This is a genomic window from Bacillus sp. FDAARGOS_527, assembly GCF_003812125.1.
GTDB lineage: Bacteria > Bacillota > Bacilli > Bacillales > Bacillaceae_G > Bacillus_A > Bacillus_A paranthracis.
On the sequence record NZ_CP033789.1, the window covers coordinates 230,686 to 276,458 of the forward strand.

General features: G+C 35.1%; 19 protein-coding genes and 3 pseudogenes (1 of these 22 running past the window's edge). 10 read left to right on the plus strand and 12 right to left on the minus strand.

Going from position 1 to position 45,773, the window contains the following annotated elements:
* Positions 1 to 384: the 3' portion of a cysteine hydrolase family protein gene (locus tag EGX95_RS01285; RefSeq protein ID WP_000589748.1), read on the plus strand. Its footprint begins 147 nt before the window's first position; only the last 384 of its 531 coding nucleotides appear in the window; the start codon falls outside the window, past its left edge; it ends in the stop codon at positions 382 to 384.
* A 477-nt stretch (positions 385 to 861) separates the two neighbouring features.
* Positions 862 to 15,894, plus strand: coding sequence for a beta strand repeat-containing protein (locus tag EGX95_RS01295; RefSeq protein WP_001123145.1), 15,033 nt, complete (start codon positions 862 to 864; stop codon positions 15,892 to 15,894).
* A gap of 327 nt (positions 15,895 to 16,221) precedes the next feature.
* On the opposite strand, the gene EGX95_RS01300 is transcribed toward EGX95_RS01295, so the two are convergent.
* The 3 genes from EGX95_RS01300 to EGX95_RS01315 form a co-directional block, all read right to left on the minus strand.
* Positions 16,222 to 17,382 carry a Ger(x)C family spore germination protein gene (locus tag EGX95_RS01300; RefSeq protein WP_123805326.1) on the minus strand — a complete coding sequence of 387 codons (1,161 nt, stop codon included), beginning with the start codon at positions 17,380 to 17,382 and terminating at the stop codon, positions 16,222 to 16,224.
* An 842-nt stretch (positions 17,383 to 18,224) separates the two neighbouring features.
* Positions 18,225 to 19,379 (minus strand): Ger(x)C family spore germination protein, encoded by a 1,155-nt coding sequence (locus tag EGX95_RS01310; protein ID WP_000766211.1) that lies wholly within the window; start codon positions 19,377 to 19,379, stop codon positions 18,225 to 18,227.
* Positions 19,376 to 20,068 (minus strand): spore germination protein, encoded by a 693-nt coding sequence (locus tag EGX95_RS01315; protein WP_000290474.1) that lies wholly within the window; start codon positions 20,066 to 20,068, stop codon positions 19,376 to 19,378. The genes EGX95_RS01310 and EGX95_RS01315 overlap by 4 nt, the downstream gene beginning before the upstream one ends.
* Before the next feature lie 91 nt (positions 20,069 to 20,159).
* On the opposite strand from EGX95_RS01315, the gene EGX95_RS01320 reads away from it, so the two are divergent.
* On the plus strand, positions 20,160 to 21,590 hold the full coding sequence (locus EGX95_RS01320; protein WP_001055915.1) for an IS4-like element ISBce2 family transposase: 1,431 nt from the start codon (positions 20,160 to 20,162) through the stop codon (positions 21,588 to 21,590).
* Positions 21,591 to 21,820: 230 nt separating this feature from the next.
* On the plus strand, positions 21,821 to 23,251 hold the full coding sequence (locus tag EGX95_RS01325; RefSeq protein ID WP_001055915.1) for an IS4-like element ISBce2 family transposase: 1,431 nt from the start codon (positions 21,821 to 21,823) through the stop codon (positions 23,249 to 23,251).
* 266 nt (positions 23,252 to 23,517) lie between these two features.
* Here EGX95_RS01325 and EGX95_RS01335 read toward each other — a convergent pair whose 3' ends face one another.
* The 6 genes and pseudogenes from EGX95_RS01335 to EGX95_RS01360 all read right to left on the minus strand — a co-directional run bounded on the left by EGX95_RS01335 (position 23,518) and on the right by EGX95_RS01360 (position 31,365).
* On the minus strand, positions 23,518 to 24,954 hold the full coding sequence (locus tag EGX95_RS01335) for an IS4 family transposase (protein WP_001053964.1): 1,437 nt from the start codon (positions 24,952 to 24,954) through the stop codon (positions 23,518 to 23,520).
* 407 nt (positions 24,955 to 25,361) lie between these two features.
* A pseudogene (locus EGX95_RS30620) lies at positions 25,362 to 25,844 on the minus strand (RNA methyltransferase); the annotation flags it as partial.
* A gap of 786 nt (positions 25,845 to 26,630) precedes the next feature.
* A complete protein-coding gene (gene gshAB, locus EGX95_RS01345; RefSeq protein WP_000425291.1) occupies positions 26,631 to 28,898 on the minus strand; it encodes a bifunctional glutamate--cysteine ligase GshA/glutathione synthetase GshB in 2,268 nt (755 codons plus the stop codon).
* A gap of 74 nt (positions 28,899 to 28,972) precedes the next feature.
* Positions 28,973 to 29,245, minus strand: a complete 273-nt coding sequence (locus EGX95_RS01350) for a hypothetical protein (protein WP_000264853.1) — start codon at positions 29,243 to 29,245, stop codon at positions 28,973 to 28,975.
* Between the two features lie 166 nt (positions 29,246 to 29,411).
* Positions 29,412 to 30,245: an S-formylglutathione hydrolase gene (fghA, locus tag EGX95_RS01355; RefSeq protein WP_000053341.1), complete on the minus strand. Its 834-nt coding sequence runs from the start codon at positions 30,243 to 30,245 to the stop codon at positions 29,412 to 29,414.
* A 4-nt stretch (positions 30,246 to 30,249) separates the two neighbouring features.
* The gene (locus EGX95_RS01360; RefSeq protein ID WP_000842153.1) at positions 30,250 to 31,365 is read right to left on the minus strand and encodes an S-(hydroxymethyl)glutathione dehydrogenase/class III alcohol dehydrogenase; all 1,116 of its coding nucleotides are present in this window, start codon (positions 31,363 to 31,365) and stop codon (positions 30,250 to 30,252) included.
* 122 nt (positions 31,366 to 31,487) lie between these two features.
* Here EGX95_RS01360 and EGX95_RS01365 point away from each other — a divergent pair, with 122 nt between their 5' ends.
* Both EGX95_RS01365 and EGX95_RS01370 read left to right on the plus strand, forming a co-directional pair.
* On the plus strand, positions 31,488 to 31,844 hold the full coding sequence (locus EGX95_RS01365) for a winged helix-turn-helix transcriptional regulator (protein WP_000234699.1): 357 nt from the start codon (positions 31,488 to 31,490) through the stop codon (positions 31,842 to 31,844).
* A gap of 295 nt (positions 31,845 to 32,139) precedes the next feature.
* On the plus strand, positions 32,140 to 33,570 hold the full coding sequence (locus EGX95_RS01370; RefSeq protein WP_001055915.1) for an IS4-like element ISBce2 family transposase: 1,431 nt from the start codon (positions 32,140 to 32,142) through the stop codon (positions 33,568 to 33,570).
* Between the two features lie 266 nt (positions 33,571 to 33,836).
* On the opposite strand, the gene EGX95_RS01380 is transcribed toward EGX95_RS01370, so the two are convergent.
* The 3 genes and pseudogenes from EGX95_RS01380 to EGX95_RS01395 form a co-directional block, all read right to left on the minus strand.
* Complete coding sequence (locus EGX95_RS01380) at positions 33,837 to 35,273, minus strand: IS4 family transposase (RefSeq protein WP_001053964.1); 1,437 nt, start codon at positions 35,271 to 35,273, stop codon at positions 33,837 to 33,839.
* Positions 35,274 to 35,937: 664 nt separating this feature from the next.
* Complete coding sequence (locus tag EGX95_RS01390) at positions 35,938 to 37,374, minus strand: IS4 family transposase (RefSeq protein ID WP_001053964.1); 1,437 nt, start codon at positions 37,372 to 37,374, stop codon at positions 35,938 to 35,940.
* Positions 37,375 to 37,538: 164 nt separating this feature from the next.
* Positions 37,539 to 40,148: pseudogene (locus tag EGX95_RS01395) on the minus strand (Tn3 family transposase); the annotation flags it as partial.
* Between the two features lie 146 nt (positions 40,149 to 40,294).
* On the opposite strand from EGX95_RS01395, the pseudogene EGX95_RS01400 reads away from it, so the two are divergent.
* From EGX95_RS01400 to EGX95_RS01420, 4 genes and pseudogenes are all read left to right on the plus strand, one after another.
* A pseudogene (locus tag EGX95_RS01400) lies at positions 40,295 to 41,713 on the plus strand (DUF4158 domain-containing protein); the annotation flags it as partial.
* A gap of 311 nt (positions 41,714 to 42,024) precedes the next feature.
* Entirely contained in the window at positions 42,025 to 43,509 is a 1,485-nt protein-coding gene (locus EGX95_RS01410) for a spore germination protein (RefSeq protein WP_000172442.1), read from the plus strand.
* A gap of 8 nt (positions 43,510 to 43,517) precedes the next feature.
* Complete coding sequence (locus tag EGX95_RS01415; protein WP_000841206.1) at positions 43,518 to 44,612, plus strand: GerAB/ArcD/ProY family transporter; 1,095 nt, start codon at positions 43,518 to 43,520, stop codon at positions 44,610 to 44,612.
* A gap of 4 nt (positions 44,613 to 44,616) precedes the next feature.
* On the plus strand, positions 44,617 to 45,750 hold the full coding sequence (locus EGX95_RS01420; RefSeq protein ID WP_000708191.1) for a Ger(x)C family spore germination protein: 1,134 nt from the start codon (positions 44,617 to 44,619) through the stop codon (positions 45,748 to 45,750).
* Positions 45,751 to 45,773 lie beyond the last annotated feature (23 nt).

Below are 45,773 nucleotides of genomic sequence, written 5' to 3' on the forward strand. Positions count from 1 at the left end.
TACATGAAGTTTAATGGGAAAACAGGATCTTTATTAGAGCATGGAAATCCGGAATGGGCAATTCATGAATCTGTAGCTCCACTATCTGAAGATATCGTTCTTGAAAAAAACCACCCTGATTCATTTCATGAAACAAGTCTTCAACAAGAATTGAATAAAAGGGACATCGAACACATTGTGATTACAGGCGTTCAGTCTGAAATATGTATAGATGCGACGTGTCGACGTGCATATAGCTTAGGGTATGATGTTACTCTTGTTGAAGATGGGCATAGTACATATGACACTACATTATTATCGGCATCCCAAATTATTAAGCATCATAACGATATAATAGGTGAATGGTTTGCTGATTTGAAAAAAGCTCAGATAATTGAATTTTAATTAATCTTGAATAGGTTTTTCTTGATAGATATAGTACGAATCATTTAAATTTAGCTAAGGTATTAATCCTGTTTCCTATTATTAAATATATGTTTTACTGTATGCGATAATGTAATAATTATATTCTAATAATTAAATGCCCCTTTTAGGGCTACAGACACACCGTTATTAAGTAACAAAAAGCTTATTTTTTTCATTTTGGGGTAATTCTAAATTCTTAAGTTGATGGGCATGTGGTGCTATCCAAAAGTCAAAATAAACAAAATAGAGGAACAAATGCAGTTTTATAAATCAATGTTTGTGTCCCTGGAGTTTCCTTTAATGTTAATATTAACTGATTTAAAAATAGCCCTTGTTACTATTAAATTCCTTCCAATGATTAAGGAAGGAATTTATAGTTCAATTATACATGTTCCTTTTGATTGTTTATATGCATATCGTATTTTGACCAAAACTATATGCAAATGAGGTGAAAAAATGCCCATTACGAATCGATTTTCTACCACTACTAACGGGGCACTTGCGATTACAGGGAACACACTAGGTTTAAGTAAAATTAGTAACCAAAACCGTGCTGGTACAATCGGGGCAATTGGTGCATTCGTAACTACGAATACCGCTTTACAAGTACCTACTTTTCCTGCTGGTACAACGTTAAACTATACACAAAATAGTTCTACCGCTGTATTAAATATCCCTGCTGGTAGTACGATTCTTTACGCAGAACTCGTTTGGGGTGGAAACTATTTATCTCGTGATCAAAACATTACGAGTGTTTTAGGAAACCCTGTTTCTTTTACTACACCTGTTTCAACATACCCAATTACCCCTTCGGCTGTTACAGCTTCAAATCAAACTTTCGTTTCTGGATCTGTCACATTTGGATTCTATACACGTTCTGCAGATGTAACATCTCTCGTTCAAGCTGCTGGATCTGGCTCTTATACAACTGGCTCTGTCCCTGGACTTGTTGATCCTTTAGATGCTTCTAATGGGGCTATCAATTCTTCTGGATGGACGCTCATTGTCGCTTATCAAAATGGGACATTGCCAGCAAGAAACTTAACCATTTATGTAGCGGGTAACCGTGTTTCTGCTGATACCGGTAGTGCAGATGTAGCTGTTTCAGGATTTTTAACACCTTCCGGAGGACCTGTAAGCGGACGATTATTTTTGAGTTCTACCGAAGGGGATGCTGATTTAATTGGGGATCAGGCTCTATTCGGACCAAATTTCAGTTCATTAAACGCTTTATCCGGACCAAATAATGCCATAAATAATTTCTTCGGTTCCCAAATTAATAATGCTGCAGGAAACTTAGATACAACAGGGACATTTGGAACGCGAAATCAAAGTGCTTCTTCAGGTACAAACATCTCTGCAGGAAGACAAGGCTGGGACATTACTTCCATTGATATTTCTCCCTATTTAACAAATTCTCAAGTATCTGCCGCAATCCGTTTAACAACTAACGGAGATGCATACATGTTAAATACAGTCGGTTTACAAATTAATATAAACTCACCTAATATACAAGCAACGAAAAGCGTGAATAAAAGTGTAGCTACAATTGGAGACATTCTCACTTATACAGTTACTATCCCTAATACCGGACTTCTTCCCGCCAATAACGTTATTTTGACAGACATTCTCCCTAATGGGACTTCCTTTATACCTGGCACTGTAATGGTAGATAACATACCACAAACAAATGCAAATCCTGCCGCTGGTATATCTCTTGGAACAATCAATAATGGTGCTTCTCGTACAGTAACTTTCCAAGCGACTGTCGTTTCTCTGCCAAATCCAAATCCGATTTCTAACACTGCTAATATTACATTTCAATATACACCAATCGCCGGTGGAACGACCTTTAACGGTCTTGCAACAAGCAACTCTGCTGGAACACAAGTTAACCTCGCAGATATTAATGGCACAAAATCAGTTAATAAACTTTTTACCGATATTGGTGAAACGCTAACTTACAGTATTGCCTTAGCTAATATAGGAAATATCGCTGCAACAAATGTTATATATACGGACCCGATTCCTAGCGGGACTACTTTCATTCCAGGGAGCGTAACTGTGAACGGAGTTACCCAAGCTGGCGCAAATCCCGCTACTGGTATATCAATTGGATCTATTGCTGCTAATTCTACGACTACGGTTTCATTTCAAGTATTCGTTCCTTCTATCCCGCAAACAAATCCCATATTAAATAGTGGTACAACAACTTATCAATACATTCCTGTGCCAAATCAACCGGCAGTAAGCGGGACTGATACGACGAATATTGTCTCCACTCAAGTGAATAATGCTACTGTAACAATGACGAAAGCAGTAGATAAAAATTTTGCAGATATTGGTGATATACTAACGTACACCGTTTCCTTTACAGGTACAGGTAATACGAATGCAAACAATGTTATTTTTACAGATGTCATTCCTACTGGAACAACTTTTGTTGTAAACAGTGTAACAATTGATGGCACGACACAAGTGGGCGCAAATCCCGCTAACGGTGTGAACATTGGATCCATCCCAACTGGTACAACAAAAAATGTTTCATTTCAAGTAGTAGTAAATACAATACCCGCGTCAAACGTCGTATTTAATGGATCAAGCGCTTCTTATCAATATACCGTCAACCCTAGCCAATCACCAGTTACAAAAAACATTTCTTCTAATCTCGTTTCCACTCAAATTAATAATGCGAATGTAACATTAACAAAATCAACTAACAAACAATTTGCCACAATTGGCGAAACGATAAGTTATACAATCCTTATTACAAACAGTGGAAATACAGCTGCAACTAACGTACAGCTAACAGATTCACTTCCAAATGGAACGATATTAACACCAGGTTCGGTAACACTCAACGGTGTTTTACAAAATGTAGATTCACTCGTTTTCGTACCTATTGGTACAATACCAGGAGGAGCTACTTTCACCTTATCCTTTCAAGTAACAGTCATCAATATTACGACCCAAAATCCTATCATTAATAACGCCTTCGCTTCTTATCTATATACTGTAAATCCAAGTTTGCCACCGACTTCAAAAACAGCAAATTCTAATTCTGTTACATCAACAATTAGACTAGCAAATCTCCATGCTAATAAATCTGTAGATAAAACGTTTGCGGAAGTTGGTGATGTATTAACTTACACCTTTGCTCTTACTAACGATGGAAATGTTGCAGCGAACAATGTATTACTATCTGATTCAATTGCGAATGGAACCGCTTTTGTCCCAAACAGCGTTATAGTTAACAGTGTTACTCAGCCAGGCGTTACACCAGCTAGCATCAATATTGGTAGCATCAATGCTAATACTACAATTACAGCTTCATTCCAAGTAGTAATCACTAGCATTCCAAATCCAAACCCTATTTCAAATAGCGCTTCCATCTCCTATAACTTTATCGTTGATCCAAACACTTCACCTGTAAGTAAGAACACTACTTCAACCACTACATTTACTCAAGTAAACGATGCAAATGTCATTTCAGCCAAAACAGTGGATCGAGCGTTCGCTACCGTAGGGGATATATTAACTTATACTGTTACTTTGACGAATGCAGGAAGTGTTTCTGCTGATAGCCCTACTTTCGTAGATACGAATCCAGACGGTACTACCTTTATTCCAAATACTTTTCTTATTAATGGTGTACTTCAAAATAACGCAGATCCAAATATAGGTGTTCCACTACCTTCCATTGCTGCTAATGGCTCACTTACTGTCTCTTATCAAGTAACCGTCACCTCTTTACCAACACAAAATCCAACATTAAATTCATCTAGTACACAGTATAGCTTTATTCTAAATCCGGGCGATCCACCAACTATAGAAACATCTGTAAGTAACACTGTAAGTACACAAATTAATTTAGCAAATGTAGTGATTGTCAAAGAAGTAGATTTAACTATCGCCGATGTCGGGCAACCAATCACATATACAATTTCTTTAGCTAATCTTGGCAATACTACAGCAAATAATGTTATTGTTACCGATATAATCCCTAATGGCTCCACTATCGTACCAAATAGTATTTTTATAGGTGGTACTTTACAACAAGGTGCAGACCCTAGTACCGGTCTTCAAGTCGGCTCCATTCCTTCAGGTGGTTTTACAACGATTGTTTTTCAAATAAGTGCAAATAGTTTACCTTCACCAAATCCAGTTCAAAATAGCGCTGCACTTCAATATAGCTTTATCGCAGATCCAAGTTTACCTGCCGTTGTCAGAAACGCTACTAGCAATATAGTAACGACGCAAATTAATACTGCTAATATTGTTGCCACAAAACTAACAAGTACAAATTTCGCTGATGTTGGCGCTGTCATAACGTATGCAACAATTTTAACAAATAACGGCAATATCCCTGCTTCTAACGTAACGTTTACAGATATCATTCCAGCTGGTACCATCTTCCTTCCTAATACTGTAACGATTAACGGTGTCCCTATAGCAAATGCAAACCCTGCTAATGGCATTTTAATTGGGACGATAGGAGCGAATTCATCACGTACTGTTGCATTCCAAGTTTCTGTACCAACTATTCCTAGTCCAAATCCGATTACGAATCAATCGAGCACTACATTCCAATACACATACGACGCATCCAAATCAGTTGTAACGCAGATGGTGGCCTCTAACACCGTACAGACAACTATTAATAACGCTACGATTGCCGCTGTAAAATCGGCAGATAAACACTTTGCTAACGTAAATGATATTATTACGTATACAACTACTTTAACGAATAACGGGAACACACTTGCATCAAATGTAATTTTTACAGATGTAATTCCAAACGGAACATCATTTATTCCTAATAGTGTAACAGTAAATGGCAATACACTTCCTAATACAAACCCAGCAAGTGGAATTGCAATTGATCCAATAAACCCTAATACAAGTGCAACAATCTCATTTCAAGTAATAGTAAATTCCATTCCTAGTCCAAATCCAATCCCGAACCAAAGCAATACAGCGTACCAATATGTCATAGATCCTAACTTACCTCCAGCGTCCGCCAATGCGTTAAGTAACGTAATAACAACTCAAATTAATAACGCTACAATCGTCGCTACGAAGTCAGTGAATACACCGACAGCTGCAATTGGGGATATCGTTACTTATACGATTGCAGTTACGAACACAGGGAATATCCCTGCTAGCGCTACAGTTTTAACAGATGGACTCGGTGCAGGCGCCTCATTTGTGCCAAACTCTGTAACTATCGATAATATTCCGCAGCCAGGGTTAGATCCATCACTTGGTATTCACTTAGCAGATATTCCCCCAGGAGATACTGTATTCATTACTTTTCAAGCACAAATTTTAGCGATACCACCTAGTGGCACATTAACAAATAATGCTCTTGTAAATTATGAATATACCGTAAATCCAAACCAATCACCCGCTGTTGGTAGTACAGTTACGAATACGACGGTTACGCCAATTATTGATGCAACTCTTTCTATAAATAAAACTGTCAATTCAAGATTTGCTACTATTGGAGATACACTGACTTTCACTGCTATCATTACTAATTCCGGTAATACTACCGCAAACAATGTTATTTTTACAGATGTAATTCCAAATGGTACATCATTTATTCCAAACAGTTTTACGGTAAATGGAACAACTATTCCTAATGCAAATCCACAAAATGGTATCAATATTGGCAACTTGAATTCAAATGCATCTGCTACACTCAGTTTTCAAGTAAACATTACATCACTCCCAAATCCGAATCCAATCCCAAACCAATCATCGCTTCAATATAGCTTTATTGTAGGTATAAATGAACCGCCAGTTTCACGAACAGTTCAATCTAATAAAACTTTTACACAAGTAAATACTGCTTCCGTTATCGCAACAAAAACTGCAAGCAGTGCATTTGCTGCTGTTGGAGATACAATTACGTATACAACTACCCTCACCAATAGCGGAAATACTACCGCAAACACACCTGTTTTTATCGATATATTACCACCTGAACTTTCATTCGTTCCTGATAGCGTACAAATTAATACCATCCCACAACTTGGATTTAGACCAGATAGCGGGATTTCTTTAGACTCAATTCCAGTTGGAGGAACGACAACAATTAGCTTTCAAGCTATCGTTGGCTCAATACCAGTTACAAATCCAACTTTGAACCAGTCTAGCACGACATACTCGATCATTGTTGATCCTACCCAGCCGCCGGTGACAGAAACAGCTACAAGTAATCCAACTTTAGTTCAAATTAACGAAGCGATTATTCAAGCAACGAAAAGTGTGGATCGACTATTTTCTGACGTAGCACCTGGAAATTCATTTTTAACGTATACTGTTTTATTGGAGAATATAGGAAACACAACTGCTACGAATATCATTTTTACAGATCCGATTCCAAATAATACAGTGTTTATAGCGGATAGCGTTCGAGTAGGCGGGGTTTTATTACCTGGGGTAAATCCAGCGAATGGGGTACCAATTGGGGATATTATTGCAGGAGATTTTACAAACATTACCTTCCGCGTGCAAGTAGTTAGCATTCCAAATCCAATTTTCACAATTGGACCTGGGGGGCCAAACTCACCAGTTGTAAATGGCGCTTCTATTGATTATCAATTTATGACAGGACCTAATTTACCACTCGTTTCAAGAAGTACGACATCCAATCCGGTTTCGACACAAATAAATTCCGGAGAAATTACACTTGTTAAATCTGTAGATAAAACTTTCGCAACAATTGGCGATACAATTTCTTATACGATTACATTAAGTAACCCTGGAAATGTTACTTCACAAAATATAATTTTCACAGATATTTTACCTGACGGAACGACATTCATATCTGGCACTCTTACAAACGATTCTGGTACACAGCAGATCGGAAATCCAGCTAACGGGATTCAGATTGGAAATATAAATCCAAACGGAACGGCTGTGATTACTCTCAACGTACTTGTTACAAATATTCCAAGTATAAATCCAATTTCTAATTCTAGTTCTGTACAATTTTCACATGTGGTCGACCCTAGCCAACCTTCCGTATCACAAATGAATGTATCTAATGCTGTTTCGACAACTATTAATAGTGCAATTTTAACAACCCAAAAAAGTGCTGATAAATCTATCGTTTCAGTTGGAGATACGATTACGTATACAACTACTATTACAAATACAGGAAATACAGCCGCTACGAATATTACTTTCACAAGCGCTATTCCAGCTAGCATTACCTTTATACCAAATTCATTCACGATAAATGGCGTTCAGCAGTCTGGTGCACAACCAGCACTGGGAGTAACTATACCAAATATCGCACCGGGTGAAACAGTAACTGTTACTTTCCAAGTAAATGTTATTTCTGTTCCCCCTTCAAATTCGATTATGGGTAATGACACAATTTTATATTCTTATACTGTCGATCCAAACGGAACTCCTATTACAACTTCTATTTCAACAAATATCGTTACAAACCCGGTACTAGATGCTATGATAACGATGGTGAAATCTGTAGATCAAACACTTGTAACACTAGGTGATACCATTACCTATACGACAATTTTAACGAATAGCGGTAATACAAACGCTACGAATATTACTTTCACTGACCTCATACCAGATGGTACGACGTTTATAACTGATAGCGTTACAATAGATGGCATCACACAAATCGGGCTCAACCCTAATACAGGTATTACAATTGGATTAATTGCTCCTAACAGCTCAATATCTATAGCATTTCAAGTTACCGCTACTTCTACACCAGCCCAAAATCCTATTGCCAATTCCGCTACTGCTTCTTACACATTTATCGCTGATCCTAATGCCCCTATTGTTTCAAGGACCGTTACTTCAAACACAGTGTTCACTACGATTAATACAGCTACCATTCTTTCATTAAAACAAGTCGATAAATCCTTTAGTCGTATTGGAGACACACTCACTTATACTGTCGCTTTAACAAACAATGGAAACTCATCTGCGCAAAATGTTATATTCACAGATACCGTACCGAGCGGAACAGCATTTATTGCAGACACATTTTCTATTAATGGAATTCTTCAAAGTGGTGCAAATCCAGTGAACGGTGTAAATATCGGAACTATAACAGCTGGGACTACAGTAACAATTTCGTTCCAAGTTACTGTAACGTCATTACCAACTGAAAACCCCATTGTAAATTTCTCATCAACATCGTACCAATTAGTCTCACCGCCTGATGCAGAAACTTCAATTAGCAATCCTGTTTCAACGCAAATTAAAGAAGCACTATTATCCATGACGAAAAATGAAAGTGTATCCTTTGCAGATATCGGGCAAACTGCTTTTTACACTACTTCTATTTCGAATATAGGAAATACAGATGCAACTAATATTGTATTCACAGATGTATTACCAAATGGAGTCACATTTGTTCCTAACACATTAACTGTCGATGGTGTTTTACAACCTGACGCGAATCCAAATACAGGTGTATTACTTGCAACACTTCCGCCTAATGAAATATATAGTATCGTCTTTCAAGTTACAGTGAACAGCATTCCCCCTATTAATCCAGCACCAAATACAGCATCAACAACATATGAGTTTACTGTTGATCCTGTTAATCCTCCAGTATTAAGTGCGGCTACTTCCAACACTACGCTTCTTCAAATAAACAACGCGAATATTATAAGTACAAAAACAACAGATCTTACTTTTGCGGATGTTGGTAATACAATAACATTTACACTTAACCTCCCGAATACAGGGAATGTGACTGCAACTGATGTTACCGTTATCGATACGCTTGATAGCAATTTAACTTTTGTTCCAAACAGTTTCACAGTTAATGGGCAAACCATTCCAAATGCTGATTTATCTACTGGTGTAAATATCGGTTCAATTAACGGTGGTACTGCAGCAATTATCACATTCCAAGCTACCGTTACAACCCTACCAATCAACAACCCTATTTCTAATTCAGCTCTTACCACTTATCGTTATATTGTTGATCCAGACCAGTCACCTATTACAACTTCCAATCAATCTAATACAACGACAACACAAATTAATAGTGCTATTCTTACTGCACAAAAAAATTCAAATGTGTCAACAGTAGATATTGGGCAAGATATCATCTACTCCGTTACAATTACAAATAGCGGAAATGTTAATGCAACGAATGTTATTTTTACCGACGTTATTCCAGACGGAACTTCCTTTGAACCAAATAGTTTTACACTTAATGGAACTATTATCGAAAATGCAAACACCATTACAGGTGTCCCAATTGGTGATATCGCGCCAAACGAATCTGCCATTGTAGAATTTCATATTACTTCAAATGAAATCCCGGCTATTAATCCAATTACGAATCAAGCTAGCGTTAGCTTTCAGCATATCGTTAATCCAGATAATCCTCCTGTTTCAAAAAACATTACTTCAAATAGTGTTATCACAACAATTGAAAGTGCTATTTTAACTACTACTAAAATCGGTGATAAAGCTTTTGCAACGATTGGTGATACAATTACGTATACAACTACAATTACGAATACTGGAAATATCCCTGCCAATAACGTTATTTTCTCAGACCCGATACCATCGTGGACACAATTTGTTGCCGGATCCGTTATTGTTGATGGCACTCCATTACCATCCACTTCTATTACCAGCGGTATTGGCATAAATACGATCATTCCAAATCAAACTGTAACAATCATATTCCAAGTTCAAATCGTAAGCAATCCATCAACATTCACACCTGAACTCCAAAACTTAGCATTTGTTAACTTCCAATATAACGTAGGCAATGCATTACAGGCTCAGCCTGGCAATGTGGAAACGAACGTCTTCGTTACTTCTATTCATTCAGCAATACTTTCAGCTGTAAAAACTGCTAGTACAGCCTTTGCGAATATTGGAGACACGATCACTTATACAGTTTTAATACAAAATAGCGGCAGTACAAACGCTACGAATGTAAATTTCTCAGACCTCATTCCAGCTGGAACGACCTTTATTGAAAATAGTTTTGCCGTAAATGGAAGTACCATTCCAGGTGCAAATCCAAATAACGGAGTTAATATCGGAACCGTTAGTACGAACAGTTCCTTAACCGTTACTTTCCAAGTCATAGTTACATCTACTCCGCCTTCAAACCCAATTACAAACGTTGCATCCGTTCAATACGAATTTCTTGTTGATCCGACTTCTCCTCCTGTTACAGGCACAATTACTTCTAATAGTGCTTCTACACAAATTAATAATGCTACTGTTACAACGGTTTTAGAAGCAAATCGAACAATTGTATCTATCGGAGATATAATTACGTATACAGCAACATTAACAAACACTGGAAACTTCCCTGCAAACTCGGTATTACTCATTAACGGTGTTCCTGAAGGGGCATTATTTGTTCCCAATAGTGTTACGCTTAACGGAATTTCACTTCCAGATGCAAGTCCAACTCTCGGTATTCCAGTTGGCATTATCGCACCAGGTGATTCTGCTACAATTACGTTCCAATTTCTTGCAAACTCTATTCCGCCACAAGGAGCAATTATAAATCAAGCACTTACAAGTTACACATATATTGTCGATCCAAGTCAACCTCCAGTTACAGCAACATCTTCATCTAATACGGTTAATACAGCTGTCGTTGATGCATCACTATCTGTAATTAAAAATACAGATTCCCTCGTACAGTCTACTGACGGTACAATCACTTACACTGTAGTCGTTCAAAATAACGGGAATACAACTGCAAATACAGTTACTTTAACAGATTTGGTCCCAGAGGGAACTGCATTTATTCCGGATAGTGTGACCATTAATGGTGTTTCAGCTCCAGGTACTGATCCAAACGTAGGGATCTCATTAAACTCCATTGCACCTTCGGAAATCGTCACCGTCACATTCCAAGTTATCGTTCAATCCATTCCAAGCGTGAATCCAATTTCTAATATAGCTCGTATTGACTATACTTTTATCGCTGATCCAACTGCTCCTATCATCTCTCGAACAATTACGTCTAATCCAGCTTTCACACAAATTTCGGATGCGAATGTTCTTTCTTTAAAAGCAGTCAATGCACAACAAGCAACAACAGGTGATATTTTGACCTATACGATAACGCTAGAAAATACCGGAAATATTCCAGCTACGAATCTCATATTTTCAGATACGCTTCCAGAAGGGACTACATTCGTAGACAATAGTTTTACACTTAACGGAACAACTATACTTGGTGCCAATCCAAATGTAGGTGTTACTTTGCCTAACCTAGCAGCAAACGCTACTCACCTTATTGCTTTCCAAGTTCTTATTAACGATCCATTCTCGCAACAATCGATTACAAATCAATCTAATACAACATATACAATTCAACCAGATCCAGGGCAACCGCCTATTACTGAAACATCTACAAGTAATATTGTCATTACAAATTTCGTGCAAGCACAATTAACAATTACAAAAACGTCCAATCCAATAACTGTAGATATTGGCGGAACTATACTTTATATTTCTGAAGTGAAAAATAGCGGCAATGTTGACGCAATAAATATTATTTTTACAGATTCGATTCCAGTTGGGACTACATTCGTTCTCGACAGTGTCACAATTAACGGTGTACTTCAGCCTGATGCAAATCCCGAAAACGGAATACCAATTGGAAAGATTCCACCAAACAGTTCCAAAACAATACTATTTCAAGTACAAACAAATAATCCACCTACTGAAACCGAAATTGTAAATCAATCTTCAGTAACTTACCAATATATAAGTATTCCTACAGCTCCACCAGTGAATCGCTCTGCAAATTCTAACATTGTTACAACATCACTTCAAAATGCGAATATTATTTCCGTTAAAAGCGCAGATGTAACTTTCGTCTCCATCGGGCAATTTATTACCTACACAAATACACTACAAAATATCGGAACGGTTCCAGCTAACAATACGGTGTTCATTGACAACATTCCAGAAGGGACAATATTCATTGAAGATAGCTTATCAATAAATAATGTCATTCAGCCTGGTACGAATCCTGAAAATGGAGTAACTCTCGGCACGATACAACCAGATGAAACAGTCACTATTTCATTCCAAGTACAACTTACAAATATACCTGAAGACAATACAGTCATTAACATCTCAGACACTTCATATGAATACCAAATTGACCCTAGTTCTCCAATTATTCAGCGTAGATCATTATCAAATACAGTAAACACGGAAGTCCGTACAGCAAATGTTAGTGCAATTAAATCTGCTAACAGATCCATTACACGCATCGGTCAAATTATCACATATACCATCGCAGTTACAAATGCTGGTACAGTACCTATTACAAATACTCTCCTAATTGACGCAATCGCTGCTGGCACCACATTCGTTCCAGATAGCATTCTTGTAGATGGCATACCAAGACCTAACGAAAATCCAAGTACCGGAATCTCACTTAATATTATCCTTCCAAACAATACAATTATCGTTACATTCCAAGTAAATGTAGACTCGATACCTTCTCAAAATAACATGAATAATATCGCCGTCATCCACTATGAGTATCAGCCAGACCAAAGCTTACCACCAATTTCAGAAACGACATCTTCCAATACTACAAATATACAATTTATTGATGCCATTCTTATCGCTACAAAATCCGCTAATACAGTATTAGCTAATATTGATGAAACTATTGAATATACAGTACTCATTCAAAATAACGGATCCACTACAACTAACTCCATCTTTTTTACTGATATTATAGAAGATGGAACAGTATTTATTTCGGGGAGTGTAACAGTTAACAACACTGTACTTCCTGCAGCAGATCCGAATATCGGCTTTTCCATCCCGAATATCACATCAGGTCAAGTAGCTACAATAACATTCCAAGTTTCGGTTACGAATTTACCTGCTGCAAACCCAACACCTAATACTGCAAACATCGTCTACGACTTTATTTTCAACCCTGACTTTGCACCAATTCAAAAATCGACTACTTCCAACACTACTTTCGTTCAAATTAATGATGCTGATATCGTTTCACTTAAAACTGTTGATTTGACTTCTGTAACAATTGGTGATGTTTTAACTTATACAACAACTTTAACAAATACAGGGAATACGGATGCTACTGCTCTTGTATTTACAGACAATATTCCTGGTGGAACAACCTTTATAGACGGTAGCGTTTTAGTAAATAACATTCCGCAGCTTAATGCCAATCCAAGTACCGGTATATTGTTAGGAACGATTGCTCCTAACATTTCTATCCCAGTCACATTTTCTGTTACTGTCGTAGCGCTTCCAGCTAGTGGTCGTATTCAAAATCAATCCACTTCTCGTTATACAATTAATAGCGAAGAACAAATATCAACTAGTAATATTACCTTCACTGAAGTTATTTCTGCTAATATAATTGCAACAAAAACAACGCCTATCCAATACGCTGACCTACAAACGATTATCCCTTACACTATTTCCATCACAAACAATGGGAATATACAAGTGGAAAATATTATCGTTACAGATATCATCCCAGCAAATACGAGCTTTATAGAGAATAGTGTTATTGTGAATGGAAGCGCTCGTCCAAATGATAATCCACTTAGCGGGATACAACTTGATAACATTCCGCCTAATACGACAGCAACTATTCTATTCCAAGTACGGGTTACTTCAATTCCGCAAACAAATCCAATCTCTAATACGAGTACAATTGAATACCAATACACGTTACCAAACCAGCCGCCTATTACCGAAACTATTATTTCATCAGCTGCCGTAACAACAATTAATCATGCGACTTTGAATAGTAATAAAACTGTTGACCTTGCATTTGCAACGGTTGGTGATGCGTTAACGTATACGATTACACTAAATCAAACCGGTAATGTTGCAGTAAATGATGTAATCATTCAAGATATTATTCCTCAAGGTACTACGTTTATAGAAAATAGCGTCATTGTAAACGGAGAAACTCTTCCAGGAGTGAATCCAGTAAGCGGCATACCAATTGGTACTATAATTGTAGATGGAGATGCTATCGTTTCATTCCAAGTAACTGTGACTACTATTCCAACACCAAATGAACTAAACAACAACGCAATTACTACTTTTAACTATATAGTCAACCCAAATAACGTACCCGTTACAAATACGACTACAACAAATACCGTCACAACTACTGTCCAAAATGATAATGTCATTGCCATAAAATCTGTTGATGTAACGAATGCCTTACCTGCTCAAACTTTAACGTATACAATTACGATTATGAATAGCGGTAATGTAACGATTGAAGACCTTCTTGTTATAGACACCATACCAATAGATACGACTTTTGTTGCTGGTAGTGTTACGATTAACGGAATCAATCAGCCTAATGAGAATCCGGAAAATGGTATTACGTTAGGAAATCTTGCTCATAATGACTCTGTCATTATTACGTTCCAAGTGACAATATCTTCTTCTACTCTTCAACCTACAATTAATAACGATGCTACTGTTTCCTATACCGTTATCATTGATCCAGATGAACCACCTATTACAATTACAAAGCAAACAAATACCGTTACAACAACATTAATCGAGCCAATAATTAACATTGAGAAAACAGCAGACAAATCTATCGTCGTTATAGGAGATGTTATTACATTCACATTAGAGGTATTTAATGATTCCACAATTCCGACAATTAGTACTTCTGTTATAGACACAATTCCAGCTGGTACAACATTTATAGAAAACAGCGTAACTATTAACGGTACTTCGGTTCCAAATGTTCGTCCAGACACTGGTATTAATATTGGTTCTTTATCTGCAGGTACAGTAGCAACTATAACATTTCAAGTCCTCGTAACTTCTATTCCTTCAAACAGTACAATTATAAATTCTGCAACAGTTACCGCTGCTTTTCAATTGACACCACAGGATCCAATTATTACTTTCATTGTTAATTCAAATATTGTTCGTATACCAGTTCAATTTATAACTACAACAGTCACGAAAAATGCTTCCGTCAGCTCAGCTTATTTAAATCAATATTTTGATTACACGGTACGCATTACAAATACTTCCAAAATTTCACTCTCAAATATTTCGTTACAAGATACTATTCCAGCAGGTTTACAATTTATAAACGGCACTGTCTTTATTAACGGTGAACGCTCTCCACTAGCGAATCCGAATATCGGTTTCCTAGTTGCCACTAATTTAGAGCCAAACGAAACAATTATCGTGTTATTCACAGTACAAGTAATAAGTCCACCTGTTAATAATGAGTTTAAAAATACGGCCAATATTTCGTTACAACTTCAAGTCTCGCCTACCGATCCACCAATTACAGTAACCGTTACAAGTAACGAGAACATCGTCACCTTTGTTCCAGAAAATCCAGATGAAACACTTCCAAATTTAAATTGCTTCTTTGACGGTGAACGCTTCATTCGCATTACTCCTCGAAATATAAGAAATTACCTTTGGGCTTGGATTTGGTGGCAGTAATTAAATAAAAAATAAAAAGCTTGTAATTTGGATGTTATCCAAATTACAAGCTTTTTTGACATGGTACCTCTAGTTACTTAATCTATTTCAAACCTCTGATAAAAAATTATTCAGTCAATTTTTTAGTTGAAAAGAAAATATTAAGAAAAGTAAAAGGTGAAATTGAAAGAAAAGTGTAAAAGCTTGTTCACTTATATAATTTATGTAAGAAATACAGGTAATGTATATGAAGCAATCGAAGTTATGAAAATAAAATATATAATACGGGGTATAGCTAGTATTGATATTTGGCAGCTAATATCTAATTCGGTAACCAATCAAATTAACTCATTTTACTTTCTTGGGTAAAGCTGAACCTGAATGTTCAATTATTGAATGAACATGAACATTAATTTGGGCATCACTAAAATAATTTTCGCCTTGATCCCAATTCTTACGTATTTTCTTCCATTTTTTATAATTATGCCGCTTATATACTTCTCCTAACGCTAATACATCTACCTTATATTTTTTTTGAACAAGCTTTATTGATTTTTGAATCCTTTGTTCCACCTCTTTTGAAATATCCTTCGTTAAGCGTTTTTCATTCATGAATTTTTTATGATCACTAAAATGCAACTCCGCTAAAGCACCTTCGAGAAATAGATGAATATCAAACTTCGGTTTTGTAGTATTTTCAGTAAATACCTGTATTTTTCGGTGTAGCTTATGAATTTCATATGTAATAAGCTGGTCCTTTTTACGTATGGTAAAATAACCTCCTAATTTTTCACCGATTATAAAGTTTATTCCCACTGTCTGTTCGCCGTTTAACATTCCAACACACTTGTTATCCTTCCCACGAAACAACGTAGCCCCATCCATTTCTATCCCCTGTTTTGTAGGTTTTAAGACAGGTAGTACAAAACTTCGGTTTGAAATTATCTTTTCCTGCACGTCACCAATTCTTGCTGCCTCAACCATCTGAGCATTTTTAGGAGGGTGTTCAGCTAGCATATCAATATACTGTGCCGGTAAATTTTCTGGTTTTGCATTTTGTTTCAAGATTGCTTCTGCATTTTTCTCAGAAACAAATAGACGAATATTTCTTCTCATTTCATGATCTCGAATGTATACATCTAACGTATTTTGTAAAACATTTGGATTCGATAGTAATTCTTCAGAAAAAATGATTACTTGTATATGTGGAAAAAATAAAGTACGACTAATCTTTTTAGCGATTATTCGTATTTGTTCAAACACACTATCTCCTTTTGCACTCACATCAATATAATTATTCCCTGCGCCTTTTCCACCTTCTTGCGTTAACTTACTGGGAAGTACCATTTGATACGTCCCTTTCATAATTGGATTAGATTTCTTTTCCTTAACAATATCGTAAGCGGCACCTACTACAAAGCCTCTTTCTTCTATCTCCGCTAACTCAGAGCAACCGCTGATAGCCCCAGCTATAAGCGCAATTGTTATAACTTTAAAAAGACATTTCATTTCCACCATTCCTTCATTTTATCTTATATACAATAAAAATTAGTAAAGGCGCTAACACAATAAATCTCATATCAAATCACTTAAAATCCAAATAAGCCCACTGTGTGAAAAGAAAGTTTGGATAGCGATATCTCGAGGCATAGAAGATGCACCTATACATCACTGGTTGAAGATGCCACAAAAAACAAGTTCCCAACATCTAAGTTTTTCATCTCTATACTCAAATGATTTCAATTATTTTTGCTTCTCAAGATTCATTATAGAACCTTTATTTTTTTGATTAACTTAACAATTAATCTTCATGTAATTAAAAAGATAGATTATTGATTTTTATGAAAGGAAAAGATGTTTATGACACTACATGGACGTTCAGAATATTTACTGAAAGAATGAATGAAAAAATTACACTGTAAGAATAAATTTAATTTTGTGTTTTTTGAAGACAGCAGATGCAACGGACCTGAAGGTAGCTGTTTTAAGATGGGTGGTGAATTCGAACTTTTATTACAAAGAGCAGCTAAATTAGATCCCTTGTTTATTATTCATGGAGGAGACAAGGTTTATACAGTAGAAAAGAAATATGTATAACACTAAACAAAATCATTATCCCTAAAAACAAAATATACGGATTAAATAATTATAAAGTAGACTATTTAGAAAAATAATTATATCTTACCCGGCTTAATCCTATTTTAGCAATGCATGCGCAACCTAATATAGGGGTAGCGTCAGGAAAATGCGGATTTACAACGTTAAGGAATTCAATATAAAAAAGCCTAATTTCTCGGTGTTGCAAGAGCTTAGGCCTTTTTAAAAAACTATAAATACCGTTTGAATTAATATTAGGATCCATCTTGGTACTTCAACTTTCCGGAGTTAACTAAATTAACTTTAACTTTTAAATTCTTTATACTGTGTTCATTTAAGTAAAACGAGTCTGTTTTTACTTCTTCTTTCCATTTTCTTGGATTCTGACGGTATAATGATTCACCTAATTTGTAGATATCTGCATTTATTTCTATTCCTTTTTCAAAGGATTTTAGAATTTCTAATTTGATAATATCTTCAGTTTTTGTAATCAACTCTTTATCACTAATTTCCTTGATCTTCTCATTTATTCCAGCTTGAACTTCAACTCGAATATTAAAAAGTATGGGCTTACTACTCATAATAGGGGAAATTGTAATCTTAGGTTTCTCTATCACTACGGAAACAACAGCGCTATCATTCTCAATAATCCACACAGGAGATCGAACGTTTTTTTCATCCATCCATCTTAGACCGTTTAAATCAGTCTCAGAAAGCCATCCTTCTAGGCGATTATTCCTTACAAAGAACGCTCCATCATTTCTTAATAATGGTGCTTTTTTGGATTCTTCTTTCCAATTTTCTGTTGAAATTTTAAGTGATGGGATATAAGCAGTTTGCCCCATCGGATCACTATCTCTAATAAATTGATAAAATTGTTTAGGTTGTATGTAAGACCGTTGTTTATACCTTTCCTTTGGTTCATGGAGAATGGTAGACAACCCCGATAATGTAAAAAAGGCTTTTGTTTTAAGTATATCATCAATGGGTTCCTTTGTAGCGTATAAGAGAATATTATAGCGTATTTCTCGGTACCGATTAATAAAATCAATAGAGTCTTTAATATCTTGTCTGAGCAGTCTTTCGCTTAATATTATTGTAGATACATGTCCCCAAAAAAGTCTTTGTTGAGCATCCTTATATAATTGATTTAATGCTTCCGTAATGGTAAAACCTTCACCTCTTCCTATCCACACTGGTGGTTGTTTATCAGGTCTAGCCCCCTCTAACTTAGCAACGTTAGAAAAGTCAAGTAACTGAGCATAAGCTATATATTTTCCTTCTTTAAAATCTATACCAAGAGCTGCAACATAATAAATATCTTGAACTTCTTTAATATTCCAACATCCAGATAACATTGCACTAGTGATAAGCATCATAATTATTAGTTTTATTTTGTGCAGCTTCACTGTTTTCCTTCTCCTTCGTCCGTTTTAGAACTATCATTGGTTCGGAGATAATCAACTCTATGTCTATAACTTCTCCACGGTAAACGAAACAATCCCTTGAAAAAATCTGAACTAGATTTTGGGAAAACTAAAGCTAAGTAAGGGATTCCAAAGGAACGTAATCTTGAGATATAAAGAACGATTACGAATCCGGCAAGCATAAATCCATATAACCCCATCAAAATTGAACATAATAGTACAAACCCTCTGAGTATGGATACTGCTCCTGCTAATATTTGGTTTACTAAGGTATATCCCGCAATAGCAGATAAAGCAGTAATAACAATGACAGAAGGGGAGATAAAACCCGAACGGATTGCAGCATCCCCAATGATTAGTCCGCCTACCACTGAAAGGGTTTGACCAAGGGGGGAGGGTAATCTTTGACCGGCTTCACGGAACATCTCAAAAAGGAACAAAACAATTATAAGCTCAAGTGGTGCTGGAAATGGTAGACCTGATCTTGCAACAGTCACAGTCGCAAGAAGAGGGAAAGGAATTTGATCTTGGTGATAAGCAAGTAATGCCATCCAAAATCCGGGTAGGAAGACAGCTAAAAGAAATCCTATCCACCGATAAAAGCGTGCAAATGATACAGTTAGAAAATTAAAGTGGGAATCTTCTGCAGCTTTTATTAGGGGTACCGCCACACATCCATCAACTTAAGGATTTAGACTATTCTTAAACTTAAAAGCACGTTACTATTCTCTTATGTTAATGAGAAAGGGTGACGTGCTTTTTATGAATATGCATCAAAAACAAGAGCTGTCTTTATTTGCCGAAGAGTTATATCGATATATGTCTCCCGCTACACTTAATCAATTAGCTATAGAAGCAGGTGGAATGAAACGAAAACGTAAGTGCCATGGGCACCATTTTTTATCTTTGTGTGTATGGTTAAATCAACAAATCGCTACAACCTCTCTTACTCAACTTTGTAGTCAATTAGAAACTTCAACAGGAATTTTATTAAGTCCTGAGGGACTGAATCGACGATTTAACTCGGCTTCTGTAGCCTTCTTTCGAAATGTATTTACTACACTTCTACAAGCTAAAATTGGAGGATCATCTACAATTTCTCATTCTCTTTCTGCTTACTTTAAGCGGATTCGCATCCTTGATTCTACAACCTTTCAAGTTCCAGATCGATTCGCAGCTACTTATCCTGGTGCCGGAGGCTGTAGTCATACAGCTGGTGTGAAAATTCAATTAGAGTATGACTTGTTGAGCGGAGAGTTTTCTGATGTGAAAATTGAACCAGGAAAACGAAGTGATCAGGCATATGGGGCGACTCGAATGGACATGACACAAAAGAATGAACTATATATTCGTGACTTAGGGTATTTTCGTTTACAAGACTTTAAATCGATCCAAGATAAGGAAGGGTATTATTTATCGCGTCTTAAATTACCAACTAAAATATATAGAAAAGAATTCGAAACAGTGGTATTTAAAACAAAACCTGCTCAATTGAGACCGGTATATATACAAATTCATTTGGAAGACATCATGAACCAATTACAACCTGGCCAAGTGTATGAATTACATGATGTATATGTAGGGAGCAAAGACAAACTACCCACTCGCATTGTGGTTTATAGATGTACAGAGGAGCAAAAACAGAAACGTCTACATGATCGAGCTATTCGTGAAAAGAAAAAAGGGATTACATATACAGAGCGTACGAAACTTTTACAAGGAATTACGGTATATATGACAAACATTCCTACGGAATGGGTACCGAAAGAGAAAATCTATGATTTATATTCACTGCGTTGGCAAATTGAGCTGTTATTTAAAATATGGAAATCTTGGTTTCGAATTCATCGTTGTAAATCTATTAAACAAGAGCGATTAGAATGCCACCTTTATGGACAACTCATTAGTATCCTATTATGTTCTTCTACTATGTTTAAAATGAGAGAACTCCTGTTACGTAAGAAACAGAAAGAACTAAGTGAATATAAAGCGATGTACATAATTAAAGATTATTTCTTACTTTTTCATCAAGCACTACATAAAAACACCCAAGAATTATCAAAGATTCTCCTTCGTCTGTTTAACCTCCTACAGCGAAACGGACGAAAATCTCACAGATATGAGAAAAAAACAGTCTTTGATATTTTAGGTGTTGTGTATGAGTATACCACTTCTGCCCATCAGGTAGCATAGCGAAAAATTTGAAACCCGTCAGGGTTTATTTGATGTGCCTACTTTTATAACATCTATAAAAGATAATAAAAAACTACGTGGAAAGACCGCATTTTATATAAAAATATACGTTAAGTTGATGGATGTGTGGTAGGACCCCACATCCATCAACTTAAGGATTTAGACTATTCTTAAACTTAAAAGCACGTTACTATTCTCTTATGTTAATGAGAAAGGGTGACGTGCTTTTTATGAATATGCATCAAAAACAAGAGCTGTCTTTATTTGCCGAAGAGTTATATCGATATATGTCTCCCGCTACACTTAATCAATTAGCTATAGAAGCAGGTGGAATGAAACGAAAACGTAAGTGCCATGGGCACCATTTTTTATCTTTGTGTGTATGGTTAAATCAACAAATCGCTACAACCTCTCTTACTCAACTTTGTAGTCAATTAGAAACTTCAACAGGAATTTTATTAAGTCCTGAGGGACTGAATCGACGATTTAACTCGGCTTCTGTAGCCTTCTTTCGAAATGTATTTACTACACTTCTACAAGCTAAAATTGGAGGATCATCTACAATTTCTCATTCTCTTTCTGCTTACTTTAAGCGGATTCGCATCCTTGATTCTACAACCTTTCAAGTTCCAGATCGATTCGCAGCTACTTATCCTGGTGCCGGAGGCTGTAGTCATACAGCTGGTGTGAAAATTCAATTAGAGTATGACTTGTTGAGCGGAGAGTTTTCTGATGTGAAAATTGAACCAGGAAAACGAAGTGATCAGGCATATGGGGCGACTCGAATGGACATGACACAAAAGAATGAACTATATATTCGTGACTTAGGGTATTTTCGTTTACAAGACTTTAAATCGATCCAAGATAAGGAAGGGTATTATTTATCGCGTCTTAAATTACCAACTAAAATATATAGAAAAGAATTCGAAACAGTGGTATTTAAAACAAAACCTGCTCAATTGAGACCGGTATATATACAAATTCATTTGGAAGACATCATGAACCAATTACAACCTGGCCAAGTGTATGAATTACATGATGTATATGTAGGGAGCAAAGACAAACTACCCACTCGCATTGTGGTTTATAGATGTACAGAGGAGCAAAAACAGAAACGTCTACATGATCGAGCTATTCGTGAAAAGAAAAAAGGGATTACATATACAGAGCGTACGAAACTTTTACAAGGAATTACGGTATATATGACAAACATTCCTACGGAATGGGTACCGAAAGAGAAAATCTATGATTTATATTCACTGCGTTGGCAAATTGAGCTGTTATTTAAAATATGGAAATCTTGGTTTCGAATTCATCGTTGTAAATCTATTAAACAAGAGCGATTAGAATGCCACCTTTATGGACAACTCATTAGTATCCTATTATGTTCTTCTACTATGTTTAAAATGAGAGAACTCCTGTTACGTAAGAAACAGAAAGAACTAAGTGAATATAAAGCGATGTACATAATTAAAGATTATTTCTTACTTTTTCATCAAGCACTACATAAAAACACCCAAGAATTATCAAAGATTCTCCTTCGTCTGTTTAACCTCCTACAGCGAAACGGACGAAAATCTCACAGATATGAGAAAAAAACAGTCTTTGATATTTTAGGTGTTGTGTATGAGTATACCACTTCTGCCCATCAGGTAGCATAGCGAAAAATTTGAAACCCGTCAGGGTTTATTTGATGTGCCTACTTTTATAACATCTATAAAAGATAATAAAAAACTACGTGGAAAGACCGCATTTTATATAAAAATATACGTTAAGTTGATGGATGTGGGGTACCGCCACATGCCCATCAACTTAAGAACGAAAACAAAATGAACTTTCGTTCAAACAAACTAAAAAACACGTAATGTACTTTTGGTATTGAAAAGTACACACACCAAATAAACTCTAACGAGTTTCATTTTAAAAATTATGCAGCTTTCTTTTGTTTTCCAAACCCATTATACTCATAGACAACACCCATAATATCAAAGATAGTTTTCTTCTCATATCGATGAGATTTCCGTCCATTCTTCTGTAGGAGGTCGAACAAACGGATTAAAATCTTTGTTAGATTTTGGGTGTTTCTCTGTATCGCTTGATATAACAGCGATACATGATCTTGAATCATCCCAATGGCTTTATATTCACTTAATTCTCTTTTGTTCTTTTGCAAAAGAAGTTTACGCATCTTAAACATCGTAGAAGAACAGATAAAGATGGCAATAAGTCTTCCATACACATGACATTCTAATCGCTCTTTTTTGATAGTTTGCCAATGATGAATTTGAAATAAGGATTTCCACGTTTTAAAAATAATTTCTATTTGCCAGCGAAGGGAGTAAAAGTCATGTATTTGTTCCATCGGAACAACTCCTTCAGGCGTATTTGAGACATATATGTTGATACCCGTTAATCGTTTACTCTTTTCTGAAAATGTAATACCCTTTTTACTTTCAGTGTAACTTTGTTTTTTTCTACGTTCCTGTATCTGTTTGTCTGTTAAACGATAGATAATTACACGTGTGAATAGTTTTTGATTCTTTCCAATGTAAGCTTCTTTTATTTCGTATGTTTGACCGGGTTTTAAATTGTTCATAATATGTTCTAAATCAACTTGGATATACTGTGATTGCTTTTTTACGGTTCCGTTTCGAAAGTATTCTGGAAACGGATTTTTTACATACACGGTATGGTTTAATTTTAATCTGGATATATAATAAGCACCTCGTTGATCCATTTGATCTAAGTCTTCTAATGAAAAATAACCTAAATCACGGATACATAAATCGCTTGGACGTAATGTGTCTAAGCATTCTGTTCCAAAGGTCTTATCATTATTTTTTCCTGGACCTATCTGAAAGTTTAGAAACTGTCCGCTATGTAAGTCATATTCTAATTGAATCTTGATACCCGCTGTTTGTGCACAACCACCTGATCCAGGATATACATGGGCTAAATGTTTTGGTACTTGGAAAATCGTCGCATCTAAAATACGAATTCGTTGAAAATACGTGAGCGCCGCGCTTGAAATGGCCGATGTTTCACAGATTTTACTTTTCCATAATGCCGAAAAAATATATTTCAAAAATTCAACCGCTTTTTTATCAAAGCGTTTATTGAGTCCTTCTGGACTCATAAGAGTGCCTGTAGCCGCATGTAATTGACTGCATAGTCGAACAAGCGAGTCACTCGCTGTACGTTGACTTACCCAAATACATATGGTAGCTAATTCATTTCCAGAAAACTTTCGTTTTCTTTTTACAAAACCTAATTCTTTTGCGAGTTCTTCCAAAAGAGAAGGGGTTAAATGACGATACAGTTCTTCAGAAAATAGTTGTAATTCATCTTGAATCGAAAGATTCATAAAAAATGTCACCCTTTCTAGCTAGCTTTTTAGAAAGAATAACGTTTTTTGTCACTTGGGGGTAGTGAAAATTCTTAAGTTGATGGGCATGGGGTACCGCCAGCATTTCGGAAAAAAACCACGCTAAGAGAATATATATAAGAAAAGAGCCAGAATTTACCCCGCTAAGAGTAAATCGGCTCTTTAATATATAAAGGATGCACAGAAAAACCTAGAGGGGTTCAGCCGAGATACTTGTAGAAATGGGTCATAATCATACATTATTTTACAAATACATCTTATCTTGAAGGTATATGGATTATATAAAGTTAAAAATATAGTGTTAAACCCAAAAAAACACCATAACAGTGTTCACGGTGTTTTCCATATTAAAAATAAGACTATTATTTAAGTACTCTGAAACTGATTCATATTGTAGAAATATCCATTTTAAGATAATGATACGCTTCAAAATCTTCATTAAATATATCTGTAACTAATTTTATAGCCTCCGTATCATAAAAGCTCTGATATGTCGGCAGCCGAGGGAAAGATGGATCTGTAATGTCAGCTTCAGCGTAGTTTCCCTTATGAATCATCTTAGGCGCCTGATGATGCCATGATCTCGTTAATGTGTCTAGTGGGATAGTCTGTAAGTTATATTTGTTTTCTATTTTTGAGATTTCATTAGAGAAATTCTCTAAATATATATAATTGGTTACAAACTCTTCTTCTCCTTGAATATATTGTTGTGAATAGTGTGGATTAAGATAGTCAGAATCTGCCCCATTCGCGTGAAGATAATGTAAAAAATGTTTAAATGATTTTTTCTTTTTGCATGTACTGTCGTTATAAATAAACTTTCTAATAGGTTCCCACTCTGGATTTTCTATACCTGGTGGAGCAATAAGGGGTCACCATACCCAAAAAAGAAAATTGTACATTTAGACAAAATTTAGACACATTTAAACTGATTCCTGTACGTTAAGGAACCGATTACTTAGTTTACTACTTTTTTTAAAGAATCAAATAGTGAAAATTTCGTGGAAATTTGCTTAACGTAAGTTTTATATCAACTATTACGTTGGAGTACAGCCAAGGTACGTGTATTATCTACTATGAAAATCAGGAATATTTAAAGTATTCTAAGAAGAAGAATTGAGTGATAAGCTACGTTAACTACTTGATATCTTAACTAAGTAAATTATGTATTTAATGTATTCAAGGTAGTGCAATGAGAAGGTATCGAATAACCTTGCTTGGATAAACCGTGTCTCTTAAGAGCTCCTTAAGGCGCGTCCGTTACCTTGAGGGCAACGAACGGTTGTAGACTTCGATGTTGCAAGGATCGTTGTCAAACAAATTGTTTACATGTATTCAATGTAAAACTCTTATTAAATTAAGGTTTTTACTCCTAAGTATAGATAACATGTATATCTCGTCTGTATCCCTTTTTGACTTGCTCTTGATTGACCAAATAAGTCAAAATACCTTTCTAAATTTCCCTCTGATATTCCCCTATTTTATCTTATTCAAACTTGCATTCCAATAACCCATTTCTCATACGCCTGTTTCTAAAATAATAATTTAAATTGGGACCTCTGAGAGATCCCAATTAATTAAAAAGTAATGTCTCCTCTTGTTACATCATTTACAATTTTTATACTAATCCCTCTAACATCTCGAAGACTTCTAAATTATTTTTTTGGTAGTTCAGGGAATAAATAATGTAATATACAGATGGTCAAACGTCTGGATTTGCCTTTATACGGATATATATGCATATACATCGATGGATTAAAGTTTGCCTCAATAATTCCATAAGCATTTTTATTAGCTGCAGGAACTTCTGTATTTTCAATAATCAAATCAATACCACTAATATTTGCTCCAAGTGCCGACACAGCATCTACGGCAATTTTCTTATAATCATCGGGAATTTGATCTGTCATATCAATTGAGTCTCCACCTGTACTGACATTAGAATTTTCTCGCAGAAAAACAATTTCATCACTTGTTGGAATAGAATCTTTTCGATACCCTTGAGCTTTAAGCATTAGGACCTCTAATTCACCTAATTGTATATTTTCTAAAGGTGTTCTATGGTCCATTCCTCTTAATGAATTCAGGTTCTTTTGAGCGACTAACTCTTCAATCGTATGTGAACCGTCTCCTATAACATTGGCTGGAATTCGTAATAAAACGGCAGAAACTTTGCCATCTAGCACAAAAAATCGATATTCTGTTCCATTAATAAATTCTTCTATTAATACTGATGAGTCCTCTTTAAATGCTATTGTGAGTGCTTTTTGATAGTCTTCGTAACTTGCTCCGTTTTCTTTAAAGATAGATATTCCTAAACCATAATTTGTTGTTTTTGGTTTAACGACAAAAGGCTTTCCTGCAAATATATCATAGGAACGTAAGGCTTTTTCTATATCACTAAATTCCTCACCTATTGGTACACGAAATCCATGCTGTTGAAGAATTTTCTTTGTTACTGTTTTATTTTCCATAATTAATGGTGATATATAACTATCTTTACTTGTCATATTCCCATTTTTCACATATTCAACATGATTTCCTAACTGTAGTTTTAAAAATTGATCTTGTCGATCTAAAACGTCTACTTGTAATCCTTGTTGAATAGCATCAAACATTAAAATTTGTGTAGACAACTCCATGTCAGTAAATCCTGATAGTTGATATGGTTTATCCCATGCTTTTTTATAATTTTCTTTAGCAATACGGGAAGCTACCTGACTTTGACTACTTTTTATAATCTCTTTATAAAGTCTTCCAGCTAAAGTCTTACTTGGATCTGTTAGCATTTCTCTCAAGTTAACAAATAAGGTATTCGAAACAGTTATGTCTAACAGCCCTGTTAAATGTTCCATCTCATCAATAATACGCTCAGCATCTGTTTTAAATTGCGTATGTTCTAACGGATGTTCAAGAGCCACTAAATTATTTTGAAAATCACCGATTTTTACCCATTCATCATTATTATCGTCTTGATCAATCCAGAGTAAATAGATGAGGAAAAGATGTAGAAATTCTGCTTGTTCATGGCTAATTCCATATGTTTCAAAAGGATTTAAATCTAGGTTTCTTAATTCAATATAACGAATCCCATGATTTTTTAAATCTGAAACTTGAGGACCGCCCCTTAAACGGACAGATGCATAAAATTCTTTTTCTTCTAATAAAACCCCTTTACTTACCAGCGAAGAAAGATCAGATATATAGTTCTGTAAACTACTATAGGATACTTGAACATCATTTTCATTACTATAACCATATTTACTATTTCTAATGCTTCTTACGGCGTCATTTAAAGGATTTATTTCAAAGAAATTCTTTTCACTACTAGGAGAAGCACCGAAGAAATAAGTTATTAACCATCGATAGTGTAAATAATTCCTTGTGACTTTCAGATAAATTTCTGTTTTAAATTGATGATAATCTTTTATTTCTGATTGTAATTCAAATAATGCCTGAATCAAATTATCGCTAAATTCAAAATTGTAATGAATACCACTAATCATTTGTTTTCGTCGACCATAAGAATTAGATAAATATCGACGATATAAAACATTTTCATGATTATTAAGTTTCGCAATAACAATATCTTCTTCTTTTTCGGGCAACTGTGGTGGCATGCTTAATGGCCAAAGCATTTCGTTATTTCCCATAGAACGATAGGCAACATCATGGATAGCTGCTAAATAATTAAATAAATCTCCTAGTGTCTCAGTAACTGGTGTGATTAATTCCATTTGTGTTTCAGAGAAATCTCGCTGAATATAAGGATGTTCATCTCTTACTGAAATACTTTTGGGATGTTCCGTTTTAGCTAAACTTCCTGATAGGTCAACTCGTTGACTTTCTTTTTCAACTCCAAAACGTGCTTTTAATAAATATGGTTTAATACGGTCATTGTTTAACATTTTTTTCATTTCCATACAAACTGTACCTCCCATCAACTCAAATATTTGATATAGAAATAGCTAAAATTATAACCATTATTTTTTTGAATTTAGCATTTGGATATTAATGGCCAAAGCATTTTATTCTTATCCACGGAAAGAGAAGGGATTTCACGAATAGCTGCTAAGTAATTAATCATGTCTTCTAATGTTTTAGTATTAGGCTGAATATATGATCTTGTATCTCTTATCGAAAACGGTTTAGACGTTTCAGTTGAACTTTCAAATAAGTCAACTTGTCGATTTTCCTTTTCAATCTCATAACGAGATTTTAATAAGGATGGTTTAACACGGTAATTAAATAACATTTTTTTAATCCACATGAACTCTTCCTCCCAATTTATTTGTTTTTACAAACTATATAATATGACAAAATATAACAATCAAAAGCACCCACATCTCTACATGCGGATACTTTTGTTACTATATTTTGCTGTAAACTTAAATACTTCATATGCCATTGGAAGTGGGTATTGTTGTAAATAAGAATCATCTTAAATACTTCATATGGAAAGAGAAATGCTCATTTAAGAAAGTGGAAATAAAGAAGTAGCTATGATCATAGCCCTCCATTTTTTTATAAGTTACCATTTGACTATTTTTTTGAGCGTTCTCTAAGAAAATATGTTCTTCCAATTGTTTCGGATAAAACTCGTCTTGACTACCTTGCATAATAAGAATTGGTGGAATAGTAGCTTCTTTAATTAATTCTGAAGCATCCCATTCTTTCCAAGAATCTTTGTCTTCACCTAAATAAGAGGTGAAAGCATTTATTCCCCATGGTACTTGACTAGGAGTTAAGATTGGAGAAAAAGCAGAAACCGCTTTGAATCTCTTAGCATTTTTCAAACCGATCACTAAAGCCCCATGTCCTCCCATTGAATGCCCCATTATGCTTTCTTCACCTGAAAAATTAGGTACTATAGTCGAAGCAATGGATGTTAATTCATCTACGATATACGAATACATTTTATAATGCTGTGCCCAAGGATCCTGGGTAGCATTTAAATAAAAACCTGCCCCTTGTCCAAGATCCCATGCTGCAACATCAGAAACGTATTCTCCACGTGGTGAAGTATCTGGCATAATCACTGCAACTTGATGTTTTTCAGCCAAACGTTGAAATCCACTTTTTTGACTAAAATTATCATCTGTACAAGTTAAACCAGATAACCACCATATAAGTGGAATTTTTTTCTTTTCTTTATTTGATGGTAAGTAGATACTAAATTTCATATCACATTGCAAGACTTCGGAATAATGGCTATACTTACGTTGCTCTCCTTCGAAAGAACGATGTTGTTCAATACATTTAAGACTCATTATCTCACTCTCCGTAAGTTAAAATCGTACGAATGGATTCACCTTTGTGTAATAAGTCAAATGCCGCATTGATGTCTTTAAATTCTAAATGATGAGTAATAAATGAATCTAAATCAATATCACCATGCATATAATCTTCGACCATTTCTGGAAGTTCAGATCTTCCTTTAACTCCACCAAAGGCTGATCCACGCCATACTCGGCCCGTTACTAATTGGAATGGACGAGTATGGATTTCTTTACCAGCACCAGCTACTCCGATAATAATACTTTCGCCCCAACCTTTATGACATGCTTCAAGAGCGGATTTCATTACTTCAACATTACCAATACATTCGAAGCTATAATCCACGCCACCATCTGTCATTTCGACTATAACTTCTTGAATTGGGCGATCATAATCTGCAGGATTCACAAAATCAGTCGCTCCCATTTTTTTAGCGAGTTCCCATTTTTGGGGATTCAGGTCAACTGCAATAATTCGGCTTGCTTTTGCTTGAACCAATCCTTGAATAGCTGCTAATCCAATCGCTCCTAAACCAAATACAGCTGTTACAGCTCCTTCTTCAACTTTTGCAGTGTTGTGTACAGCACCAATACCTGTAGTCACACCACATCCTAATAAAGCAACTTTATCTAACGGAGCGTTTTCATCGATTTTCGCTAAGTTAATCTCATTAACAACTGTATATTCACTGAATGTACTAGTTCCCATGTAATGATAAAGGGGCTCTCCATTATAAGAGAAGCGAGTTGTTCCATCAGGCATTAAACCTTTACCTTGTGTTTCTCGTACAGCACTACATAGGTTTGTTTTACCAGAACGACAGAATTTACATTCTCCACATTCAGGTGTATATAGTGGAATAACATGATCCCCAGGTTTTACTGAAGTAACTTCATCACCTACTGAAACGACAACACCAGCACCTTCATGGCCTAATACAGCAGGAAATACTCCTTCTGGGTCGTCACCTGATAATGTAAAAGCATCTGTATGACAGACAGAAGTATATAGTATTTTTACTAATACCTCTTTTGCTTTTGGCTCTTCTACATCGATTTCTACGATTTGAAGTGGCTCCCCTGGCTTAAATGCAACAGCAGCTCTACTTTTCAATTGAATCCCTACTTTCTTTTTTTATTGTTTACACCACTAAGATTACACTTTATAATTTTAATTACAATACTGACAAATTTGTCACTATAAACATTTTTTTCGCGAGAGGAAGGTCAAAAATTATGGTTATTCATTATAAGGACAAGGAATTTTTCACTGGAAAAGATTTAGCTTTATCTGTGATAGGAGGGCGTTGGAAAATAGCAATTATATGGTGTTTGTTACAACGTTCGCCATTAAGATTAAGTGAAATACAAAAAAAGCTGCCTGAAGTTAATCAACGTATGTTGATTAGACAATTAAGAGAATTAGAAGACGATAAAATAATTACTCGATGTGTATACCCCGTAGTGCCTCCTAAGGTTGAGTATGAACTTAGTGAAATTGGTCATCAACTAGAGAATGTTGTAACAGCCATCTGTGATTGGGGAGATGACTTTAGTGATTTTGTAGAAAAAGATTCGGACGAACTTAGTTGAAGAAACAAGTAAATATCGATTCATTAAAAATAGTGCGTAATTGTATGACTTAATCCATAAATTTGCATACAAAAAACCGATAACTTTGCATCGAATGCTGTAAAGTCATACGTAACGACTAGTTAAGATAATTAACGAAAATATACGCTAAGTAAATTTCGACATAAAATGAGCCGAATTTCCTACTCTAAGGGGTACCGCCACACATCCATCAACTTAAGGATTTAGACTATTCTTAAACTTAAAAGCACGTTACTATTCTCTTATGTTAATGAGAAAGGGTGACGTGCTTTTTATGAATATGCATCAAAAACAAGAGCTGTCTTTATTTGCCGAAGAGTTATATCGATATATGTCTCCCGCTACACTTAATCAATTAGCTATAGAAGCAGGTGGAATGAAACGAAAACGTAAGTGCCATGGGCACCATTTTTTATCTTTGTGTGTATGGTTAAATCAACAAATCGCTACAACCTCTCTTACTCAACTTTGTAGTCAATTAGAAACTTCAACAGGAATTTTATTAAGTCCTGAGGGACTGAATCGACGATTTAACTCGGCTTCTGTAGCCTTCTTTCGAAATGTATTTACTACACTTCTACAAGCTAAAATTGGAGGATCATCTACAATTTCTCATTCTCTTTCTGCTTACTTTAAGCGGATTCGCATCCTTGATTCTACAACCTTTCAAGTTCCAGATCGATTCGCAGCTACTTATCCTGGTGCCGGAGGCTGTAGTCATACAGCTGGTGTGAAAATTCAATTAGAGTATGACTTGTTGAGCGGAGAGTTTTCTGATGTGAAAATTGAACCAGGAAAACGAAGTGATCAGGCATATGGGGCGACTCGAATGGACATGACACAAAAGAATGAACTATATATTCGTGACTTAGGGTATTTTCGTTTACAAGACTTTAAATCGATCCAAGATAAGGAAGGGTATTATTTATCGCGTCTTAAATTACCAACTAAAATATATAGAAAAGAATTCGAAACAGTGGTATTTAAAACAAAACCTGCTCAATTGAGACCGGTATATATACAAATTCATTTGGAAGACATCATGAACCAATTACAACCTGGCCAAGTGTATGAATTACATGATGTATATGTAGGGAGCAAAGACAAACTACCCACTCGCATTGTGGTTTATAGATGTACAGAGGAGCAAAAACAGAAACGTCTACATGATCGAGCTATTCGTGAAAAGAAAAAAGGGATTACATATACAGAGCGTACGAAACTTTTACAAGGAATTACGGTATATATGACAAACATTCCTACGGAATGGGTACCGAAAGAGAAAATCTATGATTTATATTCACTGCGTTGGCAAATTGAGCTGTTATTTAAAATATGGAAATCTTGGTTTCGAATTCATCGTTGTAAATCTATTAAACAAGAGCGATTAGAATGCCACCTTTATGGACAACTCATTAGTATCCTATTATGTTCTTCTACTATGTTTAAAATGAGAGAACTCCTGTTACGTAAGAAACAGAAAGAACTAAGTGAATATAAAGCGATGTACATAATTAAAGATTATTTCTTACTTTTTCATCAAGCACTACATAAAAACACCCAAGAATTATCAAAGATTCTCCTTCGTCTGTTTAACCTCCTACAGCGAAACGGACGAAAATCTCACAGATATGAGAAAAAAACAGTCTTTGATATTTTAGGTGTTGTGTATGAGTATACCACTTCTGCCCATCAGGTAGCATAGCGAAAAATTTGAAACCCGTCAGGGTTTATTTGATGTGCCTACTTTTATAACATCTATAAAAGATAATAAAAAACTACGTGGAAAGACCGCATTTTATATAAAAATATACGTTAAGTTGATGGATGTGGGGTACCGCCACATGCCCATCAACTTAAGAACGAAAACAAAATGAACTTTCGTTCAAACAAACTAAAAAACACGTAATGTACTTTTGGTATTGAAAAGTACACACACCAAATAAACTCTAACGAGTTTCATTTTAAAAATTATGCAGCTTTCTTTTGTTTTCCAAACCCATTATACTCATAGACAACACCCATAATATCAAAGATAGTTTTCTTCTCATATCGATGAGATTTCCGTCCATTCTTCTGTAGGAGGTCGAACAAACGGATTAAAATCTTTGTTAGATTTTGGGTGTTTCTCTGTATCGCTTGATATAACAGCGATACATGATCTTGAATCATCCCAATGGCTTTATATTCACTTAATTCTCTTTTGTTCTTTTGCAAAAGAAGTTTACGCATCTTAAACATCGTAGAAGAACAGATAAAGATGGCAATAAGTCTTCCATACACATGACATTCTAATCGCTCTTTTTTGATAGTTTGCCAATGATGAATTTGAAATAAGGATTTCCACGTTTTAAAAATAATTTCTATTTGCCAGCGAAGGGAGTAAAAGTCATGTATTTGTTCCATCGGAACAACTCCTTCAGGCGTATTTGAGACATATATGTTGATACCCGTTAATCGTTTACTCTTTTCTGAAAATGTAATACCCTTTTTACTTTCAGTGTAACTTTGTTTTTTTCTACGTTCCTGTATCTGTTTGTCTGTTAAACGATAGATAATTACACGTGTGAATAGTTTTTGATTCTTTCCAATGTAAGCTTCTTTTATTTCGTATGTTTGACCGGGTTTTAAATTGTTCATAATATGTTCTAAATCAACTTGGATATACTGTGATTGCTTTTTTACGGTTCCGTTTCGAAAGTATTCTGGAAACGGATTTTTTACATACACGGTATGGTTTAATTTTAATCTGGATATATAATAAGCACCTCGTTGATCCATTTGATCTAAGTCTTCTAATGAAAAATAACCTAAATCACGGATACATAAATCGCTTGGACGTAATGTGTCTAAGCATTCTGTTCCAAAGGTCTTATCATTATTTTTTCCTGGACCTATCTGAAAGTTTAGAAACTGTCCGCTATGTAAGTCATATTCTAATTGAATCTTGATACCCGCTGTTTGTGCACAACCACCTGATCCAGGATATACATGGGCTAAATGTTTTGGTACTTGGAAAATCGTCGCATCTAAAATACGAATTCGTTGAAAATACGTGAGCGCCGCGCTTGAAATGGCCGATGTTTCACAGATTTTACTTTTCCATAATGCCGAAAAAATATATTTCAAAAATTCAACCGCTTTTTTATCAAAGCGTTTATTGAGTCCTTCTGGACTCATAAGAGTGCCTGTAGCCGCATGTAATTGACTGCATAGTCGAACAAGCGAGTCACTCGCTGTACGTTGACTTACCCAAATACATATGGTAGCTAATTCATTTCCAGAAAACTTTCGTTTTCTTTTTACAAAACCTAATTCTTTTGCGAGTTCTTCCAAAAGAGAAGGGGTTAAATGACGATACAGTTCTTCAGAAAATAGTTGTAATTCATCTTGAATCGAAAGATTCATAAAAAATGTCACCCTTTCTAGCTAGCTTTTTAGAAAGAATAACGTTTTTTGTCACTTGGGGGTAGTGAAAATTCTTAAGTTGATGGGCATGGGGTCCCGCCAACCAAATGACATAAAACCCATGTTAATAAATTTTATGGAAAATAAAAATCCGGTTTTCCTGTATTAAAAAATATTTTACAAAGAAAAAGCTGATTTCCTTATCTTAAAGAAAATCAGCTTTTGGCGTAGTTATTAATTTAGAGGTTGATGGGGTTCAGCCGAGATACGTGTAAAAACGGGGCATGAGCTGTAATATATTTCCATTGTTGGGTTTTTAGATAAAAATATCTACCTCATGATTAACAAAAAGCTGATTACCTATGCGCTATAAATGAACTGCCCCAATTGTTAAACAAAACCTAGCAATTGGGGCAGTTCATAGTTATCATTTGACTCTTCTAGTGACCTTCTCAAGTAAAGCACCCTTTGGTTGAATAAGATTTATTTATTCATTCCCATCAATCGCTTAATTGTTCTTATTTGGGGTACAGTCACATGCCCATCAACTTAAGAACGAAAACAAAATGAACTTTCGTTCAAACAAACTAAAAAACACGTAATGTACTTTTGGTATTGAAAAGTACACACACCAAATAAACTCTAACGAGTTTCATTTTAAAAATTATGCAGCTTTCTTTTGTTTTCCAAACCCATTATACTCATAGACAACACCCATAATATCAAAGATAGTTTTCTTCTCATATCGATGAGATTTCCGTCCATTCTTCTGTAGGAGGTCGAACAAACGGATTAAAATCTTTGTTAGATTTTGGGTGTTTCTCTGTATCGCTTGATATAACAGCGATACATGATCTTGAATCATCCCAATGGCTTTATATTCACTTAATTCTCTTTTGTTCTTTTGCAAAAGAAGTTTACGCATCTTAAACATCGTAGAAGAACAGATAAAGATGGCAATAAGTCTTCCATACACATGACATTCTAATCGCTCTTTTTTGATAGTTTGCCAATGATGAATTTGAAATAAGGATTTCCACGTTTTAAAAATAATTTCTATTTGCCAGCGAAGGGAGTAAAAGTCATGTATTTGTTCCATCGGAACAACTCCTTCAGGCGTATTTGAGACATATATGTTGATACCCGTTAATCGTTTACTCTTTTCTGAAAATGTAATACCCTTTTTACTTTCAGTGTAACTTTGTTTTTTTCTACGTTCCTGTATCTGTTTGTCTGTTAAACGATAGATAATTACACGTGTGAATAGTTTTTGATTCTTTCCAATGTAAGCTTCTTTTATTTCGTATGTTTGACCGGGTTTTAAATTGTTCATAATATGTTCTAAATCAACTTGGATATACTGTGATTGCTTTTTTACGGTTCCGTTTCGAAAGTATTCTGGAAACGGATTTTTTACATACACGGTATGGTTTAATTTTAATCTGGATATATAATAAGCACCTCGTTGATCCATTTGATCTAAGTCTTCTAATGAAAAATAACCTAAATCACGGATACATAAATCGCTTGGACGTAATGTGTCTAAGCATTCTGTTCCAAAGGTCTTATCATTATTTTTTCCTGGACCTATCTGAAAGTTTAGAAACTGTCCGCTATGTAAGTCATATTCTAATTGAATCTTGATACCCGCTGTTTGTGCACAACCACCTGATCCAGGATATACATGGGCTAAATGTTTTGGTACTTGGAAAATCGTCGCATCTAAAATACGAATTCGTTGAAAATACGTGAGCGCCGCGCTTGAAATGGCCGATGTTTCACAGATTTTACTTTTCCATAATGCCGAAAAAATATATTTCAAAAATTCAACCGCTTTTTTATCAAAGCGTTTATTGAGTCCTTCTGGACTCATAAGAGTGCCTGTGGCCGCATGTAATTGACTGCATAGTCGAACAAGCGAGTCACTCGCTGTACGTTGACTTACCCAAATACATATGGTAGCTAATTCATTTCCAGAAAACTTTCGTTTTCTTTTTACAAAACCCAATTCTTTTGCGAGTTCTTCCAAAAGAGAAGGGGTTAAATGACGATACAGTTCTTCAGAAAATAGTTGTAATTCATCTTGAATCGAAAGATTCATAAAAAATGTCACCCTTTCTAGCTAGCTTTTTAGAAAGAATAACGTTTTTTGTCACTTGGGGGTAGTGAAAATTCTTAAGTTGATGGGCATGGGGTACAGTCAGGAAAATGCGGATTTACAACGCTAAGCCCATTTCCCCGACTATTCCCCCAGTTTTAACAACGTTAAGAAAGTTTCAAGGGTCTTAAAGAATCTAACGAGACCATTTTCTCCGAATTAAAATGGTATTCTCCAAGTAAATTAATATGTTCCCAACCTAGAGGTGACATATGGTGCAATAATTCTTCATTAAAACTACCTGACCGTTTTTGATATTCAACTGCCTTTGTTAGATGTAAAGTATTCCAGATACTGATGGCATTGATAATGATGTTTAAAGCACTGGCTCTTTGCAATTGATGTTGTATAGTCCGTTCCCTAAGCTCACCTTGTTTTCCGAAGAAAATAGCTCTTGCTAATCCGTTCATGGCTTCTCCTTTATTTAATCCCCTTTGTATTTTTCTTCTTAATGATTCATCCGATATATAATTCAAAATAAAAATTGTTTTTTCTATTCGACCCATCTCACGTAAGGCTATAGCCAAGCTGTTTTGTCTTGAATAAGATCCTAGTTTCCCCATAATAAGGGATGCTGAAACTGTTCCTTCTCTTATTGAGTGAGCTAATCGCAAAACATCCTCATAATTTTCTTTAATGACCTTTGTATTTATTTGTCCACGTAAAATGGCTTCTAATTTTGGATACTCACTTGCTTTATCTATTGTAAATAATTTTGAGTCTGCTAAATCTCTTATTCTTGGGGCAAATTTAAATCCTAATAAATGAGTCAGTCCGAATATTTGATCTGTGTAACCAGCTGTGTCTGTATAATGCTCTTCTATGTTTAAATCCGTTTCATGGTGCAACAAACCATCTAAAACATGAATCGCATCCCTTGAATTAGTATGAATAATCTTTGTGTAGTAAGAAGAGAATTGATCACTAGTAAAACGGTAGATGGTGGCTCCTTTTCCAGTTCCATAATGTGGGTTTGCATCTGCATGTAGTGATGAAACACCTAACTGCATTCTCATACCGTCTGATGAGGATGTTGTACCGTCTCCCCAATAGGAAGACAATTGTAATTTGTGATGAAAATTTACTAATACGGCTTGGGCTTTATTCATTGCATCTTCATACATGCGCCATTGAGATACATTGGCTAATTGCTTATATGTAAGTCCGGGTGTTGCTTCAGCCATCTTGCTTACACCTATATTCATTCCCATTCCTAAAAGGGCAGCCATAATAATAATCGTTTCTTCTTTATCCGGTTTTCGATTATTGGAAGCATGAGTAAATTGCTCATGAAATCCTGTTATATAAGCAATATCCATCAGTAAATCGGTTAATTTTATTCTTGGTAGCATCTGATAAAGGCTTGCACTAAACTTTTTTGCTTCTTCTGGTACATCTTTTTCTAAGCGTGCAAGTGACAGCTTTCCTTTATCAAGAGAAACTCCATCTAACTTGTTGGAATTGGCAGTTAACCACTTTAACCTTTCATTAAGGCTGCTGGTTCTCTCCGTTATATAATCTTCGAATGATAAACTAACTGATAATCTCGTATTCTCTTTCGTTTGATTCCATGTAAATTCGGAAAACAAATATTCCTCAAAATCTCTATATTGTCTGCTGCCAACAATGGAAACATCTCCTGCCCGAACATGCTCCCGAAGTTCTGTTAAAACAGCCATTTCATAGTAATGACGATTGATTGTTGTACCATCATTCTCGTATAAATGCTTTTTCCAACGTTTTGAAATAAAATCCACAGGTGAGTCATCAGGTACTTTTCGTTTTCCGGATTCGTTCATTCCTCGGATAATCTCTACAGCTTGTAAAAGTGGCTCATTTGCCTTTGTAGAATGAAATTCCAACACCCTTAATAGCGTTGGCGTATATTTTCTTAGTGAATAAAATCGTTTTTGCAGTAAGTCTAAATAATCATAGTCAGCAGGACGTGCAAGCTCCTGGGCTTCTTCGACCGAAGAGACAAAAGAATTCCATTCAATAACGGATTCTAAAACCTCAAAAACGTCTAATTTTTCCTGTTTTGCTTTGATCAAAGCTTGTCCGATGTTCGTAAAGTGTATAACTTTCTCATTCAGCTTTTTACCGTTCAGTTTCTGAATTTCCTCTTGAGCCTTACGACCTTTTGATAAGAGACTAAGTATTTGTCTGTCATGAATTTCAAAAGCTTTATCCGTCAAATCTTGATTAAGATGTAATAAATAGACGGTTAGTATTGAATATCGTTTATTTTCCTGAAAATCACGGAATGCATAAGGTTCATATCTTGAACCCAAGCGAGACAGCTGTAACAGGCGATTGCGGTGCAAATGATTAATTTGCACCGTTTCTAATTCCATTCCTCGTATGTATTCGAGTCGTTCTATTACTTTTAAAAAGGTTTCGGGTGAAGGATGTCCCGGTGGTTCTTTTAACCAATCCAATATCGTTTTATTGGATTCTGACGAATGCTGCAAGGTAATAATATCTTCAAGTTTTTCTTTTTGTTCATTTGTTAGGGATTGACTAACCGTGTTAAATAGCTTCTTTTCAGCCATTGCCCTTGCTTCCCACACTATTCTTTCAAGTGTAGTGATAGCAGGCAGTATGATTTTGTTTTTTCTTAGAAAATCTATGCATTCATGTAGTAGATGAATGGCATCACCATTTTCCAAAGCCAATTGATGTAGGTGCTTAAATGTCATTCTATATTCTTTCAGGCTTAATCACAGGGTTACTGCTCTAGTCCGTCAGATATATTACAATAAAAGGAAAATGGTTTAGCTTTGCTGCTTTTCTTAGTTATCTTGATGGTCTCTATGTTTGAAATTATACTATTAAAAAAACATGTAGATCAGAGGGAGAACCAGTGAAGAAAAATTGGAATGAAGAAGAGCTTTTAGCAAACTTTATGTTAATGCCAAATGAACTACATCTATCTATGGGGAATAAAACAGAAACGAACCGTTTGGGCTTTGCCGTGTTACTAAAGTATTTCCAACAGAAAGCTAGATTCCCTAGCCAAAAGCAAGACATCCCAAAAGTAGTGATCGAGTACATAGCGAAACAGCTTGATGTTTCGCATGATCAATTTGATGAATATAGTTGGGGTGGAAAAGAAAAGACTTATACCCGACATCGAAAAAATATAAGGGATTTTTTTGGATTTCAGGAGCTTACACGTACAGATAATGATCGTTTGGGACAATGGTTAGAAGAACAAGTTCAGTCTACACATGATACAGACTATTTAAAAAACCAAGCATACAGTCTCTTTCGTAAATGGAAAGTTGAACCTCCTTCTATTGGGAGCTTAAAGCGTATGATTGACTCTGCCATTGATACTTTTGAAAAGAGCTTATATAAAATGACATATCAGCAATTATCTGCTAAGACGTGCACTCGGTTAGATGCTTTACTTGAGTCCCATGCTGATGAGGATTCTGATGGAGAGGAAACCGACATTTTAACTTTTCGTCAACTATTATCTTCTCCTCGTAAACCAAGTGTAAATGCGATGGAGATGGAGGTTAAAAAACTGTTAGCTATACGACATCTCCAAATTCCTAATGGTTTGTTTCATCATATGACTCCAAAATTACTAAAGAAATATCGACTTCGTGCAGCTACTGAGACTGTAACGGAATTGCGAGCACATCCAGCACCCATTCGCTACACCTTACTTGCCATCTTATTTTGGCATCGTCATGCTGAAGTTATCGACTATTTAGCTGATCTGTTGGATGAAATCACTCTCAAGTTCGGAAATAAGGCCAAGAATACTACCCGTAAAGAAGCAGTAGAAGAGTTGGAAAGGGTTCAAGGGAAAAATAAACATATTATCAACTTATTAAAAGCGACGGTTAATCATCCAGATGGAATTATTCAAGATACTCTATATCCGATTGTAGGCGCTTCAACAATTCGGGATATTATTAAAGACATGACAAGAAATCACCGAGAATACAAAGAAAAAATCTATATAAAGATGCATTCTTCCTATCGGGGGCATTATCGGATTGCTTTCTGTAATATCTTAAAAAATCTTACGTTCAGATCTAATAATCAATCTCATCAACCTGTCATTGAAGCTCTTCAACTAATTCGAGAATATGGTGATAGTGGTCAACGTTTTTTTGCAGCTAATGACGAAGTTCCTATTGAAGGAGTGATCCAGCCCAAATGGAAGGATATCATTATTGAGACGGATAGTAAGGGAATGGAGAGGGTTAACCGAATCAATTATGAGATTGCTGTTTTACAAACACTTCGAACGCGCCTCCGGTGTTTTACCGTTAATATCAATAACATGTGTTGTATTATCGATTTTACGAGTACTGATGTTAGAATTTACTTTATCAAAAGATAATGTAGAACTGCCCCACATTTCATTAAATTCAACCTCATATATACCAGCTAGTTCTGGCCAATTGATTTCTACAACATGTTGTTGGTTACCATCTAAAATTCCTTGTTCCATATTCGTTTCAGAACCATAGGTCCTAAAATTACTCTCAATCCTTACTTCTTTATTAAAACAAGTATAAAATGATTCCTACTTCAAATACTAAAAAAAAACTATTGAAGGATATGATTCAAATGACACTCCATCTAAATAAAAATAACTGCCCTAATTATGAAAAAATTAAATACATCCTCAACGAATCACCAGACTTAATGTGTAGAACACTTGAAGTTGGTGGAGATTGTCTCGAAGTTATTTTCATGAAAAATTTAATTAAACAAGAGTTTCTAAATGAGTATGTAATTAAATACATTCAACAACTTCCGATAGAATACATAACTTACTCTTATTTATTGAAAAACATACCAATGAACGAAGTAAAGAAAAACCTTAAGGAACAAGAGATTATCTCTTCCCTCTTAAATGGATTCGCTTATATTTACTTATCAGACGAAAGTAAAGCATTTATGGTAAATTGCGCCAACCCTATTGAAAGATCTATTGAGAAAGCAGAAACAGAATCATTGGTATACGGTCCTAAAATATCGTTTACAGAATCATTATCTTCTAACATTAAAATTATAAGACGAAATCTAAATGATTCTAATTTGTGTACAGATGAATTAAAAATAGGAGAACGTGTTAAGAAGCAAGTAAGAATTATATATCTTAAAGATATAGCGGATGATGACACACTTAAAACACTTAAGGAGAAGTTTGAAAATATAAAAACTGATAATATAAGTGACAGTTCAGTATTGGCACAATGTCTTGAAGATAATCATTACTCATTTTTTCCACAGTTTATATTAACAGAGTTGCCCGATAGATTCCTCTACTCTATTTTAAACGGACGGATTGGTGTTCTTATAGATGAAAGTCCAATTGCTATTATTGGACCTGCTAATTTTTTTTCGTTTTTTGAATCAACAGAAGACATATATTTGAGATGGTCCTTAAGTACTTTTATAAGATTTATACGATTATTTGCTATGGCAGGGTCACTATTTCTTACAGCATTTTATGTTGCAACCATGACATTTCACTCTGAACTAATTCCATCTAAATTGTTACTTATAATTGGGCAATCACGTTCACAAGTTCCTTTTCCACCTTTGCTAGAAGCACTTTTACTCGAATTATTAATTGAATTACTTAGAGAGGCTGGGGCACGCCTTCCGTCAAAAGTAGGGCAAACAATGGGGATTGTTGGAGGTATTGTTATTGGCCAAGCAACTGTTGAGGCAGGTTTAACTAGCAACATTTTAATTATTATTGTGGCATTTAGTGCATTAGGGGCATTTACGGCTCCTATTTATGAAATGGGCACTGCTATAAGAATTGCTAGATTTCCTTTCATTATTCTAGCAGGTGTTGGGGGATTAAATGGGATTATTATCGGTGTCTGTGTAATGATGGTCCACTTGTTAAAATTGACATCATTAAACAAACCTTATCTTGCACCTCTATACCCTTTTAGGATTAAGGATATAAAATACTTCTTAATACGTCTACCCCACCATTTTTATATGAGACGTCCTGTTGTCAATCGCCCAAAAGATTCATTCCGCACAAGGTGGAGATTTAAAAAAACAGAAAAAGATTTAGATGAATTTTGAGGTGGATAATGAAATCAAATATTAGTTTTGTAAATGCCTATATGGCTTTCTTTATCATACACACTTCGCAAATTGGTATGGGCATACTTGGAGTCCCGAAAATTATTTATCTTGAATCTAAGAAAGATGCTTGGATCTCAGTTTTACTATCCGGTCTATTCATTAGTATTATCACTTGGATTATTATTAGCATACTTAAAAAACATGGAAACTGTAATCTTTATGAAATACACGAAAATTTATTTGGTCGCTTTATAGGAAGTATCATCAATACCTTAATTGTCATTTACTTTATTGCTGTACATTACTCTATCATCATCAGTTATGTTGAATTGTCCCTAACATGGGGATATGAAGGAGTTTATGAATGGGTAGGCACCTTAGCGCTATTATTAATAACAATTTATGCAGTATCAGGTGGATTCAGAGTAGTTGCAGGGATATGCTTCTTATCCTTTTTAATGACTATATGGCTGCTATTTGTGATGTATCAACCACTTGATTCCATAAACTTAACTAGAATTTTACCCATCATGTCGACAACTCCGTCAGAAATGATGAAAGGAGTTTTTAAAAGCAGTTATACAATGTTGGGTTTTGAGACTTTATTTTTTATTTTTCCTTTTATAAAGGAGAAAAAAAAACTACTTCTATTCAGTCAATTAGCAATCTGGTTTACCACACTTCTTGTTTTAATTGCAACTGTTATTTCCATATTATTTTTTAGCCCTAAAGAATTAGAAAAACATATCTGGCCTATTGTCAGTATGATAAGCGCTGTCCATTTTCCATTTATTGAGCGCTTTGAATCTATAGCAGTTTCATTATGGATATTAGTTATTTTTCCAAATTTATGTATAATCCTATTCATTTCTTCCAAAGGAGTTAAACAAATATTTCATTTAAAACTAAAACATGGAATATGGGTAATCTCAATAATCATTTTTATCACGAGTTTTTTTATCACAAAAAGAGTCGACAATAACCTTTTGATTGATAAAGTTGGTCAAGTAGGCTTTTACCTATGGTTTATCTATCCAATATTCTTATATTTCATTTCAATCATTAAATCTAAAATCTTTTCACGTTCAAAACGGAGTTGAAAAAATGAAAATATGGCTTATTCTACTACTTTGTTTCTTTCTCTGTACGGCATGTATGCTACCTGAAAAAATATTAGAAAGGCAAGGAATTTCAACTATTATTGGTTTTGACTTACTTGATGAGAATACATACAAAGGCACTATTAGCTTGTTACAATTCGACCGTAAAGAAGAAAAGACGAGTGTAACCCTTTCTGCCGTCGGAACTACAAGCAAACAAATAAGACAAAATTTAGAACAACAGACAAGCCACGACCTTACTTCTGGTCAATTAAGGACAATTTTATTTGATAAATATATGACAGAAATGATAGGGATTTCATCTTTTCTAGATACAATGCAACGAGATAGTAGCATCGGATCTTTAATTTTTTTGGCAATTACAAACAATGCTGAGAGTACAATTAATAATAAAAACTATGAAGAATACCCTGAAATGGGGTCATATATTTATCAATTATTAGATAAGCACGAAAAGAAGGAAATGTTAATAAACTCCAACTTGCATGATTTTATTTCCACACTATATGAAATTGGTATCGATCCTACCTTACCTATTCTATCGAATGAGAATGGTGTAGCACCCTATTTAGATGGGGTTGCATTATTTAGGGATGATAAAATGGTTGGTTCTATTTCCATGAAAAAAACCCTGTATATAAAATTATTCACCGATCATAATGCTTTTTTGGGGGATATAACTTTAAATATTCCTGCAGAGGTATTAGAAGAAAAGGGAATAAAACTAGTCGAAAAGCAAAAAGGAGATAAATTTAATATTACAATTCACCCAATAAAGTACCGCGGAAATGTTGAATTATCTCAGAAAGAGTCGGTTAATTTAAATGCATCTATTTTAGTTTCAACTATAGAATTACAGCCTTCTGTTACTCTTAAAAATAAGGAATCAATAAAAAAAATGGAGCTAATAATTGAAGAAGAACTAAACAAAGAATTCGGGGATATTCTTGAGAAGTTTAGAAAATTAAATACTGATCCAATTGGCATTGGAAGAAAAATAAAAAGTATAAGAAAATATTCCAATTTAAATGAAAAAGATTTGAGAGGAAAGTATTCCACATTAAATTTAAAACCAAATATTAAGGTAGAAATAAAACGAACTGGGGCAGTTGATTAGTTCACGAATTACTTGTGAAGAAC

Bases quoted from the DNA above. Each gene is read 5' to 3' on its own strand.
- EGX95_RS01365 (WP_000234699.1), top strand. From the start codon at position 31,488: ATGGTTATTCATTATAAGGACAAGGAATTTTTCACTGGAAAAGATTTA.
- EGX95_RS01325 (WP_001055915.1), top strand. From the start codon at position 21,821: ATGAATATGCATCAAAAACAAGAGCTGTCTTTATTTGCCGAAGAGTTA.
- fghA (WP_000053341.1), bottom strand. From the start codon at position 30,245: ATGAGTCTTAAATGTATTGAACAACATCGTTCTTTCGAAGGAGAGCAA.
- EGX95_RS01320 (WP_001055915.1), top strand. From the start codon at position 20,160: ATGAATATGCATCAAAAACAAGAGCTGTCTTTATTTGCCGAAGAGTTA.
- EGX95_RS01380 (WP_001053964.1), bottom strand. From the start codon at position 35,273: ATGAATCTTTCGATTCAAGATGAATTACAACTATTTTCTGAAGAACTG.
- EGX95_RS01420 (WP_000708191.1), top strand. From the start codon at position 44,617: ATGAAAATATGGCTTATTCTACTACTTTGTTTCTTTCTCTGTACGGCA.
- EGX95_RS01300 (WP_123805326.1), bottom strand. From the start codon at position 17,382: ATGAAATGTCTTTTTAAAGTTATAACAATTGCGCTTATAGCTGGGGCT.
- EGX95_RS01335 (WP_001053964.1), bottom strand. From the start codon at position 24,954: ATGAATCTTTCGATTCAAGATGAATTACAACTATTTTCTGAAGAACTG.
- EGX95_RS01415 (WP_000841206.1), top strand. From the start codon at position 43,518: ATGAAATCAAATATTAGTTTTGTAAATGCCTATATGGCTTTCTTTATC.
- EGX95_RS01295 (WP_001123145.1), top strand. From the start codon at position 862: ATGCCCATTACGAATCGATTTTCTACCACTACTAACGGGGCACTTGCG.
- gshAB (WP_000425291.1), bottom strand. From the start codon at position 28,898: ATGGAAATGAAAAAAATGTTAAACAATGACCGTATTAAACCATATTTA.
- EGX95_RS01370 (WP_001055915.1), top strand. From the start codon at position 32,140: ATGAATATGCATCAAAAACAAGAGCTGTCTTTATTTGCCGAAGAGTTA.
- EGX95_RS01350 (WP_000264853.1), bottom strand. From the start codon at position 29,245: ATGTGGATTAAAAAAATGTTATTTAATTACCGTGTTAAACCATCCTTA.
- EGX95_RS01390 (WP_001053964.1), bottom strand. From the start codon at position 37,374: ATGAATCTTTCGATTCAAGATGAATTACAACTATTTTCTGAAGAACTG.
- EGX95_RS01410 (WP_000172442.1), top strand. From the start codon at position 42,025: ATGACACTCCATCTAAATAAAAATAACTGCCCTAATTATGAAAAAATT.